58 protein-coding genes (2 of these 58 running past the window's edge) are annotated in these 57,237 nt (G+C 48.1%); 25 read left to right on the top strand and 33 right to left on the bottom strand.

The window, feature by feature from the left end; translation table 11 throughout:
• The 5 genes in view from QUE66_RS00940 to zapD are tightly spaced (at most 35 nt apart) and all read left to right on the top strand, a layout consistent with a single transcriptional unit that may run on beyond the window.
• Window positions 1–891: the 3' portion of a GspE/PulE family protein gene (locus QUE66_RS00940; RefSeq protein ID WP_286223878.1), read on the top strand. 210 nt of this gene lie to the left of the window's left edge; only the last 891 of its 1,101 coding nucleotides appear in the window; the start codon falls outside the window, past its left edge; it ends in the stop codon at window positions 889–891.
• Window positions 888–1,946, top strand: a complete 1,059-nt coding sequence (locus tag QUE66_RS00935) for a type II secretion system F family protein (protein WP_286223877.1) — start codon at window positions 888–890, stop codon at window positions 1,944–1,946. Before QUE66_RS00940 ends, QUE66_RS00935 begins: the two co-directional genes overlap by 4 nt.
• Window positions 1,946–2,425, top strand: coding sequence for a prepilin peptidase (locus tag QUE66_RS00930; protein WP_286223876.1), 480 nt, complete (start codon window positions 1,946–1,948; stop codon window positions 2,423–2,425). Before QUE66_RS00935 ends, QUE66_RS00930 begins: the two co-directional genes overlap by 1 nt.
• Window positions 2,392–3,033, top strand: a complete 642-nt coding sequence (gene coaE, locus QUE66_RS00925; RefSeq protein WP_286223875.1) for a dephospho-CoA kinase — start codon at window positions 2,392–2,394, stop codon at window positions 3,031–3,033. Before QUE66_RS00930 ends, coaE begins: the two co-directional genes overlap by 34 nt.
• A gap of 35 nt (window positions 3,034–3,068) precedes the next feature.
• Entirely contained in the window at window positions 3,069–3,821 is a 753-nt protein-coding gene (gene zapD, locus QUE66_RS00920) for a cell division protein ZapD (RefSeq protein ID WP_286223874.1), read from the top strand.
• Between the two features lie 17 nt (window positions 3,822–3,838).
• Here zapD and QUE66_RS00915 read toward each other — a convergent pair whose 3' ends face one another.
• The 4 genes from QUE66_RS00915 to secA are packed head-to-tail and all read right to left on the bottom strand — an operon-like array spanning window position 3,839 to window position 9,184.
• A complete protein-coding gene (locus QUE66_RS00915) occupies window positions 3,839–4,273 on the bottom strand; it encodes an NUDIX domain-containing protein (protein WP_286223873.1) in 435 nt (144 codons plus the stop codon).
• A 3-nt stretch (window positions 4,274–4,276) separates the two neighbouring features.
• A complete protein-coding gene (locus QUE66_RS00910) occupies window positions 4,277–5,143 on the bottom strand; it encodes an ATP-binding protein (RefSeq protein ID WP_286223872.1) in 867 nt (288 codons plus the stop codon).
• Window positions 5,144–5,173: 30 nt separating this feature from the next.
• Complete coding sequence (gene argJ / locus QUE66_RS00905) at window positions 5,174–6,400, bottom strand: bifunctional glutamate N-acetyltransferase/amino-acid acetyltransferase ArgJ (protein WP_286223871.1); 1,227 nt, start codon at window positions 6,398–6,400, stop codon at window positions 5,174–5,176.
• 27 nt (window positions 6,401–6,427) lie between these two features.
• Window positions 6,428–9,184, bottom strand: a complete 2,757-nt coding sequence (gene secA, locus QUE66_RS00900; protein ID WP_286223870.1) for a preprotein translocase subunit SecA — start codon at window positions 9,182–9,184, stop codon at window positions 6,428–6,430.
• A 55-nt stretch (window positions 9,185–9,239) separates the two neighbouring features.
• Here secA and QUE66_RS00895 point away from each other — a divergent pair, with 55 nt between their 5' ends.
• Entirely contained in the window at window positions 9,240–9,722 is a 483-nt protein-coding gene (locus QUE66_RS00895; protein WP_286223869.1) for a hypothetical protein, read from the top strand.
• On the opposite strand, the gene lpxC is transcribed toward QUE66_RS00895, so the two are convergent.
• From lpxC to bioB, 19 genes are all read right to left on the bottom strand, one after another.
• Window positions 9,712–10,626, bottom strand: coding sequence for a UDP-3-O-acyl-N-acetylglucosamine deacetylase (lpxC, locus tag QUE66_RS00890; protein ID WP_286224691.1), 915 nt, complete (start codon window positions 10,624–10,626; stop codon window positions 9,712–9,714). The genes QUE66_RS00895 and lpxC overlap by 11 nt on opposite strands.
• Before the next feature lie 20 nt (window positions 10,627–10,646).
• A complete protein-coding gene (locus QUE66_RS00885) occupies window positions 10,647–11,147 on the bottom strand; it encodes a peroxiredoxin (RefSeq protein ID WP_286223868.1) in 501 nt (166 codons plus the stop codon).
• A gap of 111 nt (window positions 11,148–11,258) precedes the next feature.
• Entirely contained in the window at window positions 11,259–12,560 is a 1,302-nt protein-coding gene (gene ftsZ / locus QUE66_RS00880) for a cell division protein FtsZ (protein WP_286223867.1), read from the bottom strand.
• A gap of 63 nt (window positions 12,561–12,623) precedes the next feature.
• Entirely contained in the window at window positions 12,624–13,853 is a 1,230-nt protein-coding gene (gene ftsA / locus QUE66_RS00875; RefSeq protein WP_286223866.1) for a cell division protein FtsA, read from the bottom strand.
• Complete coding sequence (locus QUE66_RS00870) at window positions 13,850–14,752, bottom strand: cell division protein FtsQ/DivIB (RefSeq protein WP_286223865.1); 903 nt, start codon at window positions 14,750–14,752, stop codon at window positions 13,850–13,852. The genes ftsA and QUE66_RS00870 overlap by 4 nt, the downstream gene beginning before the upstream one ends.
• Window positions 14,749–15,774: a D-alanine--D-alanine ligase gene (locus QUE66_RS00865; protein ID WP_286223864.1), complete on the bottom strand. Its 1,026-nt coding sequence runs from the start codon at window positions 15,772–15,774 to the stop codon at window positions 14,749–14,751. The genes QUE66_RS00870 and QUE66_RS00865 overlap by 4 nt, the downstream gene beginning before the upstream one ends.
• Entirely contained in the window at window positions 15,767–17,173 is a 1,407-nt protein-coding gene (gene murC / locus QUE66_RS00860; RefSeq protein WP_286223863.1) for a UDP-N-acetylmuramate--L-alanine ligase, read from the bottom strand. The genes QUE66_RS00865 and murC overlap by 8 nt, the downstream gene beginning before the upstream one ends.
• A complete protein-coding gene (gene murG / locus QUE66_RS00855) occupies window positions 17,170–18,234 on the bottom strand; it encodes an undecaprenyldiphospho-muramoylpentapeptide beta-N-acetylglucosaminyltransferase (RefSeq protein WP_458574883.1) in 1,065 nt (354 codons plus the stop codon). Before murG ends, murC begins: the two co-directional genes overlap by 4 nt.
• A gap of 2 nt (window positions 18,235–18,236) precedes the next feature.
• Entirely contained in the window at window positions 18,237–19,478 is a 1,242-nt protein-coding gene (gene ftsW, locus QUE66_RS00850; protein ID WP_286223861.1) for a putative lipid II flippase FtsW, read from the bottom strand.
• Window positions 19,475–21,163, bottom strand: coding sequence for a Mur ligase family protein (locus QUE66_RS00845; protein WP_353506814.1), 1,689 nt, complete (start codon window positions 21,161–21,163; stop codon window positions 19,475–19,477). Before QUE66_RS00845 ends, ftsW begins: the two co-directional genes overlap by 4 nt.
• A 15-nt stretch (window positions 21,164–21,178) precedes the next feature.
• Window positions 21,179–22,348 carry a phospho-N-acetylmuramoyl-pentapeptide-transferase gene (mraY, locus tag QUE66_RS00840; protein WP_286223860.1) on the bottom strand — a complete coding sequence of 390 codons (1,170 nt, stop codon included), beginning with the start codon at window positions 22,346–22,348 and terminating at the stop codon, window positions 21,179–21,181.
• Entirely contained in the window at window positions 22,339–23,787 is a 1,449-nt protein-coding gene (locus tag QUE66_RS00835; RefSeq protein ID WP_286224689.1) for a UDP-N-acetylmuramoyl-tripeptide--D-alanyl-D-alanine ligase, read from the bottom strand. Before QUE66_RS00835 ends, mraY begins: the two co-directional genes overlap by 10 nt.
• Window positions 23,787–25,328, bottom strand: a complete 1,542-nt coding sequence (locus QUE66_RS00830) for a UDP-N-acetylmuramoyl-L-alanyl-D-glutamate--2,6-diaminopimelate ligase (RefSeq protein ID WP_286223859.1) — start codon at window positions 25,326–25,328, stop codon at window positions 23,787–23,789. The genes QUE66_RS00835 and QUE66_RS00830 overlap by 1 nt, the downstream gene beginning before the upstream one ends.
• A complete protein-coding gene (locus QUE66_RS00825; RefSeq protein ID WP_286223857.1) occupies window positions 25,325–27,085 on the bottom strand; it encodes a peptidoglycan D,D-transpeptidase FtsI family protein in 1,761 nt (586 codons plus the stop codon). Before QUE66_RS00825 ends, QUE66_RS00830 begins: the two co-directional genes overlap by 4 nt.
• Window positions 27,082–27,348 (bottom strand): cell division protein FtsL, encoded by a 267-nt coding sequence (gene ftsL / locus QUE66_RS00820; protein ID WP_108507694.1) that lies wholly within the window; start codon window positions 27,346–27,348, stop codon window positions 27,082–27,084. Before ftsL ends, QUE66_RS00825 begins: the two co-directional genes overlap by 4 nt.
• Window positions 27,345–28,280, bottom strand: a complete 936-nt coding sequence (gene rsmH, locus QUE66_RS00815; RefSeq protein WP_286223856.1) for a 16S rRNA (cytosine(1402)-N(4))-methyltransferase RsmH — start codon at window positions 28,278–28,280, stop codon at window positions 27,345–27,347. Before rsmH ends, ftsL begins: the two co-directional genes overlap by 4 nt.
• Before the next feature lie 12 nt (window positions 28,281–28,292).
• Window positions 28,293–28,721: a division/cell wall cluster transcriptional repressor MraZ gene (gene mraZ, locus QUE66_RS00810; protein WP_286223855.1), complete on the bottom strand. Its 429-nt coding sequence runs from the start codon at window positions 28,719–28,721 to the stop codon at window positions 28,293–28,295.
• A gap of 239 nt (window positions 28,722–28,960) precedes the next feature.
• A complete protein-coding gene (gene coq7, locus QUE66_RS00805; RefSeq protein ID WP_458574790.1) occupies window positions 28,961–29,644 on the bottom strand; it encodes a 2-polyprenyl-3-methyl-6-methoxy-1,4-benzoquinone monooxygenase in 684 nt (227 codons plus the stop codon).
• On the bottom strand, window positions 29,641–30,660 hold the full coding sequence (gene bioB / locus QUE66_RS00800) for a biotin synthase BioB (protein ID WP_286223854.1): 1,020 nt from the start codon (window positions 30,658–30,660) through the stop codon (window positions 29,641–29,643). The genes coq7 and bioB overlap by 4 nt, the downstream gene beginning before the upstream one ends.
• A gap of 80 nt (window positions 30,661–30,740) precedes the next feature.
• On the opposite strand from bioB, the gene bioA reads away from it, so the two are divergent.
• From bioA to bioD, 3 genes are read left to right on the top strand one after another with little or no spacing between them, the layout of a single operon-like run.
• Window positions 30,741–32,087, top strand: a complete 1,347-nt coding sequence (gene bioA / locus QUE66_RS00795; protein WP_286223853.1) for an adenosylmethionine--8-amino-7-oxononanoate transaminase — start codon at window positions 30,741–30,743, stop codon at window positions 32,085–32,087.
• Between the two features lie 4 nt (window positions 32,088–32,091).
• Window positions 32,092–33,309, top strand: a complete 1,218-nt coding sequence (locus QUE66_RS00790) for an aminotransferase class I/II-fold pyridoxal phosphate-dependent enzyme (protein ID WP_286223852.1) — start codon at window positions 32,092–32,094, stop codon at window positions 33,307–33,309.
• On the top strand, window positions 33,309–34,019 hold the full coding sequence (gene bioD, locus QUE66_RS00785; RefSeq protein WP_286223851.1) for a dethiobiotin synthase: 711 nt from the start codon (window positions 33,309–33,311) through the stop codon (window positions 34,017–34,019). Before QUE66_RS00790 ends, bioD begins: the two co-directional genes overlap by 1 nt.
• Here bioD and QUE66_RS00780 read toward each other — a convergent pair.
• Window positions 34,011–35,717 carry an AMP-binding protein gene (locus tag QUE66_RS00780; protein WP_286223850.1) on the bottom strand — a complete coding sequence of 569 codons (1,707 nt, stop codon included), beginning with the start codon at window positions 35,715–35,717 and terminating at the stop codon, window positions 34,011–34,013. The genes bioD and QUE66_RS00780 overlap by 9 nt on opposite strands.
• Window positions 35,718–35,792: 75 nt before the next feature.
• On the opposite strand from QUE66_RS00780, the gene QUE66_RS00775 reads away from it, so the two are divergent.
• Entirely contained in the window at window positions 35,793–36,983 is a 1,191-nt protein-coding gene (locus QUE66_RS00775; protein WP_286223849.1) for a M20 aminoacylase family protein, read from the top strand.
• On the opposite strand, the gene QUE66_RS00770 is transcribed toward QUE66_RS00775, so the two are convergent.
• Together QUE66_RS00770 and mltA are read right to left on the bottom strand one after the other, a co-directional pair.
• Complete coding sequence (locus QUE66_RS00770; RefSeq protein ID WP_286223848.1) at window positions 36,980–37,756, bottom strand: enoyl-CoA hydratase; 777 nt, start codon at window positions 37,754–37,756, stop codon at window positions 36,980–36,982. The genes QUE66_RS00775 and QUE66_RS00770 overlap by 4 nt on opposite strands.
• 1 nt (window position 37,757) lies before the next feature.
• Entirely contained in the window at window positions 37,758–38,882 is a 1,125-nt protein-coding gene (gene mltA, locus QUE66_RS00765; RefSeq protein WP_286223847.1) for a murein transglycosylase A, read from the bottom strand.
• Here mltA and QUE66_RS00760 point away from each other — a divergent pair.
• The gene (locus QUE66_RS00760) at window positions 38,881–39,060 is read left to right on the top strand and encodes a hypothetical protein (protein ID WP_286224777.1); all 180 of its coding nucleotides are present in this window, start codon (window positions 38,881–38,883) and stop codon (window positions 39,058–39,060) included. The genes mltA and QUE66_RS00760 overlap by 2 nt on opposite strands.
• Window positions 39,061–39,065: 5 nt before the next feature.
• On the opposite strand, the gene QUE66_RS00755 is transcribed toward QUE66_RS00760, so the two are convergent.
• The 5 genes from QUE66_RS00755 to apaG form a co-directional block, all read right to left on the bottom strand.
• Entirely contained in the window at window positions 39,066–39,800 is a 735-nt protein-coding gene (locus QUE66_RS00755; RefSeq protein ID WP_286223846.1) for an amino acid ABC transporter ATP-binding protein, read from the bottom strand.
• A 14-nt stretch (window positions 39,801–39,814) separates the two neighbouring features.
• Entirely contained in the window at window positions 39,815–40,480 is a 666-nt protein-coding gene (locus QUE66_RS00750) for an amino acid ABC transporter permease (protein WP_286223845.1), read from the bottom strand.
• Between the two features lie 15 nt (window positions 40,481–40,495).
• Complete coding sequence (locus QUE66_RS00745; protein ID WP_286223844.1) at window positions 40,496–41,281, bottom strand: amino acid ABC transporter permease; 786 nt, start codon at window positions 41,279–41,281, stop codon at window positions 40,496–40,498.
• 21 nt (window positions 41,282–41,302) lie between these two features.
• On the bottom strand, window positions 41,303–42,226 hold the full coding sequence (locus tag QUE66_RS00740) for an amino acid ABC transporter substrate-binding protein (RefSeq protein WP_286223843.1): 924 nt from the start codon (window positions 42,224–42,226) through the stop codon (window positions 41,303–41,305).
• 87 nt (window positions 42,227–42,313) lie between these two features.
• A complete protein-coding gene (gene apaG, locus QUE66_RS00735; RefSeq protein WP_108509272.1) occupies window positions 42,314–42,688 on the bottom strand; it encodes a Co2+/Mg2+ efflux protein ApaG in 375 nt (124 codons plus the stop codon).
• A 72-nt stretch (window positions 42,689–42,760) separates the two neighbouring features.
• Here apaG and rpe point away from each other — a divergent pair, with 72 nt between their 5' ends.
• The 5 genes from rpe to trpC are packed head-to-tail and all read left to right on the top strand — an operon-like array spanning window position 42,761 to window position 47,384.
• Entirely contained in the window at window positions 42,761–43,456 is a 696-nt protein-coding gene (rpe, locus tag QUE66_RS00730; RefSeq protein WP_286223842.1) for a ribulose-phosphate 3-epimerase, read from the top strand.
• Window positions 43,457–43,480: 24 nt separating this feature from the next.
• Window positions 43,481–44,980: an anthranilate synthase component I gene (gene trpE / locus QUE66_RS00725; protein WP_286224687.1), complete on the top strand. Its 1,500-nt coding sequence runs from the start codon at window positions 43,481–43,483 to the stop codon at window positions 44,978–44,980.
• A gap of 2 nt (window positions 44,981–44,982) precedes the next feature.
• Window positions 44,983–45,549: an anthranilate synthase component II gene (locus QUE66_RS00720; RefSeq protein WP_286223841.1), complete on the top strand. Its 567-nt coding sequence runs from the start codon at window positions 44,983–44,985 to the stop codon at window positions 45,547–45,549.
• 3 nt (window positions 45,550–45,552) lie between these two features.
• Window positions 45,553–46,584 (top strand): anthranilate phosphoribosyltransferase, encoded by a 1,032-nt coding sequence (gene trpD / locus QUE66_RS00715; RefSeq protein ID WP_286223840.1) that lies wholly within the window; start codon window positions 45,553–45,555, stop codon window positions 46,582–46,584.
• A complete protein-coding gene (trpC, locus tag QUE66_RS00710; protein ID WP_286223839.1) occupies window positions 46,581–47,384 on the top strand; it encodes an indole-3-glycerol phosphate synthase TrpC in 804 nt (267 codons plus the stop codon). The genes trpD and trpC overlap by 4 nt, the downstream gene beginning before the upstream one ends.
• 1 nt (window position 47,385) lies before the next feature.
• Here the strand turns inward: trpC and ychF are convergent, their stop codons facing one another.
• Window positions 47,386–48,480, bottom strand: a complete 1,095-nt coding sequence (gene ychF, locus QUE66_RS00705; RefSeq protein WP_286223838.1) for a redox-regulated ATPase YchF — start codon at window positions 48,478–48,480, stop codon at window positions 47,386–47,388.
• Between the two features lie 40 nt (window positions 48,481–48,520).
• Here ychF and QUE66_RS00700 point away from each other — a divergent pair, with 40 nt between their 5' ends.
• From QUE66_RS00700 to QUE66_RS00685, 4 genes are read left to right on the top strand one after another with little or no spacing between them, the layout of a single operon-like run.
• On the top strand, window positions 48,521–49,765 hold the full coding sequence (locus QUE66_RS00700; protein ID WP_286223837.1) for an FAD-dependent monooxygenase: 1,245 nt from the start codon (window positions 48,521–48,523) through the stop codon (window positions 49,763–49,765).
• Complete coding sequence (locus tag QUE66_RS00695) at window positions 49,758–50,474, top strand: DsbC family protein (protein WP_286223836.1); 717 nt, start codon at window positions 49,758–49,760, stop codon at window positions 50,472–50,474. Before QUE66_RS00700 ends, QUE66_RS00695 begins: the two co-directional genes overlap by 8 nt.
• 3 nt (window positions 50,475–50,477) lie before the next feature.
• A complete protein-coding gene (locus QUE66_RS00690; protein WP_286223835.1) occupies window positions 50,478–52,289 on the top strand; it encodes a M61 family metallopeptidase in 1,812 nt (603 codons plus the stop codon).
• Window positions 52,290–52,304: 15 nt separating this feature from the next.
• Window positions 52,305–53,063 carry a uracil-DNA glycosylase gene (locus tag QUE66_RS00685; RefSeq protein ID WP_286223834.1) on the top strand — a complete coding sequence of 253 codons (759 nt, stop codon included), beginning with the start codon at window positions 52,305–52,307 and terminating at the stop codon, window positions 53,061–53,063.
• Here QUE66_RS00685 and QUE66_RS00680 read toward each other — a convergent pair.
• Window positions 53,043–53,324, bottom strand: a complete 282-nt coding sequence (locus QUE66_RS00680) for a hypothetical protein (RefSeq protein ID WP_286223833.1) — start codon at window positions 53,322–53,324, stop codon at window positions 53,043–53,045. The two genes, QUE66_RS00685 and QUE66_RS00680, sit on opposite strands and share 21 nt — an antisense overlap.
• Window positions 53,325–53,367: 43 nt before the next feature.
• Here QUE66_RS00680 and hemA point away from each other — a divergent pair, with 43 nt between their 5' ends.
• The 5 genes from hemA to QUE66_RS00655 all read left to right on the top strand — a co-directional run.
• Window positions 53,368–54,699: a glutamyl-tRNA reductase gene (gene hemA, locus QUE66_RS00675; protein WP_286223832.1), complete on the top strand. Its 1,332-nt coding sequence runs from the start codon at window positions 53,368–53,370 to the stop codon at window positions 54,697–54,699.
• The gene (gene prfA / locus QUE66_RS00670; protein WP_286223831.1) at window positions 54,700–55,779 is read left to right on the top strand and encodes a peptide chain release factor 1; all 1,080 of its coding nucleotides are present in this window, start codon (window positions 54,700–54,702) and stop codon (window positions 55,777–55,779) included.
• An 8-nt stretch (window positions 55,780–55,787) separates the two neighbouring features.
• The gene (prmC, locus tag QUE66_RS00665; protein WP_286223830.1) at window positions 55,788–56,663 is read left to right on the top strand and encodes a peptide chain release factor N(5)-glutamine methyltransferase; all 876 of its coding nucleotides are present in this window, start codon (window positions 55,788–55,790) and stop codon (window positions 56,661–56,663) included.
• Between the two features lie 85 nt (window positions 56,664–56,748).
• On the top strand, window positions 56,749–57,060 hold the full coding sequence (grxD, locus tag QUE66_RS00660) for a Grx4 family monothiol glutaredoxin (RefSeq protein WP_108507666.1): 312 nt from the start codon (window positions 56,749–56,751) through the stop codon (window positions 57,058–57,060).
• A gap of 60 nt (window positions 57,061–57,120) precedes the next feature.
• Window positions 57,121–57,237 carry the beginning of a DNA recombination protein RmuC gene (locus QUE66_RS00655; protein ID WP_286223829.1) on the top strand. It continues 1,152 nt past the right edge of the window, so the window shows 117 of its 1,269 coding nt (coding positions 1–117); its start codon is at window positions 57,121–57,123; its stop codon lies off the right edge, out of view.

The following is a 57,237-nucleotide window of genomic DNA, read 5'->3' as shown; positions in this document are numbered from 1 at the left end:
GATCATATTCGATTGATTACTCGCATCAAAATTCTAGCGAAGCTGGATATTGCTGAACAGCGCCTACCGCAAGATGGTCGACTAACAATTAGCAGTGGCGACGTAATGAGTCATGAAATTGATTGCCGGGTCTCCACAATGCCAACTTTGTTTGGTGAAAAGGCGGTCATTCGACTTCTCAGAACAACTAATTCTGAATTAGATATTGACCATATTGGCTTGACTGACTCCCAGCTGGATATTGTCAAACGATGCTTAAATCGGCGGCACGGCTTGATTTTGGTATGCGGCCCAACGGGTAGCGGCAAAACACGAACGCTGTATAGCTTTCTTCATTATCTAAATCAACCCCATCTCAATCTTTGTAGCGTCGAGGACCCAATTGAAATCCGCCTACAAGGGGTAAATCAAATTGCATATCACCCAAAGGCTGGGCTCCATTTCGACGCCATCATTCGCGCCCTCCTACGACAAGATCCTGATGTCATGATGATTGGTGAAATCCGTGATTCAGAAACAGCCAAACTTGCTGTGAGTGCAGCGCAAACGGGTCACTTGGTACTGAGTACCATTCATACCCGCGAAGCTTTGTCGTGCATCGAACGGCTACGAAATTTTGGGGTAGAGCCCCACTCGATCGCACAAAATCTATTATTTGTAAGTTCCCAGCGCTTAGTTCGGTATCGGAACTCACAACAGGGGCGGTTTGCAATTCATGAGGTACTGCCCTTCACTCCCAAGCTCATTGCCGCAATCGAATTAGAATTGACCGCAACGGGACTTGAAGAAGTTGCTATTGCGGATGGGTTTCACTCAATGCGACATCAAGCTGATGCCTTATTCCATCAAGGGTTAATTGACCAATCGGCTTTACTTCATGAACTTCCATGATGATTGGACGCTCTCTTTCTCTTCGCGATCAAATCAACTTTACATACCGGCTTCATAGTATTTTGCAAGCAGGGGTGCCGCTCCTTGAAGCTCTCCATCTGCTAGAGCAGTGCTCCCCCAAGCATTGGAGAGCATTTCTGTCACATACGATCCAAGGACTCAAAAGTGGCCACAGTTTGGCGACCAGCCTTTCTGCAAAGGGTAAATGGTTTAGTCCGATTTGTATTGGCTTAATATCAATTGGTGAGAAAACGGGGGCATTAGAGCAATCGCTTTTTTTAATTCATCAACAATTGCTTGCTAAGGAATCACTTGTTCAGCAAATGAAGCAAGCGCTGACCTACCCTGCAATTACCTTTGCCGCTGCAATGCTAATGGTCATCACCATGTTGTTGTGGGTTATACCCAGCTTTGAAGAGATCTTTCATCACTTTCACGCTGAATTACCCATGAGTACTCAGTTGTTGATTGGTCTTTCGAGAGGTTTGAATGAGCATGCGCTAGTGATTATGGGTGTAATGTTTATGACAGGCGTCGCCGTGCTAATTCTTTGGAGAAAATCAACCTGGTTTCAAAAGTGGTGTGATCGTCATTGCTTTCGTATTCCGATATTTGGGGATTTGATCCGACTATCACATCAAATCACGTGGTGCCAAAACATTGCGCATTTAATGCAATCCGGCCTAAGTCTCTTAGAGTCGATCCGTATTTGTGCACAATCATCCAATCATTGGCTCAGTCATGATTTGAGTGCTAAGTTATTTAAGCAACTTTCCTTAGGTTGGGATCTTGGGCTTGCCATGAAGCGCATTGATCCTAATGGTCGATTCTTTGATTCTGAAACCGTCCAATTGCTTGAAATAGGCGCTCGCACCGGTATGCTCAATACCATGCTAATCAATCGGTCTCGCTCGTTTGAAAATCAGCTAGAGCATCGGTTAGCCATTCTTAGTCAAAGCCTAGAGCCCGTGTTTATTATTTTTCTTGGTCTTCTGGTAGCAGGATTACTCATGACGCTCTACTTACCTATTTTTTCATTAGGCAGAATCATCTGATGTGGCTTGATTTCATCCTTCGAGTCGGTCTCATCCTAATCCTCGTTTATGTGGCATGGATTGATATTCAGCGGTTTTTAATCCCCAATCGATTCACTTACCCAATGATTGCCTTAGGTCTTGTCTTTAATTCCCTCTCGCCATTCCCATGGTGCGAGCCATACTTAGCATGGACCGGTGCCATATTGGGGTATTCACTCCTGTGGATCATTAATCAACTCTACAAAAAAGTTCGCGCACGCCATGGTCTTGGCATGGGGGACGCCAAACTTTTAGCAGGCCTAGGAGCTTGGCTTGGAATCCATAGTGCGTTATGGATATTGGTTCTAGCTGCCTTTTGCGGGATTATTGGGGGCCTCCTTTGGCTCAAGTATCAAAAATTACCGTCTACTCACCCCTTTCCCTTTGGCCCCTTTCTAGCATTTGCTGGCATCATAGAAATACTATGGATAAGTCCACTCGCTCACTCCTTGATTTAAAAGGAAAAGTTCCATTTTTAGGCCTGACCGGAGGTATTGGGTCGGGCAAGTCGAGTGTTGCCTCATTTTTGGCAAAGCGCGGGGCCTGGGTGATCGACACCGATCAAATAGCCCACCAAATAAGCGCCGCCGGGGGGATAGCAGTGGATCTTATTCAAAGCCAATTTGGGCCTGAGTTCATCCTTCCGGATGGATCGCTCAACCGAGCAAAAATGCGTGAGTACGTATTTAAGGATACCGAGTCCAAACGAAAACTGGAAGCCATTACACACCCCCTAATTCGCCAGGAAACCATACTCCAGGCTGAAAATGGCTTAGAAAATCATGCTCCCTACTTGGTATTTGTAGTCCCCCTGCTCCTAGAGTCAGGCACCTGGACCGAGAACCTAGATCATATTGCGGTGGTTGATTGTGAGGAAGAGATCCAAATTCGGCGGGTGATGGAGCGTAGCCAGCTAGACCGCCAGGAAGTGCTGGGCATCATGGCTCATCAGGCAAGCCGGGCTGAGCGCTTGGCAATTGCAGATACCGTGATTCATAACCAAGGGGATCTCGCTAGCCTTGAGGTGGAAGTCGACCGTCTTCATCAAAAAATGCTGGATTTGTAGTTTTTTTGCCAAGGGTCAGCATAAAATAAAACCCTGTGATTATTTACGAATACCCCTTTAATGAACTGGTCCGAAGCATGCTCCGACTGGAGTATTTGTTCGACCGGTTTAATCACTTTGCCCGCTCGGACGACGCCGAACTGCACCATAATGCTTTAACGACTTTGTTTGAGCTAGGCGACATTAGCGCCCGGGGTGATATCAAGTCACTACTCCTTAAAGAATTAGAACGCCAGAAGTTTGCGCTCAACCAACTCAAGAATTCTAAAGAAGTAGATCAAGAAAAGCTGGCATCTACTATGGCCGAGTTAGAGCATGCCAGCGCACAAGTGAATGCGTCTGCAATTAAACCCAATGCGCTCATTGGCGAGAACGAATGGCTTAATGCAATTCGGACACGCTTACATACACCGGGCGGCACTAGTCCAATTGATTTACCAGGTTTTTATGCTTGGCGTCATAGTCCCGCCTCTTCAAGACGCGAGCTCTTACAAAAGTTCATTTACCCTATGCTTCCTTGGCAAGAGGCCTGCCATTTATTTTTACGACTGCTACGCGAGTCGGGGGAAAGCAAAGAAGTTTTAGCTCATCAGGGCTCGTTTCAGCAAGCGCCCTCTGGCAAGGTTTATCAATTAATGCGCATTACCTTAGAGGATCCATCGCTCTTTGCTGAAATTAGTGCTAACAAATATTTGGTATCAATTCGGCTGCTTAAGTGTGAGCAAGATCTTAAGCCTACCCTCATCAATCAAGACATTCCCTTTAAGTTAACGTTCTGCCAATTTTGACCTAGGCAGATTACTGCTTACGTACTTCTCAAATACCAACGAACTTTTTCAATCATCGGCCAAGCAGCTGGCAATAATGGTTTAATCGTTAACTCCGAATTAAATATATTTTGCCAAGATAGCTCTTGATTTTCTAGGCCAACTGGCTCCCCCTCCCAGCGATCAACCAAGCACACATGCAGACGAACATAGGCGTGCGGGTAATCATGTTCGAGCATCATGATTTCCTGACAATGGTTTTTATCCAAATCAATCCGAATGCCAAGCTCTTCATATAACTCACGCTCTAAGGCAGTTGTGATGGATTCATTGACCTCCAGCTTGCCACCCGGAAACTCCCAATAGCCTGCATAGGGTTTGCCACTGGGTCGTTTACCCATCAAAACAAATGATTGATCTTTTAAAAGGATTCCGACAGCGACCTCAACGATCGGCCGGGATTGATTTATCATGGACTACTTTTTGCCGGATTGGGATCCGGCCCAGTGCTTGGCAAACTGCCAAGCCACACGTCCTGAACGTGAGCCACGCTCTAGAGCCCAGACTAAGGCTTCGGGCCGGGCAGCCTCAATCGCTTTATCCGATAGACCAAAGTGCGCTAACCAATGTGCAACGATCGCAAGATATTCCTCTTGCCTTGGTGGATAAAAAGAAAGCCACAAACCAAAACGTTCTGATAAAGAGATTTTCTCTTCAACAACCTCGCCTGGATGAATCTCACCATCGTCGGTATGAACATAAGACTCGTTATCCTTCATGTACTCGGGTAACAAATGACGGCGATTGGAGGTTGCATAAATCAAAATGTTGTCTACTTGCGGAGAAATTGAGCCATCTAGGGCAGACTTCATAGCCTTATATCCAGACTCGCCATCCTCAAAGGACAGATCATCACAAAACACGATAAATCGCTCCGGACGAGCCGCGAGAATCTCGGTGATATCTGGTAAATCAGCCAAGTGATCCTTATCGACCTCCACTAAGCGCAAGCCCTGAGAAGCAAATTGATTGAGGCAGGCCTTAATCAATGAGGACTTACCAGTACCACGCGCACCTGTTAACAAAATATTATTGGCAGGCTTCTTTTCAACAAAATGCCGGGTATTGTCAATAATCGCATCGCGCTGGCGATCAATATGTTTTAAATCTTGAAACGAGATTGGGGATAAGTGCTTGACTGGCTTTAGAAATCCAATTCGTCCAAAAATACTATCGCGACGCTGCCAACGAAACGCCTTAGCGGTTTGCCACTCAGCATCGGTCAATGGCTTCGGTAAAAATGTTTCGAGATGATCTAGAAGGCGATCGAGTTTGTCATTCACAGTTCACGTTCTCGTAATGATAAAACTTGCTTATGAGCGGTAATCAGCATTAATTGAGACATACTCATGCGATAAATCGCAGGTCCAAACCGTCTCCATCGCATCGCCTCTTCCTAAATCAACCGTGACGGTTATTTCTGATTGTTTCATCACGGCTTGACCTTGCTCTTCTTGATAGTTTGGATATCGACCACCATCCTTTGCAACCCAAACATCATCCAACCAGAGTTGGACCTTGCCACTATCAAGATCATCGATTCCAGCATAGCCCACCGCAGCCAAGATCCGACCTAAATTGGGATCGCTTGCAAAAAACGCAGTTTTAACCAAAGGCGAATGTGCAATTGCTTTGGCTACCTGCTTGCACTCAAGGCTATTCTTGCCGCCTTTTACACAAATTGTTATAAATTTAGTGGCACCCTCGCCATCGCGCACAATCAGCTGCGCTAACTGTTGAGAGATAGCAATTAAACCCTTTCGAAATAAACTATACAGCGGATCAGAGCGACTCTGAATGCGGATTGGGGATTGGCCGGTGGCCATCACGATGAAAGAATCATTAGTTGATGTATCGCCATCAATCGTGATTGCGTTAAATGACAGGTTCGCAGCCTCTGCGGTGAGCTCTTGCAGTAAGCCTCGATCAACTTGAACATTCGTCCCCACAAAACCCAGCATAGTCGCCATATTTGGCTGAATCATGCCGGCCCCTTTTGAAATACCCGTGATAACAATAGGTCCCTGCTCGGTATTGATCGTCTGCGAAGCCGCCTTCGGCAGGGTATCGGTGGTCATGATCGCTTGGGCTGCTGCAAACCAATTATCTTCAGATAATTGCGCCACGGCTTGAGGTATCGCAGCCACAATTTTGTCAGCTGGCAGTTGCTCCATGATCACCCCTGTTGAAAAGGGCAATACTTGCTCTGGACTCAGCCCAAACGACTTTGCTAGCACCTCACAGGTCTGAAAGGCTCGACGCAGACCCTCTTCACCAGTCCCTGCATTGGCATTACCGGTGTTCACGATCAATGCCTCAATTGGATTAGCCTCCAATAGATGCTGTTTACATAACTGTACGGGAGCGGCACAAAACCGATTTTGGGTAAATACGCCTGCTACTGCCGAACCGGGAACTAGGCGCATTACCAAAACATCTTTGCGATTTGCCCGCTTAATACCAGCCTGCGCAAACCCAAGGGCCAGCCCAGAAATAGGGCTTAGGGATTTGGGATCAAGGATTGGAAAATTAACAGCCATCGTTAAATTAGAAAGGCAAACCTCAAATTAAGCAATTTTTCCGTGGCAGTGCTTGTATTTCTTACCACTACCGCAATGGCAAGGATCATTTCGACCAATTTTTGGGCCATCACGAACTGGGGCTGGTGCAATTGCATGCTCAACCTGCTCAACAGGGATACTTTCCCCCTCAGCAAACTGGTTATGCTTAAATTGCATCTCTTTTACTTGGCTATCATCAGCGATGGTTTCTGCAGCTTCATCAAGCTCTGAGGCATTTTTAATCTGAACCGTAAACACGGTCTTAATCACATCATTTTTCACCACATCCAAAAGTTCTGCGTAGAGCTCAAATGCCTCACGGCGATACTCTTGCTTTGGATCTTTTTGGGCATAGCCGCGCAAATGAATTCCTTGGCGCAGTCGATCTAAGGCAGCCAAATGCTCTCGCCAGTGAATATCTAAGCTATATAGCATCACCGAACGCTCAAAGCTAGCAAACGACTCACGGCCCGTGAGCTCCTCTTTAGCCTTGTAATTCTTCTTTGCCGCTTCAATCACCCGGGTTACGATTTCTTCGTCATCGACCGTATCAGCATTGGCAATCCACCCTTGAAGATCAACGGTAATTCCCCATTCATTTGCCAAGAGGTGCTCAAGAGCGGGGATATCCCACTGCTCTTCCATCGATTCCACTGGGACGTAATTGCGGACAATTGCTGTAAAAACGTCTTCGCATAAATTGGCAATCAGGTCACCAATATCTTTACTTTCAAGAATCTGATTGCGAAGTCGATAGGTCTCTTTGCGTTGATCGTTAGCGACATCATCGTATTCGAGCAGTTGTTTACGAATATCAAAGTTACGTCCTTCTACTTTGCGCTGAGCAGATTCAATTGAGCGCGTTACCATTCCCGCCTCAATCGGCTCGCCTTCGGGCATCTTTAAGCGATCCATTACAGCACGTAAACGATCACCTGCAAAAATACGCAATAAAGGATCGTCTAACGAGAGATAGAAACGCGATGAACCAGGATCGCCTTGACGTCCGGCACGTCCACGCAGCTGATTATCGATGCGGCGACTTTCATGTCGTTCAGTACCAATAATATGCAGACCACCAGCATTGACGACTGCATCATGCAGTCCCTGCCATTCGTCCTTTAACTGCTGAATCCGTTTTGCTTTTTCAGCATCACTAAGGGACTCATCGGCTTCAATGAGGAGTGATTGCCGCTCGACATTTCCACCTAAAACAATATCGGTTCCACGACCAGCCATATTGGTGGCAATGGTAATCATCTTGGGTCGACCCGCTTGAGCAATAATTTCTGCCTCACGCGCATGTTGCTTTGCATTGAGAACCTGATGAGAAAGCTTTTCTTTATCGAGTAATTTAGAAATCAGCTCCGAGTTCTCAATGGAAGTAGTGCCTACAAGAACTGGCTGACCTCGTTCATAACATTCTTTAATGTCTTTAGTGACTGCTGCGTAGCGCTCGGGCGAGGTCTTATAAATTTGATCTTGCCGATCCAGTCGACGGCTGGGTCGATTGGGGGGAATCACCACCGTTTCAAGTCCGTAGATCTCTTTGAACTCGTAGGCTTCGGTATCTGCCGTTCCGGTCATGCCAGCCAATTTTTGATACATCCGGAAGTAGTTCTGGAAGGTAATGGTGGCAAGCGTTTGGTTCTCGTTCTGAATCCCCACCTTCTCTTTCGCCTCAACCGCTTGATGCAAGCCGTCCGACCAACGTCTACCCTGCATTAAGCGGCCCGTGAACTCATCCACGATGATGACCTCACCCCCCTGAACCACGTAGTGTTGATCGCGGTGATACAAAGAGTGTGCGCGCAGGGCTGCATAGAGGTGATGCATCAAATTGATATTTTGCGGGGCATAAAGGGAGTCGCCCTCTTTCAATAAACCAATTTGGGTCAGGATTTGTTCTGCTTTTTCATGGCCACGCTCAGTCAAATAGACCTGATGGGATTTCTCATCGACCCAGTAATCGCCTGGTTTAATCACGCCCGAACCATCGGATTTTTCTTCTCCCACCTGCGGATCAAGATGCGCAGGCAATGCATTCATCTTGATATATAAATCAGTATGGTCTTCAGCCTGCCCCGAAATAATAAGTGGGGTCCGAGCTTCGTCAATCAGAATCGAATCAACCTCGTCAACAATTGCATAGGAGAGGCCGCGCTGTACCCGCTGCGCCACATCCTGAACCATGTTGTCACGCAAATAATCAAAGCCAAACTCATTATTAGTTCCATACGTGATATCAGCGGCATAGGCTTTTTGCTTGGCCTCATGATTCATTTGCGACAAATTAATACCAACGGTCAGTCCTAAAAAAGTGTAGAGCTTAGACATCCACTCGGCATCCCGTTCTGCCAAGTAATCATTCACCGTCACCACATGAACACCCTTACCTGAGAGTGCATTTAAGTAAACCGCCAAGGTTGCGGTTAGGGTTTTACCTTCACCTGTACCCATTTCAGCGATTTTTCCCTGATGAAGGGCCAAGGCTCCCATGATTTGAACGTCAAAATGACGCATTTTCATGACCCGTACGCTGGCTTCACGGACCACTGCAAATGCTTCAGCGGCAAGGTCATCCAAAGCCTCACCGGCGGCAATCCGTTGCTTAAATTCGGCAGTTTTCGCTTGTAAGGCAAAATCATCCAAAGCCTGGAGATTGGCCTCAAGGGCATTTACCTTAGAAACGACCTTGCGGTATTGCTTGAGAAGGCGGTCATTGCTGCTACCAACCAGTGTTTTAATAAGACCAAGTACCATAGGAATCTAGAAAAAATTTTAGCTATTGAGTTTATCACCCGCGAGCCCCTCTTTGATGAATAAGCCCCTAGTTAAGTTAGCCCAGCCATGGCAGGATTGCCTCGCCCATGAGCAAGGCTTTAAACCGCTTCTAGAGCGGGCTAAAAAGCATGACGCCCTAACCCATGCCGTTCAAAACGCTGTGTATTCACTGGGTTTTGCATCTATTGGCCAATCCCTACAGGTTGAATGGCGTCCCGATCGCCCTAGTGAGCTAGTTTTGGTGGTACCGAATGCCACGATTGGCACCCGCTTACAACAAATTGCTCCCAGTATTGCCAAAGAACTTGGGCAATATCAATGGGTGATTCATCAAGTTCGGGTGAAGGTAAAACCGAAACCATTAACGGTAAGAAGTAATCGAGTAAATGAAAATCCACCTGAATTTACCCCAGCAGCTCAAAGTGCTTGGGAAGGGCTGTATCATCAACTATCTCCACAGTCATCCCTGCGGCAATCAATCGAACGATTATTGAGAAACAGAAAATCTAGGCGTTGATGCTTTCGGGGGTTTGCAGATAGGCCGCAGGGGCACTAGCCTTATCAAAGGTTTCGATCGAATACGAACTTGGGTCGTCTAAGAGCTTTCGTAATAGTGCGTTATTGAGTGCATGGCCTGACTTTTCTGCGGTGTACGCTCCGACAATAGGGTGACCGGCCAAATAAAGATCTCCGATCGCGTCCAAAATTTTATGACGCACAAACTCATCGTCATAACGTAACTCTTCGTTATTTAAGATGCGATGCTCATCAAGCACAATCGCATTATCTAAACTGCCACCACGAGCTAAACCAATCTCACGCAAGGCTTCCACCTCATGCGCAAATCCAAAGGTGCGAGCACGACCAATCTCACTACGATAAGCGTGCTCAGCAAAATCGACCACAAAACGCTGCCCCGTTTTATCAACTGCTGGGTGCTTAAAGTCAATCGTGAAATCCAACTTGAATCCAAAATGTGGCTCTAGGCGTGCTAATTTATTGCCTTCACGCACTTCCACCGCCTTTTGAATCACCATAAATTTGCGTGGGGCCTCTTGTTCAACGGTACCAGCTGACTCAATCAGAAAAAGAAAAGAGGCCGCACTACCGTCCATGATCGGCACTTCTTCCGCATCGACCTCAATCAATAAATTATCCAATCCCAAACCCGAACAGGCTGATAGTAAATGCTCAACCGTAGAAACCTTGACCCCTTGACTCTGAATCACTGAGGCTAAGCGGGTATCACAGACAGCCAATGCATGAGCTGGGATAGGAACTGCGTTAGGCATATCAACCCGCACGAACTGAATACCAAAATCAATCGGTGCGGGTTTAATGGTTAGCGTTGATTTACGACCAGAATGCAGGCCAATGCCGACCGTTTTGATCGGCTGCGCTAAAGTTTTTTGCTTAAGCACCATGGCCTACACAATATCAATTAAAGATGCTTTAAGGTATTTGCGGCATCACTGACTTCAAACTTACCAGGTGCCTCGAGTGCTAAATGCTTCACAACGCCGTTATCCACGATCATGGCATAGCGTTGTGAGCGAACACCAAGACCACGCGCGGTTAGATCAAATTCCATGCCTAACTTTTTGGTGAACTCAGCACTACCGTCACCCAACATACGTACTTTCTTGCCAACCTTTAAATCCCGGCCCCATGCGCCCATCACAAATGGGTCATTGACAGAAACACACCAAATCTCATCAACACCTTTTGCTTTAATCGCATCAAAATGCTCCACAAATCCTGGAACATGCTTGGCTGAGCAGGTTGGTGTAAATGCGCCAGGCAAAGCAATAATAACAATTTTTTTGCCAGCGGTTAATTTGTCAACTTCAAATGCATTTGGGCCCAAGGAACAGCCATCGCGCTCTTCATCAAAAAACTCGTAGAGGGTAGCGTTTGGTAATTTTTGTCCTACAGCAATCATGTGATCTCCATATCAATAGTGGTTTGGGGTGCTAACGCAGGCGCTGGATTCGTCGTCCGGAGGGGCGACTGAATTAGCAATCCTCGAACCCACTATTGTATGGTTTATTTATTAGTCTGCTTGCTTCCTTAAAAAGGCAGGTATCTCATAGTAATCCGCCCCTTTCTCGAGCATGGCCTTCGCTTGTGGCGAACTATCGGCACCAAGGCTTGGAGGTACAGACTCTCGAGAATTACGAAATACCTTTGGAACATCAAACTGACCATAATCGACCGCAGGATTCACTGGGGCAGCCGTGGCTGAGCCCATAGTACTCGATGCTTGGGTCACATTGCGGCTCATCGCAGCAGCTGGGCTGGTTGGAGCAAAATCACCCAAGGTGGTCATGGTTGGACTTGCATCATTCGTACCGGTTGCAGCTCGCCAGATTAACTGGGGTTGATCCTTTTGCAGGGATTGGGAACCATTGAGTCCAGTGGCCACTACGGTTACTCGTAGGGCATCGCCCAAGCTATCGTCATACACCGTTCCAAAAATGACCGTAGCATCTTCAGCGGCATACCCACGAATCGCAGCCATCACTTCACGGGTCTCGGATAACTTCAATGAACGACTGGCAGTGATATTGACCAATACACCGCGTGCGCCAGATAAATCAACGCCCTCCAGCAGTGGCGATGCAACGGCTGCCTCAGCCGCCAAACGCGCCCGGTCCATTCCAGAAACTGTCGCCGTTCCCATCATGGCTTTACCCTGCTCACTCATGACAGTCTTGACATCTTCAAAGTCGACGTTGATTAAGCCCTGCTCATTAATGATTTCGGCAATACCAGATACCGCGTTATGCAATACATCGTCTGCACAAGCAAAGGCTTTATCAAATTCTGCATCTTCACCCATCACCTCAAAGAGCTTTTCATTTAAAACGACGATTAATGAGTCAACATGCTTTTCCAACTCTTGCGCACCCATCTCTGCCACTTTTAAGCGCTTCACGCCCTCAAAGTCAAACGGCTTACTAATCACGCCAACCGTTAAGATGCCCATTTCTTTAGCAACTTGAGCAACCACTGGGGCCGCCCCGGTTCCGGTACCGCCGCCCATCCCCGCGGTAATGAACACCATATGTGCGCCTTGCAATGCATCAGCAATACGCGAGCGAGCTTGCTCGGCAGATGCCGCGCCCACCTCTGGCTTCGCGCCAGCGCCCAAGCCAGTTTCGCCCAGTTGTAGGTTTAAGCTTGCTTGCGACCGCTGCAAGGCACCTGCATCGGTATTCATGCAAATAAACTCCACGCCGTTGACATTGCGACGAATCATGTGCTGGACAGCATTGCCGCCAGCGCCTCCGACACCCACCACCTTAATGATGGTCTTGCCAGCTGTTTCTTGTTCTACCATTTCAAATTCCATAACACCCTCCTTAATAAGATCGGCTTTCCACCATGGATCACCGATTGACGACGACGAAAAAAATCAAAAATTTCCTGTAAACCATTCCTTCATGCGTGCAACCACGCTTTGTAAACTGCCACCCTGAATTGCTCTGCGACCACGCATCATTTGTGCCTGCCCTTCCATGAGCAAACCAAGACCGGTGGAGTACCGTGGACTTCTCAATACTTCATGTAAGTGACCGCGATACTCAGGCGTGCCAATGCGCGCAGGCTTTAAGAAAACCTGCTCTGCCAACTCAACCATACCCGGCATCATGGCGGTGCCACCAGTCAACACGATTCCAGAAGAGACCATGTCTTCATAGCCCGACTCACGGACAATGTTGCGAACTAAAGTAAAGAGTTCCTCAACCCGTGGCTCAATCACTGCCGCAAGCGCTTGTTTGGACATTGGGCGGGGCTCACGATCCCCCACGCCAGGAACATCGATCATGGCATTGGGGTCGGCCATATCCTGTTTGGCAACCCCATGATGAATCTTTAAATCCTCCGCTTCAATCGTTGGGGTTCGTAAGGCCATCGCGATGTCATTGGTGATCTGATCACCAGCAATCGGAATCACTGCGGTATGACGAATCGATCCTTGGCTATAAATGGCAATATCGGTTGTGCCGCCACCAATATCAATTAATACAACGCCTAACTCCCTCTCGTCTTCGGTGAGAACCGCTAGACTTGAAGCGAGTGGTTGCAAAATTAAATCATTTACTTCTAGCCCACAGCGTCGGACACACTTCACAATATTTTGTGCCGCACTCACTGCTCCGGTCACAATATGTACCTTCACCTCTAAACGAATACCGCTCATCCCAATCGGCTCACGCACATCCTCTTGACCATCGATGATGAATTCCTGAATCAAAATATGAAGAATTTGTTGATCGGTGGGAATATTGATTGCTTTGGCCGTTTCTAGAACACGCTCAACATCTCCGGCGCCAACCTCTTTGTCCCGAATCGCCACCATACCGCTCGAGTTAAAACTCACAATATGATTACCAGCGATACCGGTGTAAACCTGAGCGATGCGACGATCCGACATTAACTCGGCTTCCTCGAGCGCCTTCTGAATCGACTGGACAGTGGCTTCAATATTGACTACTACGCCTTTCTTTAAACCTTTCGAGGAGGTTTGCCCTAAACCCAAGACATTAAATTGGCCATCGGGGCTGAGCTCTGCGACCAAAGCCACCACTTTTGATGTACCAATATCTAATCCAACCAATAAATCGCGGCTGTCTTTACTCATTTCCATTCCTCGATGCGTTGCTCGTCATGACTCAAAATAGCGATTTGATACGCCTTCGGTATTTCAACTTTGATAGCGGGTGCACTTGGTTTAGTTGGCGCTCCCACAATATGCACAGCAAACCCATTGGGATAGCGCAGATCGACTGCGTCAACCCGATTGGGCCATTTTTGTTGAACCTGTGGCCAATATTGCAAAAGCTGTGCAACGCGTTGATCTAGAGCGCCTTTGGCCTGCTCCTCTTCGCGCCCAAACTCAATACGCACACCATTGCTCAACTTGATGTGCCACGCATAACGATCCGATAGCGTGAGTGATTTAACCTCAGCATCCCACGGTTTAAACCAAGTACTGGCTTTTTGATAAAGACGTAGTACTTCTTTGCTTGATCCATCTGGTCCACTAAATTCAATCAGGGGGCTGTTTTCATCAAGCTCCGCAACTGAGCCATCAAATACTTCGCCATAAACATTGAGTAACTTTTGTTGATCAGCCTTGCCCCAAACTCCTAGGGGTTTTTGCTCTTCAATGCTCACAATCAATCCATTGGGCCAGGCGCGACGCACACTCGCATGGCGCACCCAAGGTAGTGCTTCAAAGGCATCCTTCACATCTTGCAAACGAACACTGAAAAAATTACCCTGAACTTTATCCAAAACCTGAGCTCGAACTGCAGGAAGATGCACATGCTTTAAGTCCTGATGACCAGCAGACTCAATCTGTAAATGCTTTAAGGTAAATACCGGTTGATGACTGAGCCAAATAAAGATGGATAGGACAACAGCCAAAATAAAAAAGCGCATCAACCAACGCGTAATTTCTTGCATGCGCTGCGCATGATTCCAAACCGGTGCGATCGCAAAATTGATTGCGTCCGAGATCCGTTGTATCGCGGTCATGACTGGTGAACCTCTGGTGAAGAAAACGTACCTTCCAAGGTCTGGCTTAGGATCCACATCACCAGATCAGCATAGGGGACGCCGGCTGCTTTAGCAGCCATTGGTACCAATGAATGCGAGGTCATTCCTGGAGATGTGTTCATCTCCAGTAAATAGGGCTTATTCTGACTGGCCGCATCGAGCATGACGTCCGCGCGACCCCACATTCGGCAACCCAGCGCTCGATAGGCTGATACTGCAAGCTCCTGAATCTGGCGCTCAAGCTCTGGATCAAGTCCTGGAGGACAGCGATATTGAGTCTCATCTGAAAAGTATTTGTGATGAAAGTCATAACCAGCTTCTGGAGGAATGATTTGGATGAGTGGCAGTGCTTGGGCAGTAGCGCCCTGACCTACAATCGGACAGGTGAGCTCTGGACCAACGATGCAGGCTTCTGCCAAAACCCGTCGATCTAATTTGGCTGCCAACTTATAAGCGGCTGGAAGTTCCTCAATGCGTCGCACCTTACTTAAACCTAATGAGGATCCTTCATGTGCTGGCTTTACAACCAAAGGCAGTCCTAAATGATGTGCAACACGATCCCAATTGCTATCGTCCGTTAAGACCTCATAGCGTGGTGTTGATATGTGATGACTCTGCCAGACTTGCTTGGTCACCACCTTATCAATCGATAAGGCCGAGGCCAAAACACCACTACCCGTATACGGAATATTAAGTAACTCAAGAAGACCTTGGATCGTTCCATCTTCACCATAGCGGCCATGCAGTGTAATAAAGACACGATCAAATTGTTCCTTAGCAATCTCAACTGGACTGCGCACGCCTGGATCAAAGGCGTGTGCATCAATACCCTTTTCTAAAAGCGCACTCAGCACTCCTTGACCCGACAAGAGCGAGATCTCACGTTCGGCAGAACGTCCACCCATTAATACACCAACGCGCCCAAATTGTTTGGGGCTCAACTGAGCGAGTTGCGCAGCAACCTGCTGACCCCAGGGATGGATCGTTTGAAGATTAGCCATGGCTATTCTCCACGAGCATCTGGGGTAACTTGGAAATAGAGCCAGCGCCCATCGTAATCAAGACATCACCGTCTTGGAGAAGTCCACTTAATGCGGTAGGGATCTCCTGAAGATCCTCAACCACTTGGACTGGGGTCGATTTACCTAAGGCTTTCATCAAGCTTTTACTATCGGCGCCTGCAATGCGCGCCTCACCGGCCGGATACACATTAGTGAGGACTACGGTATCAAACTGGCGTAATACATTGACAAATTCACCAAAGCAATCGCGAGTACGAGTAAATCGGTGAGGCTGGAATGCCAAAACTAAACGCCGATCTGGATACGCGCCACGTGCAGCCGCTAAGGTTGCATTCATTTCAACGGGATGATGACCATAATCATCAATCAAGGTAAATGTTCCACCACCCGCTAAGGCAATATCGCCATAATGTTGGAAACGACGTCCGACACCACTAAATTGCAATAAGGCATGCGTAATTGCATCGTCGCTAACGCCCAATTCAGTTGCAATTCCAATCGCTGCTAATGCATTAAGTACATTGTGCTGACCAGGCAAATTAAGAATAATTTTTAATGGGCCAGGTCTAGAACCATGCCTGCGAATTGCTCGACGATGAACCGTAAAGTGCATTTGCGTGCCAACAGCTTTGATATCGGTTGCGCGAATCTCAGCATCTTCAGAAAATCCATAGCGCAAGATTGGTTGCGAAACAAACGGCAGGATATCTCGAACGTTGCTGTCTTCAATACAAAGAACTGCAATTCCATAAAATGGCATACGCTGCGTAAATTGCACAAAGGTTTGCTTTAAGCGGGCCATATCATGCTGATAGGTATCCATGTGATCCGCATCAATATTGGTGATTACTTCCATGGCCGGATAGAGCTGCAAGAACGAAGCATCTGATTCGTCAGCCTCAACCACAATAAATTCGCCTTGCCCTAAGCGTGCATTCACACCGGCTGAATTGAGCTTTCCACCAATCACGAAGGTTGGATCCAAACCACCCTCTGCAAGCACCGAGGCAACTAAACTTGTCGTCGTCGTTTTGCCGTGCGTGCCAGCAATTGCGATTCCCTGCTTTAAGCGCATTAACTCACCAAGCATGACGGCACGCTGGATTACTGGAATGCGATTGGCTCTGGCAGCAAGTACTTCCGGATTATTTCCAGTGACCGCCGACGAAATTACCACTGCTTCGGCATCACCGATATTCTTTGCATCGTGGCCAATTGCAATTTGTGCCCCTAAGGCTATTAGTCGCTTCGTAACTGCAGACTCCGCTAAATCTGATCCCGAAACGCGATAGCCTAAATTGAGGAGTACTTCAGCAATGCCGCACATGCCGGCGCCACCAATTCCTACAAAATGAATGTGCTGTACGATATGCTTCATCGCGCGCACTCCTTACAAATTGAGGCAACTTCCTCGGTCGCACGAAACTTTGCAAGCGCCTGCGCTTTCACAGCGATTTCGGCTAAATCCTCGCGCCGCAATCCTAAAATTAAGTTTGCCAACGCAGCTGCATCCAACTCCGCTTGAGGCATCAATATTGCAGCCTTTGCATCGGACAGAAAACGCGCATTAGCGGTCTGGTGATCATCAATTGCGTATGGAAATGGTACAAAACAAGCAGCAACCCCAGCGGCCGAGATCTCAGACACGGTCATTGCTCCAGCACGGCAAATCACTAAATCAGCATGAGCATACGCTGCAGCCATGTCCTCAATGAATGGCTTTAGCTCAGCATGAACGTCCAATTGTTGATATTTTTTTGTCACTGCCTCCAAATGCTGCTCACCAGTCTGATGCATCACGTTTGGGCGCTGATCGGCTGGTAATAGAGCTAAAGCCTCTGGAACTACTGCATTGAGTGCAGCAGCCCCCAAACTTCCACCAACTACCAGTAAATGCAGCGGGCCCTGACGCATTGCATAGCGTGTCTTGCAATCGCCCAGCCCCTCAACGCTCTCACGAATGGGATTACCCACCCACTGGCCATGTTCGAGTGTGTGCGGAAATCCAGTAAGGACTCGCGTCGCAAAACGCGCCAATACTCGATTAGCACTTCCAGCAACCGAGTTCGCCTCATGTAGCACCAAAGGCCGGCCCATGAGGTAGCTCACTAAGCCCCCTGGGAAGGTGATGTAACCTCCCATACCTAACACCACGCTTGGCTTCAAACGACGCAAAATTTTCCAGCTTTGCATCATGGCGCGAACTAACCGAAATGGCATTAGTAACTTTGTCAGTATTCCCTTGCCCCGTAAGCCACCAAATTGCACGCCCTCAAAAATAAATCCTTTTGCCGGCACTAAGCGATATTCCATACCGCTGGGATTTCCCATCCACGATACAGACCAACCCTGTTTGCGCAGACATTCTGCAACGGCCAAGCCTGGGAAGATATGACCGCCAGTACCGCCAGCCATGACCAAGATAGAGCGCCCAGCCATGGTCATAGCTTGCCTCCGCGCATCAAGATTCGGTTCTCATAATCAATCTTTAATAAGACCGCGAAAGCCACCATATTCATCAAAATAGCTGAGCCGCCGTAACTCACGAGCGGCAGAGTCAAGCCCTTCGTCGGCAGAAGACCTAGGTTCACACCCATATTGATAAAGGCTTGCCAGCCGACCCAAATACCGATGCCTTTGGCGCAGAGTCCCGCAAAACTTCGATCCAATTGCAAGGCAGTACGACCAATGAGAAATGCGCGACGTACGATCCAATAAAAAAGTAGGATCACTACAAATACACCCACAAAACCAAGTTCTTCACCAATCACCGCCAAGATGAAGTCGGTGTGCGCTTCCGGTAAGTAATGCAATTTCTCAACACTCCCACCTAAACCAACACCAAACCACTCGCCACGTCCAAAGGCCATCAAGGAGTGAACTAATTGATAGCCCTTGCGTGCAGCATGCTCGGCTTGCCAAGGATCTAAAAATGCAAAAATTCGCTGACGTCTAAACTCGGATAAGGCGATGACGGTTGCCACAATCACTACACCAACAATCGTTAAGCCAGCAAACAATTTGGCATTGATTCCGCCTAAGAACAAAATGCCCATGGCAATGATGGCGATCACCATGAAGGCTCCCATATCGGGCTCAAGCATCAGCAATAGTCCAACTAAGGCAACTGCTAGCCCCATGGGGACAAAGCCCTTCACAAAGGAATGCAGATGCTCCTGGCGTTTGACGGTGTAACTGGCTGCAAAGATAATCACAGCGAATTTCATCAGCTCGGATGGTTGGAAATTCATCACTCCTAAGGAAATCCAACGCCGTGCGCCATTCACGCCCTTACCGATTCCAGGAATCAATACAGCAATTAGGAGCAAAATCGTGAACGCAAAAATATAGGGAGCTAACTTATCCCACGTTTTCACTGGAATCTTAAAGACCCAAAACCCAACAAATACCGCGATCCCGAGCGAGATCAAATGCCGAATCAAAAAGTGATTACTGCTGTAGTTGGCATATTTGGGGCCATCAGCCAAGGTAATCGAAGCTGAATAAACCATCACAAGGCCAATTAGGCTTAAAGACAACACCGCCCAAACCAGCAATTGGTCATACTCCATCATGCGCGAACGCGTTTGCTCAACACCGGATACCGCATCGCGCAGCCCCGAACGAAATCCATCAAAGCCCTCGCGCGAGATATTCCAAAAACGGTTCTGACGAATATTCATACCGACGCCCCTAGATGTTCATTGGGACTATCGCTCCATTGATTCGTGAGCTCATGAACAGCATCCACAAAAACCTGTGCTCGGTGTTGATAGTTTTTAAACATATCAAAGCTCGCACAAGCCGGGGATAACAAAACAAGGTCACCAGCTGCTGCATGTTGGGCTACTGACTGAACAGCCGACTCCAAGTCCTTTGCTTCTATCACTTGTAAACTACCTTGGCTGATTGGGCTTGAGCACACTGCCTTAATCGCTGGGCCATCACGACCTATCAGGATGAGGCCTTTTACAAATCGATTGATCGGTTCAGATAAGGGGGTAAAGTCTTGGCCTTTTCCATCACCGCCTGCAATGAGCCATATATTTTTTTGGCTTGAAGCAGTCCCTAAACCCATTAATGCAGCAACGGTTGCCCCCACATTAGTACCCTTGCTATCGTCAATGTATTCCACATCCCGAATCACGGCGACGGTTTGAACCCGATGCGGTTCGCCCTGATACTCACGTAAGCCATGTAAGAGCAAGCCGATACCTAAGCCTGCGGCACGAGCAAGTGCAAGTGCAGCGAGTGCATTCAGAGCGTTATGCCGACCACGAATACGGAGCGCATCTGCCGGAATTAGTCGCTTGAGTCGTAAGCTTTCAGCTTCCTCATACGCATTATTTTTCCTGCGACGGCGACGCTTAATGAATCCCTCTTGCGCTTCCTCCTGCTCCAGCGCTTGGGTCGCCTCATCAGGCTCTGCCCAAACCAACCAATCGATTCCACCGCCATTTAAGTCACGCTCAATGCCAAATGAGTCACTCTCCCTTGGCACATCGCTTCCAAACGAAATGATCTTATGATCGACGACATCACTAAATATTTCATTTACCAAGGAATCTTCGCGATTGAGAACCAAGACTGAATCCCTTCCCAAAATCCGGGCCTTCGCAGCTGCATACGCTTGCATATCGCCATGCCAATCTAAGTGATCTTGCGAGAGATTGAGAACGGTTGCTGCGGTTGGATTGAGTGTATGGGTAAAGTGCAACTGAAAACTTGACAACTCCAATACCCAGATGTGAGGCAAATCAGCAAAACTCTCCGCCTCATTCAATACGGTACTCAATTTTTCAAGAGCGGCCGGACTGATATTCCCAGCCAAAGCAACACGGCGACCTGCTCGTTCACAAATCTGAGCCGTTAATGCGCTCGTGGTTGTTTTGCCATTAGTGCCAGTAATCGCCAGAATGTTAGGCTGATACTTTGCGTGAGTCTCTAAAGCCATCCGATTCAAAGCTGCTAGTGCACGTGCAAAAAATTCGATTTCGCTCCAAACAGGGATCTTGCGCTCCTCGCAGATGGCTAAAAATGAATTAGCCGGCTCTTGCAGTGGCGATAAGCCAGGGCTGATTCCTAAAATATCAGCTTGCTCGAGCAATCCCTTCCAATCGCTTACTTCAGGGGTAAAGGACTTGAGTCCCCCATCCTTAAGCTCACTAAGCCAAGTTTGTTGTTGTGAATTTAGCTTCGAGAGAGGGCGTGTATCAGCAAGTTGTACTTGTGCACCCTGGCTTAAGCACCACTTCGCCATGGCATAGCCAGATTCACCTAAACCCACAATTAGGATTTGTGGTGAAGTTAGTCTGGCGAACTCATCGCCATGACTGGAACTAAATGGGTAAAGTAAGCGCTGGTTCATCGTATTAATCGTTTCTCACCGTAACTTAAGGCTTGACAAGCCAACGAGCACCAACAAAATCGTAATGATCCAAAAACGCACAACTACTTGCGTCTCGCGCCATCCGCCAAGTTCAAAATGATGATGCAAAGGCGCCATCCGGAAAATACGTCGTCCTTCACCATAATATTTTTTGGTGAACTTGAACCATAGAACTTGCATCATCACAGAGACTGTTTCAGCAACGAAAATCCCGCCCATCACAAAGAGAACAATCTCTTGACGAACAATGACTGCGATGGTTCCTAGGGCGCCGCCCAGAGCGAGAGCGCCTACGTCACCCATAAAAACTTGGGCGGGATGCGCGTTGTACCAAAGAAACGCTAGGCCTGCGCCACCCATCGCACCACAAAAGATCAATAACTCACCGGCACCCGGAATATGAGGAAATAGCAAATACTTCGCGTAGATTGAGTTACCCATAACATAGGCAAAGGCTCCTAGTGCAGCGCCCACCAAAATCACGGGCATGATGACTAATCCATCTAAACCATCCGTTAAGTTCACGGCATTACTACTACCAACAATGACCAAGTAACTCAAAATGATGAAGCCCATGACACCCAAGGGGTAGCTCACCTCTTTCATGAAGGGGACGGTTAAGTTTGACTTGGCTGGCAGATCTAAGGAGAAGCCGCTCTCGACCCAACTCATGAATAACTGCAGAACCTTCAAGTTATTGACTTCTGAAACCGAGAACGCTAAATAAATCGCTGCAAATAAACCAATAAAGGTTTGCCAAAAGAATTTTTCTCTTGAAGACATTCCCTTGGGATCCTTGTGGACTACCTTACGATAGTCATCGACCCAACCAATCGCACCAAAACCAAAGGTCACTAGCATGACGATCCAAATAAAGCGATTACTCAAATCGGCCCACAACACGCAGGAGATAAAAATTCCAATGAGGATCAATACGCCACCCATCGTGGGGGTGCCTACTTTGGCTAAATGCGTTTGGGGTCCATTGGTACGAACTGCTTGATCCACTTTCATCGAAGTCAACTTCCGAATCACCCAAGGGCCAAAGACAAGACCAATCAGAAGTGCGGTCATGGTTGCCATCACGGCACGAAAGGTGATGTAAGAGAAGACCCGGAAAAATCCATAATCGTCTTGTAACCATTGGGCTAAGATCAAGAGCATGGTTTCACTCCCTCAATGAGAGCTTGCACTACCCGCTCCATCCGCATAAATCGGGATCCTTTAACTAAGATACAAATATTACGTTGGTCAGATTGCCGCAGATTCTGAAGCAACTCGCGATTCAATAAATCAATGTCATCAAAATGACGTGAATCCCCAGTAGATCGCTCACGTAAATATGCTGCATGACTTTCTTTCGTTAGAGAACCAATCGACATGAAATGCTCAATACCGCATTGCGCAGCGTACTTCCCAAGTTCCTGATGAAAAGCGGGACCCTGCGAACCCACTTCTCCCATATCACCCAAAACCAAATAACGCTCACCACGAAGAGCGGCCAATGACTTAACGGCGGCTACGACCGAATCTGGATTGGCGTTATAGGTATCGTTGATGAGTTCGATATTCTGGGAAATCGTGATGCGCTGCATCCGACCCGATACAGGCATGAATTTCTCTAAGCCCGCTTTAATTTGTACTAACGGAATTTGTGCGGCAATCGCTACTGCGCTGGCGGCTATGGCATTACGGTAGTTATGCTCGCCCAGCGTATTAAGTTTCACCTGAATTGAACCAGTCGATGTTCGCACTTCGATCTGACCATCCGCAAGTAAATAACCATCAACCACGGAAGCTGATACTAAATTTGCATTAGGTATCTGATCTAACCAGCGAAACTCTACATACCGTTTGGAGGCGCAAGCATCTTTCCAAAGTCTGCTATATGGGGTATCTGCCGGAAATACGCCCACGCCATCAGACCGGAGTGCGCGCAAAGCGTCTGTATGTTCACGCGCCACAGCATCAACGGTTTCCATGAACTCTTGATGTTCCCGCTGCGCATTATTAATTAATGCAATGGTTGGCCGAGCGATCGCTGCTAGCTCTGCGGTCTCTCCTGGATGATTCATGCCCAGTTCTATCACGGCCAACCGATGCGAAGGGCGTAGCTTCAATAATGTGAGTGGCAAACCAATATCGTTATTGAGATTACCTTCGGTCACAAGTAATTCAGTAGGATCAACCGCTTCTCTAAAGATTGCTGCAATCATTTCCTTTACGGTTGTTTTGCCATTGCTTCCGGTCACTACCGCTAGAGGCAATCCAAACTGGGCTCTCCATGCGGCGGCTAGCTCACCAAGCCCCTTGCGGGTATCTTCTACATAAACTGCTGGCAAACTTGTTGGGCACGTTGTTTTCTCACTAATCAAGGCAGCAGAAGCACCCTGCTCGGCCACAGCACTTAAAAAGTTGTGCGCATCAAAGCGATCGCCTTTAAGTGCCACAAAGAGTTCTCCAGCGGAAAGGTTACGACTATCGGTTCCGACCTGACTAATCAGTTGATCGCGTGCTTCAACCATGCCAATGTTGTGCAATTGACTATTTGGAAGTAAGGCATGGATATGAGCAAGATTGGTCATGGTTGGAATGGCTTGCATCAAACCGACCCTCCGCTCACTAAACGCAAATGCGCTTGATCTGAAAAGTCAAAGCGTTTCCCCTGAATTTCTTGGGTAGTCTCATGGCCCTTACCGGCAACCAGAACAACATCTTGAGCTTGGGCTTGTCTAACGGCAGTCATGATCGCTGCAGCACGATCTGCAATGAGCTCAACGGATGAGGTGTGATGGTCACCCATCCCAGCCACAATCATGTCCATAATGACCTGCGGATCTTCGGAGCGTGGGTTGTCACTCGTAACGATCACATGATCAGCAATCGATTGCGCAACTGCTCCCATCATGGGGCGCTTTTCTTGATCCCGGTCTCCACCACAGCCAAATACGCATACCAGTTTTCCTCCGCGTCCTTGTGCAATTGGTTTTAATGTTTCTAAAACTTTTTGCAATGCGTCGGGGGTATGGGCGTAATCAACTACCATCAATGGGGTGTCTGCGCGATCACTATGAATCACTTCCATACGACCTAAAACAGGTTTTAGGTTAGAGAGACGTTTTAGGGCATCTGAAATTCCAAAAACCATCAAGGTTGAAATCACGGCCAAGGCATTACTTAAATTAAATATGCCCAATACGGGAATAGTGGCTAAATGATTGACTCCATCAATACTCAACTGACATTGATAGGCATTCGTTCCAAAGATGTGCTCCTGAAAATATATAGCTTTGAAGCGGCTTTGTAATTTTTCTAATCCCTGAAATGAGCTTTGAGACATCCCGTATGCCCAAATCTCCACACCCTCGCGCGTGGCCATACTCATTAGTAGCTCGCGTCCAAAAGAATCATCAATATTGATAACGACATTCTTCGGATGAAAATCAAGAAAAAGTCGGGCTTTTGCGGCACCATACTCTGCCATGCTGCCGTGATAATCCAAGTGATCACGGCTAAGATTCGTAAAGACGGCGCAAGCAAAGTGAGTGCCATTCACACGTCCTTGCTCTAGGGCATGTGAAGATACCTCGAGCGCAATATATTCAGCCCCTTTTGCTTTTAAGCTAGCAAGCTCCATTTGTAAACGGGGCGCATCTGGGGTGGTGTACCCCAGTCCTTGTAATTGGTTTGGAAAGCCACTACCGAGTGTACCGATCACGGCAGCTCTATCGGATAAACATTGTGCAAGCCATTGGGTCACACTGGTCTTACCATTCGTGCCAGTCACGCCAATCACCGGCATCATTTCGCTGGGTTTGCCATACCACTCTGAGCTTAACCACCCAGCATATTGAGCAAGCTCGGGAACCGCAATACAACGCTCATCTAAATCCGTTTCCCAAGCGACACTTTGGCCTTCATCGGTCTGCGGTTGATACAACACGTAAGCAGCCCCTCGGAAGAGGGCCTGGGCGATATAGATTCGTCCATCTCGGAGGGCCTTCCCGTGCCCAACCGAGTAAGCCAGAAATACATCGCCTTTTGTAATTAGGCGAGTATCGGCAACTAATTTGGCGCTGGGTGCAAGGCTTTGCCTTAAATAAGGCAATATATCTCGATGGGTCATTTGAGTATTGGCCATCATTGCTTCAGCGCCACTTTTTGTAACGCACTAGTTACCGGTTGTGCATCCGGCGCCTGTACCACCGTGCGCTCATTCATATCGGGAGTGACGTTCAAGCTACGCAAAGTCTCGCTCACAATCGTTGAGAACACGGGTGCAGCAACCTGGCCACCGTAATAACCACCAACGGTGGGTTCATCAACCATCACCGCAACCACAATGCGCGGGGCGCTAATCGGTGCCAAGCCAACAAAGAATGCTCGATACTTATTGGAAGCGTAGCCTTTACCTTCAACCTTATGTGAGGTACCGGTTTTTCCACCAACCCGAAATCCCTCTGCGCGCGCAGTCAATGCTGTGCCGCCTTGCTCGGTAACGGTTTCTAACATATTGCGCATCTCAATCGCGGACTTAGCCGTAATCACTCGAGTGCCCGGTTTGTAATCTGGGCTACGCAAAATGGTGGTAGGTACCAACTCGCCATCGCGAGCAAAAATCGTGTAAGCGCGTGCCAATTGAAATAATGATGTGGATATTCCATATCCAAAGGACATACGAGCTTGATCACTTTGGCCCCATTTTTGATATGGATGCAAGCGCCCTGCCACTGCGCCAGGGAATCCAATGTTCGGGGCCTGGCCAAAACCAACGGCCGCAAATAAATCCCACATCTCACGAGGTTCGAGCTGGAGCGCTAATTTTGCAGTGCCGATATTGCTCGATTTCTGAATCACTTGGGATACCGTCAACATTCCATAGGGATGCGTATCCGTAATCGGTTTGGGGCCTACTAATAACTTTTGACCAATGGTCATATTGGTTTCAGGCTGTACCTTACCTTGCTCAAGCGCAAGCGCAACGGGGAAAGGCTTCATCGTGGAGCCTGGCTCAAAGGTATCGGTCAATACTCGATTACGTAGCTGCTCACCAGTCAGTGCTTTACGCGAGTTGGGGTTATAGCTTGGCCAATTAGCCAATGCCAAAATTTCTCCAGTGCGCACATCCAGCACTACCGCGCCACCGGCCTTGGCACGATGCTTTTCAACGGCACTCTTTAACGCGTTATATGCAATGTACTGAATCTTGCTATCAATCGAGAGTTGGAGATCTTGGCCATCTTGTGGAAATTGCAAGATCGCAATGTCATTCACTATCCGGCCCAAGCGATCGACTACAACCCGTCGTTTCCCTGGCTGAGCCGCCAAGTCTTTATCGCGCGCCAGCTCAATTCCTTCTTGACCGCGGTCCTCCACATTCGTAAAGCCAACTACGTGAGCCATCGCCTCCCCTTCTGGGTAATGGCGACGATACTCATTATTCAATCCAATTCCTGGAATTTCTAAACGACGGATTTGTTGAGCAACCTCAGGATCAACCTGACGCTTTAAAAATACTTGATTGCGCTCATCGGCAAAACGCTTCTTTATCTCTGCCTCACTCATCTCCAAGAGCTTGGCAAGCTGCGTAATTTTCTCAGGCGCAAGATCGGCTGGAATATTATCCGTGTAAGCAATCACAGCCTTTGCTTCAAGGCTTGTTGCAATTAACTGACCATTGCGATCCAAAATTTTTCCACGCGTAGCGCGCATCTCAATCTCGCGCTGCACACCCTTGACCGCTTTGGCTTCATAAAATCCATTGCCTGGGCCCTGAATCCAAAATGCACGAATGACCAAGGCTGCGAATGCGATAAACAAGAGGAACAGCATCAGTCGCGAACGCCACATTGGCAGTCGCAACACAACATTTGGAGAGGTCGAGAAACCTACCGGTTTCATAGACCTTCCTTAAAGTAGAGAGTGCGATCTGGAGTAATCGGGCTCATCCGCAATTGATTGCGAGCCACATCACGAATACGAGCTGATTTGGAAAGATTACGCTGCTCAAACTCCAACCGTAACCATTCTTGATTGAGTCGACGCTCTTGTGCTTGGGCGCGCTCCAAGGACACAAATAACTTTCTCGTTTTTTGTTGAGAAGTAACCAGCGACAATGCACAAATTAGTAGTAATACAAGTAGGCTTAGCGTGGCGCGATTCATACGAGAGCACCTCTTTTCTGCGCAACGCGCATCACCGCCGAACGGGCCCGAGGATTTTCATTAATCTCACTATCGCTTGGCTTAACCCGAGCAATGATTTCTAAATCGCTCTGCGGTAAATCTTTTGCTCGTATCGGCAATTCTCGAGGGATGTTCACTTGCGCATGCGCTTGCATGAACTGCTTCACAATGCGGTCCTCGAGTGAATGAAAACTAATTACTACCAATCGACCGCCGGCTTTTAATACTCTAAGTGCAGCTGCTAGACCCTTCTCAAGATCGGTTAATTCTTGATTAATAAAAATCCGAATCGCCTGAAATGTTCGAGTTGCTGGATCCTGTCCTGGCTCACGCGTTTTCACTACGCTTGCAATCAAATCTGCCAAGGCTTTAGTGGTTTGAACAGAATGCCCCTCTTCACGTTGCTTTACTATGGCACGCGCGATGGACGTTGCGAATCGCTCCTCACCAAAGGTTTTAATCACCTGAGTAATCTCTTCGACTGCTGCGCTGGCGAGCCATTCCCGCGCTGAGATTCCGCGTGTCGTATCCATGCGCATATCAAGCGGGCCCTCGAACCGAAATGAGAATCCCCGTTTCGGTGTATCGATTTGTGGTGAGCTGATGCCTAAGTCGAGTAACACCGCATCGACTGATGCCCCCTGAATATGCTGCTCGATGTTGGCAAAACTGGAATGAATGATTTGCAGACGTGGATCGCAAAGCGATTGGGCTTTGGCAATGGCTTCTGGATCCTTGTCGAATGCGATAAGCTTGCTCTCCTGGCCAAGCACATCCAAGAGCGCTTGCGTATGACCCCCTCGACCAAAAGTTCCATCGATGAATACGGCAGAGTTCGGCTGAAAAGATGGTCCGCTGATCATGGCGGTGACTGCCTCGGCCAGTAATACTGGGCGATGGATGTTGTTCATGGCGCCCGATCATCAAAAGGTAAATTGTTTTAATGCGTCTGGCATGCCCTGCGCAATTGCTGCCTGCTCTTTTGCTGCATACGTGTTTGCATCCCAGATCTCTAGATGCGAACCCATTCCCAACAACATAATTTCACGTTCAATGTTTGCAGCGGTGCGTAACTCAGGTGTAATCAGAACTCGCCCAGCGCCATCTAAATCAATTTCCGCGGCGTTACCTAAGAAGATTCGGCGCCACCAATGCGCGTCCATAGGCAATTGCGCAACCCGAGCCCGAAATGCTTCCCATTCGGGCCTGGGAAATAGCAACAAACATCCGTCGGGGTGCTTGGTTAGGGTGACGCGACCCTCGCCCTGCAGCAATAAGGCATCGCGATGCCTTGCTGGCACCGACATGCGACCTTTTGCATCGATATTGAGAGCTGAAGCGCCTTGAAACAAAATTTACCCCACTTTTTCACACTTCCTCCCACTTTAGAGGAAGCTTCCTACAGGGTCAAGTATTTTTGGGTAAATTTTTAGCAAATTCTCTAGTGATTACAAATACTTAGAGAAGCTTTGCAAAATAATCGTAAATTAAAATTATGACCTAAAACAAGTACTTGTAATCTATAGCTAAGATACGTCTTTAGGTATATAGGGGGAGTGCCCTGAAAAGCCTGTATAAAAGAACAGTAATACTAGATTTTATAAGCGGTCGTTGTCATGATTTTTGAAATACCCGCCATGAGCGTCTGAATGGGCTGGGGTAATTCTTGCCCGCCAGCAGCGATTGCGCTTGCACCATGCTCAATTTCATCAATCCGCATCTGCTCCACAATGGCTCGAGAACGAAGGTCAGCTTCAGGGAGCTTCTCAAGGTGATCATTCAAATGCCGCTCCACCTGCTTCTCCGTTTCTGCTACAAATCCTAAACTCCAGCGATCACCTGCTAACCCCGCGACCAACCCGATTCCAAATGCCCCCGCATACCACAATGGATTCAAGAGACTGGGGCGAGAGTCCAGCTCTTTGAGGCGCTCCTCGCACCATGCCATGTGATCCATCTCTTCTTTGGCTGCCTGATCCAATAAGGCGCGGGTTTCAGGTGTCTTAGCTAGTAATTTTTGAGATTGGTAGAGCGCCTGGGCACAGACCTCACCAACATGATTGACACGCATTAAACCAGCCACATGGGTGCGGTCTTTCGGGCTTAAATCAAGATCTGAAGTGAGCACTTGCTCTTCATTTAATCCTTCTTGAATATTGGCCTTAGGGACTGGCCGACTATAATTGGCACCGCCAGCAATAGCACGCAATGCAGTATCAAACTCACCAATCAAATGATCGATTGGGCTCAAATTGATGGGGTTTGAACGACTCATACTTGCACTTCAGCCTTGCAGCTTTCCTTGGTTTTTAGACCAAGCTCTGCGAGCAATTGGCGATCGGCCAATGCCTCTGGATTGCCGGTGGTGAGCAACTGGTCACCATAAAAGATGGAATTTGCGCCTGCCTGAAAACACATTGCTTGGACGGCTTTTCCAAGCTCTTGACGACCCGCTGATAATCGAACTCGGGCCTGAGGCATGGTAATCCGGGCAACAGCAATGGTTCGCACAAATTCCAAGGGGTCTAATCTGGGCTGATCGGCCAACGGGGTGCCAGCAACCGGCACTAAATGATTGATCGGCACGGATTCTGGGTAAGGATTTAGATTCGCCAAGCGTGCAATGAATGCGACGCGCTGCTCCCTCGACTCCCCCATCCCCACAATCCCGCCGCAACATACCGACATTCCAGCATCACGAACATGCTGCAAAGTATCCAAACGATCCTGATAGTTGCGGGTCTGAATCACATTCGGATAAAAATCCTCGCTGGTATCTAAATTATGGTTATAAAAATCCAGGCCCGCATCCCGCAAAGCCTTAGCCTGATTGGCTTCTAGCATTCCAAGCGTAGCGCAAGTCTCAAGCCCTAACTCCTTAACACCCCGAATCATAGCGGCTACTTTTTCAACATCACGATCCTTGGGCTCTCGCCATGCAGCGCCCATACAAAAACGGTTGGAGCCAGCTGCTTTGGCTGCTTTGGCAGCCTCTAGTACTTCATCTAAATCTAGGAGTTTAGTTGCCTTCACATCGGTGTGATAGCGGGCCGCTTGGGGGCAATACCCACAATCCTCCGGACAACCCCCGGTCTTAATGGATAACAAGGTGGCCAATTCCACATCACCCTCAGGAAAATATTGACGATGGGTTTCCTGGGCCCGAAACATCAACTCATGAAATGGGAGCTCAAACAATGCCGCAACCTGCTCCAGTGTCCAGATTGGATAGGCATTGGGTGCACTTGGCTTAACCTGAACCAATGGAGAGATCGTTGGTGATGCTGACATGGTTTTATCGGGATTAGACTCTAAAACCAATAACATACCAGATATGCTGCTTGATTTTGAAATAATCCACACCTGCGCCAATGAATAAACCAGGTCATTCCTTAGACTGGGTCAGTCGGAGCCTTGCTTCGGTTTGGCACCCCTGCACCCAAATGAAAGATCACGAGGCCTATCCCTTAATTGCGATTACCTCGGGACAGGGGGCCTGGCTACAAGACGATCAAGGACGGCGCTTCATTGATGCAATTAGTTCGTGGTGGACTAATTTATTTGGTCACGCCAATCCGCGTATCAATCAAGCAATCTCTGAGCAACTCAAGCGCATTGAGCATGTCATGCTTGCTGGATTTACACATCAGCCAGTGGTAGAACTATCAGAACGTTTAAGTGCATTAACAAATGGTCAATTAGGCCATGCGTTTTATGCCAGTGACGGTGCATCTGCCGTTGAAATTGCGCTCAAGATGAGTCATCACTTTTGGAAGATTCAGGGGAAACCCAATAAAAAAGAGTTTATTTGTTTAGCCAATAGCTACCATGGAGAAACCTTGGGCGCCCTTGGCGTCACCGATGTATCGGTATTTCGTGATGCCTATGGATCACTCCTCAATCCCGTTCATATCGTCATGTCACCCGATTCACGGGCTGCAACCGACCAGGTCTCGAGCGAGGAAATCATTGATTTGGCGCTGAAGAATCTCGAAGAGTGTTTAGCTCAACACCATCAAACCATTGCGGCCTTGATCATTGAGCCCTTAGTGCAATGCGCGGGCCAAATGGCAATGCATGCGCCACGGTATGTGAAGGGAGCGAAGCAACTGTGTAAGCAATACGACGTTCATTTAATTGCTGATGAAATTGCAGTTGGTTGTGGTCGAACAGGCACATTCTTTGCCTGTGAGCAAGCGGGCATTTGGCCAGATCTCATGACCCTATCCAAAGGAATCAGCGCAGGCTATTTACCCCTTTCCATTTGTTTGAGTACTGATACGATTTACTCTGCCTTTTACAGTGACGACATGTCAGCTACTTTTTTACATTCCCACTCATACACTGGCAACCCATTAGCGTGTCGAGCTGCCTTAGCAGGCTTGGATATTTTTCAAGAAGATGCCGTGCTAGAAAAAAATAAAGTGCGTAGTCAGTCAATCCAAGAAGCATTCGCATGGACCCGTGATCACGCATCGATTGAACATATTCGTCAACAAGGAATGATCTTTGCGTTTGATATCAAAGCATCTGCGATTTCAAAGCCAGGTTCATTCTCCAAAGAAATGTTTCAGCAGGGCCTACAAGAGGGGGTGTTGATTCGACCCATCGGTCGCACGGTCTATGTGATGCCACCCTACATTCTCTCTGCCGATGAAATCCAACAGATGAGTCGTGCAATTGAACGAAGCTTGCATACTGTTTTGCAAAAATCCTGATTTCATGCACATGCCATTTGCTCTTAATCAAATTGATGCGGAACTAGCAATAATCGATCGTGAATTACTGCGTCGCTCGATTCGCTCAGTCGATACACCATGTGGTACTGAGATTCAAATTGGAGGAAAACCATTGCTGGCATTTTGTAGCAATGATTATTTAGGGCTTGCTAATCACCCTAAATTGATTGCAGCTCTCTCCGAGGGGGCAAGGCGTTTTGGCACGGGCAGTGGTGCCTCGCATTTAATTAGCGGTCATCACGCGATTCATGATGAGCTCGAAGCAAAATTAGCATCGACTCAGGCCGGCGCCATTCCAAATGCCCGCGCTTTATTTTTCTCCACCGGCTACCTGGCTAATATAAGTGCCATTACTGCCCTCAGTCTGATTGGGAAGTCAAAAACGAGTATTTATTCTGCTGCCCTTAATCACGCATCTCTGATTGATGGAGTTCGTCTAGCCCGCGGCCAGGGATCGGTCGACCTTCACATCTTTGATCACCATCATTTAGCAGGCCTTGAAGAGAAGCTACGCAATGACCTGACGCCATTTAAGTTAATTGTGACCGATGGGGTCTTCAGTATGGATGGCGATCTTGCGCCAGTTCAAGAGCTCTTACGCCTAGCCAATCAATACGATGCGCTCCTCATAATTGATGATGCGCATGGATTTGGCGTGCTCGGCAAGAATGGATATGGAATCCTGGAAGACCAAATGATTTGCTCGGACCGCATTATCTATATTGGTACGCTGGGCAAAGCCGCTGGTCTCAATGGTGCCTTTGTTTGTGCCCATGAAAAAATCATCGCATGGCTCATTCAGAAAGCCAGGCCCTACATCTACAGCACAGCCAGCTCACCTGCATTAGCCTTTGCTGTGCTGCGCAGTGTTTCTCTAATCGAAGGAGAGCTTGGGCAAGAATTACGAGCTCGTTTACATAGCAATATCGCGCTTTGGAAAGAAGGTTCTACTTTTATCCGTTGGAATCGATTGAAATCAGATACCGCGATTCAGCCCATTGTGGTTGGTAGCAACACGACTGCCTTACAGCTTGCACGAGCCCTAGATCAATTGGGATATTGGATACCCGCAATTCGTCCGCCCACTGTTCCTAAAGGTATGGCGCGCCTGCGGATGACCTTATCGGCCGCACATACTAAAGAGCAGATACAGGGGCTCTGCAATGTACTATCGGATCTCGAAACTTCTTTGCCAAAATGATGAGCCACTCCTACTTTGTCACCGGCACAGATACTGAAATTGGCAAAACCTTAGTTACCGCTGCATTGGTTTATAAATTAAATGCACTCAATTCAGGTTCAGCGTGCGCCTATAAGCCAGTGGTTGCAGGAACTTACCGTAATAGTGAGGGCATGCTTTGCAATGAGGATCTAGAAACCTATACACTAGTGCAAGATCCGGCAATTCCCCAAAATGTGATTTGTCCTTATGTACTAGATACTCCAGCCGCACCTCATCTGGTCGCTGCCAAACATGGCAAGCACTTAGAACTCGATCGCATGGTGCAAGCTTATCAAACACTACAAACACAAATCGCCCATGTCATTGCTGAGGGTGCGGGGGGATTTTTAACCCCTATTGATGATCGCTATGATCTATCTACATTTTCTGTACGCATTCAAGTACCAGTGATTCTTACTGTGGGGATGCGTTTGGGCTGCATCAATCACACATTACTAACGGTAGAAGCCATTGAGCAACGCGGCCTCAAGCTGGCCGGTTGGGTCGCCAATTGCATCGATCCTAAGATGCTCTACTTAAACGAAAACATTACGACGCTTCAGAATCGAATCAAGGCGCCCCTATTGGGAAGCATTGCGCATTTGCCCCCGAACTTACAGAAAAAAGCGAATGCGCCCTATTCAATTGAGGCAATTGAATTTGCTGCCAATGCAATCGCACTACCCTGATTGACTTTCATCGCGTAAGACACGACGCAGAATCTTGCCCACATTATTCTTCGGCAGGCTCTCTCGAAACTCAATTTGCGTTGGGCGTTTGTAGTGCGTCAACTCGCGATTGCAAACTTCCATAATTTGTTCTTCAGTAATCGAAGGGTCTTCTCGTACTACGAATAACTTAACTGCCTCACCCATCGCGCCTTGACGAATGCCAACCACTGCACATTCAAGGACCCCAGGAATAGAAGCAACGACATCTTCGACCTCATTTGGAAAGACATTAAAACCAGCTACCAAAATCATGTCTTTCTTGCGATCCACAATTCGGAAATAACCAGCCTCATCCATCACGCCGATATCACCCGTTCGAAAGAATCCATCGGCACCCAGCACGTTCTGTGTTTCAGCTTCTTGTTGCCAATAGCCACGCATGACCTGTGGACCCCGAATATAGATCTCGCCAATCTCACCAATAGCCAAATCCTTACCCTCTTCATCCCGAATGCACATCTCAGTATCGGGCAAGGGTAAGCCAATTGAACCAGTGAACTCGGTGGCCAATGGGGTATTACACGATGCAACTGGGGAGGTTTCAGAAAGGCCGTATCCCTCGGTGATGACCGTACCGGTTAATTCTTGCCAGCGTTGTGCAACGGAGCGTTGTACTGCCATGCCGCCGCCAATCGTGAGTGCCCACTGAGAAAAATCTAATTGAGCAAATTTGGGATTGTTCAAAAGAGCAGCAAATAGAGTGTTTACTCCCGGAAACATATTAATCTCCGGAAACTCTTTCAAAATCCCAATTAAGTTTTGTAAATCGCGTGCATTTGGAACCAACAGAATTCGGGCGCCAAGGCGCATGCCCAATAGTCCACAGCCTGTAAGTGCAAAGATGTGATACATGGGAAGTGCACACAGAAAATGCCATGCGGTAATCGTTTTGCGTTGTTCAATCGGTTTTAACCAGGCTTCGATTTGCAATACATTGGCAATTAAATTGCGATGGGTCAATATCGCGCCCTTGGAAATTCCTGTGGTTCCACCGGTATATTGCAATAGTGCAATGTCATCGTGAGAACGATGTGGACGTTCATACACTCGTTGCGCACCCAACTCTAAGGCAGCGGAAAATTGAATCGTGCTAACTTGCGTTGGCAAGGAATAAGGAATGACTTTGCGCTTAAAGGTTCGTATAAAACGATCTAACCAGGGGCCCTTCCAACCCAGCATCTGCGCAATACTTGTGATCACTGCGTGTTTTATTGCTATTGCTTGACCCTCAATTGCAAAGGCATCTTCAAGGGTTTTTCCAAAATGCTCCAAAAGCAAAATAGCCTCCGCCCCGCTATCGCTTAGTTGGGCTGCTAACTCACGCGGGGTGTACAAAGGATTGATACTCACCACAATAAAACCTGCTCGAAGTACGCCATACAAAGCCATCGGATATTGCGGAATATTGGGCAGCATGATTGCAACCCGTGCACCCTTGGATAGACCAAGGCTTTGCAAATAACTGGCCAATTGCTTCGATGCCAAATCAATGGCTTCATAGGAAAAGTGCTTGCCCATACACCAATACGCGGGTCGCTCCCGATGCGTTTTAAATGACTCATCGAGTAAATCCAAGAGTGAACCATACCGGTCATAACTCAGATGGTGGGGAACGCCTTTTGGGTAGGATGAAAACCAAGGTTTATTTGTAATCATTGGTATTTATTACACTTTTTTAAAGCTGCACATTGTCTCCACGCCAAGTGTATCGCTTTGGGCTAATATTGACCTATGCGAATTCTCCCTGAGATCCTGGAAGCAACTCCTAGCATCGCTGAAATCCGGCGCAATATACATGCACACCCGGAGCTACGCTTTGAAGAAAAGCGTACCGCTGAGCTGGTTGCCCAAGCACTATCCAGTTGGGGTATTGCGGTCTATCAAGGCCTGGGCAAAACGGGAGTAGTGGGTCGCTTAGACGGTGAGTTGGGCCCAGGAAAGATGATTGGCTTGCGCGCCGATATGGACGCCCTGCCCCTACAAGAAAAAAATACTTTTGCTCACGCCTCGCAAAATCCAGGCAAGATGCACGCTTGCGGTCATGATGGTCACACAGCAATGCTCTTGGGTGCGGCGCAATATCTGGCTAATCATCGCGATTTCAAAGGAAGTGTGATTTTTATCTTCCAACCTGCTGAGGAAGGTGGTGCTGGCGCCCAAGAAATGATTGAAGATGGTCTGTTTGAACAATTCCCTTGCGATGCAGTATTCGGGATGCACAATTGGCCAGGTTTAGAAGAGGGTCATTTTGGGGTTGTGAGCGGCCCCATGATGGCATCGAGTAATGAGTTCGTAATCGACATTCAGGGCAAAGGCGGGCATGCGGCCCTGCCACACAACAGTGCGGATCCCATCATGGCAGGCGTTCAGATCGCGCAAGCTCTCCAAACCATTATTACTCGCAATAAGCGCCCGGTTGATGCGGCGGTAATTTCAATTACGCAATTTCATGCCGGAGAAACCAGCAACGTTATTCCCGATACTGCGATGCTAGGCGGAACAGTTCGGACGTTTACATTAGAGGTTTTAGATTTAATCGAACAGCGTATGCATGAGATTGCCAATCAAGTGGCCAGCGCCTTTGATTGCAAAGCCAATCTGACCTTCAAACGCAATTACCCACCCCTGATTAACGATGAACAGCAAACTGAGTTTGCCGCTCAGGTCATGAAAGAGCTCGTGGGTAACGAACGGGTAAACACCCGAATCGATCCAACCATGGGCGCCGAGGACTTTGCCTTCATGCTCTTAAAAAAACCGGGCTGCTATGTATTTTTAGGTAACGGGGATGGCGATCACCGCGCAACTGGCCATGGCATGGGACCTTGCCATTTGCATAACCCCTCCTATGATTTCAATGATCAAATCATTCCAGTTGGAGTGAACTACTGGGTCCGTTTAGCCCAAACTTTTCTGCGTTAACGATTCTTAAACTGCGCGGGCCGCTTTTCTAAAAAAGCAGCCATTCCCTCTTTTTGATCCTCGGTGCCAAAGCAGGCATGAAACAAACGGCGCTCAAAACGAATGCCTTCAGTGAGCGTAGTTTCATAAGCAGCATTCACGCTTTCCTTCACCATCATGAGAGTAAGGAGTGGCATAGCGGCAATCGTCTGTGCAATTGCCATCGTTTCGCTCATTAATTGCGCGACGGGATAAACCCGGGCAACTAATCCGCTTCGTTCGTCTTCAGCCGCATCCATCATCCGGCCAGTCAAACATAAATCCATCGCTTTTGACTTGGATACTGCTCGCGTTAGCCGCTGCGTACCACCCGAGCCGGGAATAATTCCCAACTTGATTTCAGGTTGCGCAAATTTGGCATTATCGGCCGCAATGATCATGTCACACATCATGGCGAGCTCACAGCCACCGCCCAAGGCAAAGCCTGATACCGCAGCAATCACGGGTTTACGAACCTTACAAATGGTTTCCCAATTACGCGTAATGAAATTATTGCGATACGTATCCTGAAAATCATACTGTGCCATCTTGCTGATATCCGCACCCGCAGCAAATGCTTTTTCACTTCCAGTAATCACAATGCATGCAATTGCATCATCGGCATCGAAGCGTAGTAATGCATCGCCTAACTCATCCATTAACTCGTCATTTAAAGCATTAAGTACTTGTGGACGATTTAAGGTAATAAGGGCAACCTTTCCCTCGGTCTGGGTCAATATCGTGTTGTATGACATTTCAGTCCCTCTTCGGTAGCATTAACCAAACACGGCCATTTTGCTTCATTCTGCCAGCCAATTCTCCAGCTTCGTCCCCAGTGCCCCAAAAATAGTCAACTCGGACTGGGCCCACAATTGCCTTACCCGTATCTTGGGCCATCACCAAGCGTCGAATCGGCTGATTACTGAGCGGTCGTGTGGTTTCTAAAAACACGGGGGCACCGAGCGGAATCGCCCGCGGATCAATCGCAACACTGCGCTCAGGTGTTAGTGGAACTCCGAGAGCACCAATCGGCCCAAGATCCTGGTTCGATGAAGCTGGTAGTTCTCGAAAGAACACAAAGCGTGGATTGGCATTAAGCATCTCTTGCACTTTGCTGGGATTGCGCTTAGCCCACTCCGAAATCCCCTGCATGGTTGCCTGCGCACGGGTAATTTCTTTACGATCCAATAACCACTGGGCACTCGATTTAAACGGTAAATCATTCGATCCCGCAAACCCCAATCGCATGATTTGGCCATTGTCCAAACGGATTTTTCCAGATCCCTGAATCTGCATCGATGCAGCCGCTACCGGATCTTCAACCCAGGCAATTTCTGAACCCTTAAGCAGGTTTGAGTTCATCAGCTCAGCTCGTGTTGGCGCAGGCGATGGTTTCGTACGAACCCATGCTTTGGGATAGGCATACAGAGGCACGGTGTACCGATCGGTACGAACCCGCGAACCCGCAATAATGGGTTCGTAGTAGCCGGTGACCAAACCTTCCGACTTTCCAGTGATTTGATTGCGAACTGCATAGGCCCTAAAGTTGTTCTCAAAAAATGCCTTCGCGTCTCTTGGCTTTTGAGCATTAGCCCGATCGCAGACTGCAGCCCAATTAACAGGTCCCGGTTTACGCTTTCGTAAGGTATTGCAACTTTGCAACCACGCTTGCCACGCCTCACTCAAATTATCCTCATCCCAGCCGGGTATCTCAGAGAATGCCACAGGCGTTAATGCGGCCGATGAGCTACTGTCATCCGTAATAACGGTTTCGGTAACTCTTGGGGTACGAGGCAAATTGCTTGAACTACTTGCTTTAGGCGCCTGAGAAATTGGTTTAGTTGGCGGTGCCGCACAAGATGCAAGAAAGAGACTGGCCATGACGACGCAGAATGCAGACTTACAAACTACAATGGGGTTACTCGAATTCCAGAAGATCATCATGCTCGCTCAGTTATTTGATGAATATCCCATGCTCTTATTCGTGCTAGAAGCATTCCTAGCCTTGGCTATTCTATTAGCAATTGTATTTTGGACCGGCAAAGGCCGTAGAGACTAGAAAAATTAGTCAGCTAATATTTTCGAGAGAAATTCCTTGGCCCGAGGTGAGCGCGCATCGGGATTGGCAAAAAACTCATCGCGCGTGCAATCCTCCACGATTTTTCCCCGATCCATAAAGATCACACGATCACTCACCTTCTTGGCAAAGCCCATTTCATGGGTGACCACGCACATGGTCATCCCTTCCTGCGCTAATTTGACCATCACATCCAAAACCTCGCCCACCATTTCAGGGTCAAGAGCGGAGGTAGGTTCATCGAACAACATCACAATTGGGTCCATACATAAGGCACGGGCAATCGCTACACGCTGCTGCTGACCACCAGATAGCTGGCCCGGGAACTTATCTTGTTGCTCTAATAAACCCACGCGCTCTAAATATTTAAGACCTTGTTGTTTGGCCTCATCTAGACTGCGATTGAGTACTTTCACCTGAGCAATAGTTAAATTCTCCATAACCGATAAATGGGGAAATAGCTCAAAGTGTTGAAATACCATACCAACGCGTGCACGCAGCTGCGGCAAATTCGTATTGGGATCATGTAAGTTAATTCCATCAACCGTCAACTCACCCTCTTGAAAGGGCTCTAGCGCATTGATTGTCTTAATCAGCGTCGACTTTCCTGACCCCGACGGTCCACAAATGACAACCACCTCACCCTTGTGAATCACCGTCGAGCAATTGGTGAGCACTTGAAACTGGCCATACCATTTTGAAATATGTCGAAGCTCAATCATGGCAATCTCATTTCTTAACGAACAATTGCAACCTTCTCCTGAATGCGCTTAACAATTCGGGATAGCGTAAAACAGATTAAAAAATACGTCACGGCTGCCAACAAATAGGTCTCAATTGGTCGTCCAAAATTTTTACCGGCAATCTCAAATCCCTTCAAAAGATCGTAAGCACCAATCGCATAGACCAAAGAGGTATCCTGGAACAGGATAATCGTTTGGGTCATAAAAACAGGGATCATATTTCGAAAGGCTTGGGGCAAAACTACCAAGCGCATATTTTGTGAATAAGTCATTCCTAAGGCTTGGCCAGCATAAACCTGCCCCTTCGGAATCGACTGAATTCCGGCTCGCACAATCTCCGAAAAGTAAGCCGCCTCAAATGCAATAAAGGTAATGATGGCCGATAAATTAACGCCAATTGGTTTGCCAATGATCAGCGGAATCAATAAGAAAAACCACAAAATGACCATGACCAGCGGAATGGAACGCATCGTATTGACATACGCAGTTGCAGGTAACGCAAGCCACGGTTTTCCTGAAAGACGCATTAAAGCCAGTACCGTCCCCAACAGAATCCCGCCAATCGTCGCAATAATGGTTAACTGAACACTAAAGATCAATCCCTTTTGAATATAACTAGTGAATAGCTCCCAGTTATAAAAGCTCAGATCCAGGTTCATGATTTATCGCTTACCTTAATGCGCTGAGGATGGATTAGCCGCAATAAAACCAGGAACGCGCGTTTTTTTCTCAATCCACACCATGATTCGATTGACTGTAAATGCGCTCACCATATATAGCCCCGTAACGGCTAAATAAATTTCAATACCACGGGAGGTTTCCTCCTGAGCCTGTAAAGCAAATAAGGTGAGCTCCGGTACGGATACTGCAAACGCAACGGATGAGTTCTTCACGATATTCATACACTCTGATGTAAGTGGCGGAATGATGATTCGCATACCCATCGGTAAGAGCACGTAGCGATAACTTTGTGTGGTGGTCATACCCAAGGCAATCGCTGCATTTCGCTGTCCTGATGGTAGCGACTGAATCCCTGCGCGAACCTGTTCCGCAATCCGCGCCGATGTAAATAAACCCAAGGCAATGCTCACCAATAAATAGGATGGGAAGTCTTTCATGATGGGGAAAAACGCCGGCACTACGTGATACCAAAGAAAAACTTGAACGAGTAATGGGATATTCCGAAAGAGCTCAACCCAAGCCGTTGCAGCACCAACACATAATCGATTTAAAAGATGCAGGGGCGGTAAGGTGCGCATCGTACCAATGACGACCCCCATCACCATTGCTAACACCAGACTAAGCCCGGCGACAGCTATGGTCCAACCCCATGCAGAGATTAGCCAATCCAAATAGGTAGGATCAGCGTTAGGATCCATCCCAAATAAAAAGGAGAAGCAGCGTGGGGCTACTTCTCCAGTCAAAGTGTCTTTACAAAAGACACTCCAATCTAAGTTCATATCAAACTGAAAGAGCCTAAATTACTTCTTCTGATAATCCTCTGCAGGCTTATCGTTTGGATTGGCCCATGCTTGTTTGGTACTTTCAGACAAAGCCAAACCAACACGTGCATTCTTAGGGGGAATGGGTTGTAAGAACCACTTATCCCAGAGCTTGGTGAGGGTGCCATCTTTCATCATGCGCTTGAGGTTATCGTCCACCGCTTTCTTAAAGCCAGGATCATCTTTACGCATCATGATGGCAATCGGCTCAACTGCGATGACTTCACCCACAATGCGGTAATCGCCAGGATTTTTTGCATTCGCGATATTGCCGGCCAAAATGGAGCCATCCATCACAAATGCATCGGCGCGTCCCGATTCCAACAACAGGAAGCTATCAGCGTGGTCTTTACCAAATACTTCTTCGAAATTCACTCCGGTGGCCTTTTCATGCTTACGCAAGAGCTGCACTGAGGTAGTGCCTGTAGTGGTCGCCACCTTTTTACCATTGAGCTGATTTAAAGAAGTAATTCCAGAATTAGCCTTCACCGCAATCCGAATTTCCTCAACGTATGTTGTTACAGCAAAAGCCACATCCTTTTGCCGGGTTGCATTATTGGTCGTTGAACCACACTCAATGTCAACCGTTCCATTCTGTAACAACGGAATGCGATTCTGTGAAGTGACGGGGGTATATTTGATATCCAGTGTCTTCAAATTCAATTGCTTTTGAATATCACGCAATACGGTATTGCAGATTTCCACATGAAAGCCTGCGTATTTACCATCACCCAAGGTATAGGAGAGGGCGCCAGATGACTCACGCACACCCATAGTTACTACACCGGTAGACTTCATCTTATCGAGGGTGCTTTGCTGAGCGATTGCTACTGGCGAAATCAATAAACTACTGGCAAGCAAAGTGATGCTGCCTAATGCGCTGGACCACGAAAGTTGCTTCATATTGAATCCTTTGATCAATAGGTTTAATTTAGTGAATGCATTTCCATCTTAACGAGAATCCTTGCCAAAACTCCCGAATAGCCCTATTCAGTGCAAGGTTCTTGGCATCACCAGGGCAAACTCTGGAATTGTTGCCTGAAAAAACTGAGCATCCTCGGTGACGCAAAAATACTCCCCGCGCATCGTGCCGGCTGGTGTGGGCAAAGTAGCCCAACTGGTGTACTCAAAATGCTCGCCGGAGCGTAAAAGTGGCTGTTGACCAACTACCCCCAAACCCTTCACCTCCTGAACCTCCCCTTCGCCATCGGTAATCAACCAATGGCGGGCAATTAGCTGAACACTGGCCGTTCCGGTATTGCGAATGGTCACGGTATAAGCAAACGCGTATTGCTGATTATCGGGATCCGATTGCTCGGGAAGGTACTGGGGGCGGACGTTTACGGTAATTTCGGGTGGATTCATGACCTGCATTCTGCGCTATCCCAACCCCGTTCGCAAGATAGAATCTAGGTATATATGACAAAAACCACTCAAATGAGCCCTAATTCCGCCATCATTGCCCCCTCGATTCTGTCAGCCGACTTCGCCAAACTGGGCGAAGAGGTGAAGGCTGTCTTGAATGCCGGAGCCGATTGGATTCACTTTGACGTAATGGATAACCACTATGTGCCCAATTTAACGGTTGGGCCCTTGGTTTGTGAGGCAATACGTCCCCATGCCATCAAAAACGGTAAACCGGCGATGATCGATGTCCACCTCATGATTGAGCCGGTTGATCGGATTGTCCCTGACTTTGCCAAAGCAGGAGCCAATCTGATCAGCTTTCACCCCGAGGCCAGTACGCATGTGCATCGCACCCTCTCACTCATTAAAGATCATGGCTGCCAAGCTGGGCTAGTCCTTAATCCCGCTACCCCGATCCATCACCTAGACCACGCCTTAGATCAAATTGATCTGGTACTTCTGATGTCAGTCAACCCAGGCTTTGGAGGTCAATCTTTTATTCCCAGCACTCTTATTAAGATCGAACAGGTACGTAAGATGCTCGATCGCTATCAAGAAACCAGTGGTCGAGCCATTCGCCTTGAGGTCGATGGGGGAATCAAAATTGACAATATTGCTAGTGTTGCCGAGGCTGGAGCCGATACCTTTGTAGCAGGCTCGGCGATTTTTGGTAAGCCAAATTATGCTGAGGTCATTCATGCCATGCGTAACGCGATTGGGTCTTAAATCATTAAAGACGACCTGGGCATGATGAATACAATTGACTTACACAAATTTGCGAAGCAAGGGTATAACCGTGTGGCGCTGGTTGCGGAGTCACTTGCCGATCTCGAGACTCCCCTATCGCTCTACTTGAAGCTGACCCAAAAGTCTGGCCAAAAAAATACCTTTTTGTTGGAATCCGTTTATGGCGGCGAGCGCTTTGGGCGCTATTCCATTATTGGCCTACCGGCACGAACTATTTTTAGAACCGTTGGTACCCCCAGTAACCCAACCAATGAGATCATGCACGACGATACGGTCATTGAGCGCAATCACGAGAACCCGCTTGACTTCATTGATCAGTATCTCAAACGCTTTAAGGTCGCCCCTCAGGCAAATCTGCCGCGTTTTTGTGGTGGCTTAGCCGGTTACTTCGCCTACGACACGGTTCGTTATATTGAAAAGCGACTTGCAGTTCACTCCTTGCCCGATGAAATCGGTGTGCCTGATATTCAGCTGATGCTCACCGAGGAATTGGCTGTGGTTGACAATGTCGCAGGCAAGATCTATTTCATTGTGTATGTAGATCCCAATGACTCTAACGCTTATGAGAGCGGCACTAAACGGTTGCAAAACTTGCAAGCCATGCTTACAGTCCCGATCCAGATACCCAAAGAACAAGCATCCAAGCCGCACCCTGAGCTTATCCGTAAATTTAGAGCGAGCGATTTTGAAGATGCAGTGCGTCGCACCAAGGACTATATCCTCGCAGGCGATTGTATGCAGGTGGTCATTGGCCAGCGCATCAGCCGAACCTTCACTGAACCACCATTGCAACTCTACCGCGCATTACGCTCACTCAACCCCTCCCCTTACATGTATTTCTATGACTTTGGGGATTTGCAAATTGTGGGCTCATCCCCCGAGATCTTGGTGCGCCAAGAAAAACGTGAGGGACGCAAAATGGTCACGATTCGGCCCTTAGCCGGAACTCGTCGCCGCGGTGCGACCCCTGAAGAGGATGTACAACTTGCTAAAGAGTTACTGGCTGATCCCAAAGAAATTGCTGAGCATGTAATGCTGATTGATCTCGCCCGCAATGATGTCGGGCGTATTGCCAAGACCGGAACTGTCAAGGTCACCGATTCGATGGTGATTGAAAAGTACTCCCACGTGCAACATATCGTTAGCTCCGTCGAAGGTGAACTTAAGGACAATATGAGCAATATGGATGTCTTACGCGCCACCTTCCCTGCCGGCACCCTATCTGGTGCCCCCAAAATTCGGGCGATGGAAATTATTGATGAAATGGAAATTACCAAACGTGGTATCTATGGCGGTGCTGCCGGTTATCTCTCGTTCTCAGGCGATATGGATGTGGCGATTGTGATCCGCACCGGCGTGATTAAAGACGGCATGCTGCACTCTCAAGCGGGCGCAGGTGTCGTGGCCGATTCGGATCCCACCTCCGAATGGAAAGAGACCGAAGTGAAAGCGAAAGCAGTATTAGCAGCTGCTGAATTAACCGAATCCTCTAAAGGAGCATAACGATGCTCTTAATGATCGATAACTACGACTCCTTTACTTATAACTTGGTGCAATACTTTGCCGAGCTTGGCGAAGACGTGAAAGTTGTACGTAATGATGAAATCAGCGTTGCGGATATTGCCAAAATCAATCCGGATCGTATTTGTATCTCCCCGGGACCTTGCAGCCCAAAGGAAGCAGGGATCTCGGTTAATACCATCAAGACCTATGCGGGCAAGATTCCGATTCTGGGCGTCTGCCTTGGGCATCAAGCGATTGGTGAGGCTTTTGGAGGCGAGGTGATCCGCGCGAAGAAAGTGATGCACGGCAAAACCGATGAGATCACCCATATCGACGAAGGTGTATTTAAACATCTCCCAAAATCATTTCGGGTGACGCGCTATCACTCGCTCGCTATTAATCGAGAGAACTTACCCAGTTGCTTAACCATCACCGCACAAACTGACGATGGCGAAATCATGGGCGTGCGTCATAAAGAGTTATGCGTGGAGGGTGTCCAATTTCATCCAGAGTCGATTCTCTCTGAGCACGGTCACGCTCTCCTGAAAAACTTTTTAGCGATGAAGTAAGAAATGGCCATGACCCCATCCCAAACCCTGCAACACTTGATTGACGGCAAAGAGTTACTCGAAGCCGAAATGGTACAGATCATGCGCGCCATTATGGGTGGTGAACTGCCAGGGCCGATGGTGGCCGCCCTTTTGGTTGCCCTTCGCAGCAAAAAAGAAACGCCCACCGAAATTGCTGCGGCGGCGACCGTGATGCGGGACTTTGCTACTGCTGTGGATGTTAAGGATAAGACCCATCTAGTCGATGTAGTGGGTACCGGTGGCGATGGTGCCCATACCTTTAATATTTCGACAGCATCCATGTTTGTTGCGTCCGCGGCAGGCGCCAAGATTGCGAAGCATGGCAATCGAAGTGTTAGTAGCAAGTCAGGCAGCGCCGATGTTTTGGAAGCGCTCGGGGTCAAACTAAACCTGAGCGCCGCTGCAGTAAGTCAATGCATTGAGCAACTTGGTATTGGCTTTATGTTCGCCCCCAATCATCACCCCGCCATGAAAAACGTGGTTCCGGTCCGCAAGGACCTAGGGGTACGCACCATCTTTAATATTTTGGGACCCCTCACCAATCCCGCAAAAGCGCCCAATATTGTGATGGGCGTATTTCATCCAGAGCTAGTGGCTACTCAAGCAAAAGTCTTACAGCTAATGGGGGCCGAGCACGCTTTAGTGGTTCATGGCAATGACGGCTTAGATGAGATCACGCTCTCGGGCCCCACCATGGTCGCTGAACTGCGCAAGGGGCAAATCAATCAGTATGAAATTAAGCCCAGTGATTTTGGAATCCCTCATGCTTCAATGGACACTCTAAAGGTTGCTGATGCGCAAGAATCCAAAGCCATCATTTTGAATATCATGAACAATCAATCAGGGCCTGCACGCAATATTGTGTGCCTCAATGCAGGCGCCACCCTCTATGCTGCTAATGTCTCTCCATCGATTGCCGATGGTATCGAGCTGGCTGACAGCACAATTGCTTCTGGCAAAGCCAAACAGAAACTCGAAGCGTTTGTTGCGTTAACGCAAAGTCTTGCCTCATGAGCGATATTCTGAGTCGTATTCTGGAGACTAAGCGACATGAGATTGTGGCTGCACAACGATTGATCTCTAGTGGTGAAATCTTAAAAGAGGCATTGAATGCTAATTCTGATCCAAATAGAAAGGTGCGTGGCTTTGCTAAAGCACTGATAGACTCCGTCAATAATCACAAACCCGGCATCATTGCAGAAATCAAAAAAGCAAGTCCGAGCAAAGGGGTGCTGCGTGAGCACTTTATGCCACATGACATTGCGCAAAGTTATGCCGCGCATGGCGCGACCTGCTTATCGATCCTCACCGATCGGGATTACTTCTTGGGCTCGCCCCAGTATCTCAAAGAAGCCCGAGCTGCATGCTCTTTGCCAGTAATTCGCAAGGACTTCATCATTGACCCTTATCAGGTCTATGAGGCGCGCGCGATGGGTGCTGATGCAATCCTTTTAATTGTCGCGGCACTTGAGTTATCACAAATGCAAGAGCTTGAAGCATGTGCGATCGAGAACCAGCTTGATGTATTAGTCGAAGTTCATGATGGGGTGGAATTAGAAGCGGCTCTTGAACTGCAAACGCCGCTACTGGGTATCAATAACCGCAATCTCAAAACCTTTGAGGTTAGCTTACAAACCACCCTCGATCTATTGCCAGCCATTCCCAAAGACAAACTCGTCATCACGGAGTCCGGGATTCTCAATGCCAACGATGTCAAGCGGATGCAAGGGGCCGGGGTTAATGCATTTTTAATTGGCGAAGCCTTTATGCGCGCTGAGCATCCAGGCAAGGCACTTGCAGCATTATTTGCTTGACTTAGACGTTAAATAAAAAGTTCAAGACATCGCCATCCTTGACGATGTATTCCTTACCTTCGGCGCGCATCTTACCCGCTTCCTTTGCGCCCTGCTCACCATTGTATTGAATGTAATCGTCATACGCAATCGTTTGTGCTCGAATAAAGCCGCGTTCGAAATCCGTATGAATCACGCCAGCAGCCTGAGGCGCCGTATCGCCAATATGTATGGTCCAAGCACGCACCTCTTTCACGCCCGCTGTGAAGTAAGTTTGTAAACCCAATAAGCTATAGCCCGCCCGAATTACTCGATTAAGACCTGGTTCGCTCATCCCCAGATCAGCCAAGAACTCGGCCTTGTCAGCATCCTCTAAATCAGCAATCTCAGCTTCAATGGCTGCGCATACCGCAACGACTGGCGCATTCTCTTTAGCAGCATGCTCCTTAACCGCCTCAAGATGGGGATTGTTCTCAAACCCATCTTCTTTCACATTCGCGACATACATCGCCGGTTTTGCTGTAATTAAGCAAAAAGGTTTAAGAAGAACTAACTCTTCCTTACTAAGGCTCATGGCCCTTACCGGCAAGGCTTGATCTAACTGTGCTTGAACCTTGGTGAGTACCGCAACCAAGGCTGCGGCCTCTTTATCGTTACCCGATTTAGCTGCCTTCGAGTAACGCTGCAGGGCTTTCTCAACCGTACCCAAATCTGCCAGAGCTAATTCGGTATCAATCACTCCAATGTCTGCAATCGGGTCGACTTTGCCACTCACATGAACCACATTGGCATCCTCAAAGCAACGCACAACGTGGGTAATCGCATCGGTCTCCCGAATATTGGCCAAAAATTGATTTCCAAGCCCCTCTCCTTTGGAGGCGCCAGCTACCAATCCAGCAATATCGACAAACTCGACCGTGGCGGGCACGATTCGCTCAGGAGTCACAATCTGCGCTAAGGCAGCCAAACGGGGATCTGGGACCTCGACCATGCCCACATTGGGCTCAATCGTGCAAAAGGGATAATTTTCGGCTGCAATACCTGCCTTGGTGAGGGCATTAAACAGGGTGGATTTGCCTACATTCGGCAGGCCAACGATTCCGCATTTGAGTGACATGCTCCCATTGTAAATGCGCTTGATTCGCTATCATCTTGGTATGCGTTCCCAAAGTACATCCAATTCTGCCCAACACACCAATACCCAATCCGACTTTGCGGTCGTTGGGGGTGGTATTGTGGGTAAGGCAAGTGCACTTGCCATGGTTCAACTGGGCTACTCGGTGATTCAAATTGCACCCGATTTGCATCAGACAATTGCGCTTGAGCCTTCCTTTGGGCAGCGAATCTATGCGCTCTCACCGAGTACCAAACATCTTTTATCCGAACTAAACATTTGGGATGGCTTAGACCAGAATCGCATTCAAGTAGTGCGCGATATGCGAATCTATGGCGATCGTGGGCAAAAGCATGATCAACTTCATTTCTCGGCCTTTGAAGCCGGTCGACCGGAACTTGCCTGGATTGCTGAATCTGATTTGATTGAAGCCACGCTAACCCAAGCGATGCGGTTCAGTAAGAATCTACAAAGCATTGAGGCCAGTGTTGACGAGGTTCGGTTTGAGCCCAATACTTCTCCAACGCTTTCATTGAGCAATGGTCAAACCATCCAAGCCAAACTGGTGATCGCAGCCGATGGTGCGAACTCCCCTCTACGCCAGTCAGTTGGAATTGAAATCGATCAACACCCCTATGATCAGCACGCAGTGGTTGCCAACTTTACCTGCTCGATTGCCCATCGCGAGACCGCCTACCAATGGTTCTTGCCCAATGGCGATATCTTAGCCATGCTGCCATTACCCCAGCAACAGGTTTCAATGGTATGGTCAACACAAAATGAGCATGCCGACTATTTATTACAACTGGATAGCCAGACATGGTCAAACCAATTTGGTGTGGAAGTTCATGATCAACTCGGTGAGCTGCAACTGCAATCCACACCAGCAAGCTTTCCTCTGCGACGCATCAAAGCGCATCGCCTGATTGGCCCAGACTACGATCCTAAATTAATCTTGGTTGGTGATTCTGCACACGTCATGCACCCATTGGCTGGTCAAGGCCTCAATCTAGGCTTACGGGATGTGGCAAGCCTGCTTCACATCATGAAGCACAAAGAGTCCTATCGGGAAGTAGATGATCGCATTTTGCTGCGTCGCTATGAGCGCGAGCGCGAAGGAGATACCACCTCACTTTTATGGCTGACGGATCGCTTAAAGAAACTGTTTGCAGCACAAAGCCCAATCGAAAAGGGATTACGAAACTGGGGCTTAGGAATGGTTAATCGAAGTCATATCATCAAGCGCCAACTGATTGAGCGCGCACTAGGAGAACAGTTGCATGGGTAAATTGATTCAGCATTTAGGTCTGGTGATCGTCTTGGTCGGCTTTTTTGGCTCAGTCGATGCCATGTCAGAAAGACAAGTTCGCGCCGAGTTGCAAAAGCGCTTAGGCACCTCAGCAAACGTTCGCAACATTACGCCATCGCCTATTCCAGGTTTATTTGAGGTCCAGATCAATCAAGAGATTTTCTATACCGATAGCAGTGCCAAGTATTTGATTCAGGGGGAAATGATTGAGCTCGCATCGGGCGCCAACTTAACCGCCAAGCGTCAAGAGGATATCAATCGAATCAAATGGTCAGAGCTTCCCCAGGCTAACGCGATCAAAATCGTACGTGGTAATGGTAGCCGTCAAATTGCCGTGTTCTCGGATCCCAACTGTGGTTACTGCAAACGGCTAGAGCGAAGCTTGCAACAACTCGATAATGTCACTATCTACAACTATTTGATTCCAATTCTCTCGGCGGACTCGGCACTCAAATCAAAACAAATTTGGTGCGCAGCCGATCAACAAAAGGCTTGGAACGATTGGATGCTGAGCAACATCACCCCAAGTGGCAAATCGGATTGCACCAATCCAATTGATAAAAATATCGCCATTGCCAAGACCTATGGAATCAATGGCACGCCCACCATTTTCTTTACCGATGGCAGTCGCTTCCCGGGAGCTGTGCAGCTCTCTGATATCGAGAAGAAGCTCGCCTCTTTGAAATAATTCATGATGGCTTTGGATTCCACACCTGTAGTTCAGTACACGGTATGGCCTGATGATCTACATGGTCATCGCTTTACCGTTTCGCTCGTGATTCACCATCCAAATCCTCAAGGGCAAGTTGTGCATATGCCCGCATGGATTCCAGGTAGTTATTTAATTCGGGACTTTAGTAAGCATATTGAGTCGATCGCCGCCTTTACTCTCCCCAGAAATCAGACCGAAGTAAAGAAAAAGATTGCCCTAGAGCGTCTCGATAATGATCGCTGGCGTATCCCCAAAGGAACTGGGTCTTGCGAGATTGTCACTACGGTATATGCCTTTGATCAATCGGTACGCACGGCTTATTTAGATCAGGATCGTGGCTTCTTTAATCCCACCAGTCTCTGTCTCGCCGTCGAAGGTCAGGCCCATTTACCTTGTTCACTGGCTATTGCCCCGCCACATAATCAGACTAACAAGCAATGGCAAGTACAAACGACCCTTCGCCAGGTGAAGACCGATGCAAGCAGTTTTGGGTTTTATATGGCCAAAGATTATGCAGATTTGATTGATCATCCGGTCGCGCTCGGACAGTTTGAGACGATTGAGTGGCAATCCTTTGGCACTCCTCACCGCATGGTCATTCAGGGATTAACGAGCGAGCAATCACAATTACTCGATCGAAATCAACTTGCAAATGATCTCCAAGGAATCTGTGATGCCACGATTCGTTTATTTGAGCCTCGCAAGCCCAAGGCACCATTTAAACAATATCTATTTATTGTTAATGCTGCTCTCGATGGCTATGGTGGGCTCGAGCATCGCGACAGCACGGCGCTATTGTGTAAACGCGATCAATTACCTTACGGTGATCACAGCACTCAAAGGCCTAAAAAATCGTATGAAGAGTTTTTAGGACTCTGTAGTCATGAGTATTTTCATGCCTGGCTCGTCAAACGAATTCAGGCGAAAGCCTTTCAACCCTATCGCTTAAATGAACGCAACCACACCCGACTGTTGTGGCTCTTTGAAGGATTTACCAGTTACTACGACGATCTCCAACTCATACGTAGTGGGTGCGTCAACATGGAGCGCTACTTGGAGCTAGTGGCTAACAATTGGAACGGGGTATTGCGAAATCCTGGCAGAACCAAACAAAGCGTTGCCGATAGCTCCTTTGATGCTTGGACCAAGTATTACCAGATGGATGAGAATACGCCTAATTCAGTAGTGAGTTACTACGCCAAAGGATCACTCATCGCCCTGGGTCTGGATCTTTTAATTCGGCAGTACTCAAACCATCAACGCTCACTGGATGATGTCATGCGCTTTTTATGGAAAGAACATGGCAAAACTGGGATTGGAATTAATCAATACGCTCTAGATCTAGCCATTAGCTCAACGATTGGGATTGGCTTTAATAAAACTTGGCAACGCTTTAAGCGCGACTACATTGATGGCACAGAAGATCTACCCTTGCAGATTTGGTTACCTCAGATTGCTAATATCGAAGTGGCACAAAAGCAAGCGAACTTTACTGAATCCATCAAACTAGCCCTTGGGATGCGCTATACCGATAGCAACGGCTGGATCAAGGTAACGCATGTGCTTGATGGTGGCATTGCCCAGCAGGCAGGGCTGGCCCCAAACGATCTGATTGGTAGCATTAATCAGCAACGCATCATCAGCGCGAGAATGGATCAAGTGCTCGGAAGTCTTGTGAACAGCAAGAAAATCACTTTCCATTACTTCCGACAAGATCAAGAGCATCAAACTAGCGTTGCCTTAAAGCTCGACTGTCCAGCTCAATATGAGCTCAAGCAGCCTAAAAAATAGTCTTGCTTCATCAGTATGGATCTAAAGCAGTTCATCCCTGATGATTGGCAATTCTTACTCAATGACTATCTGCAATCAAGTGATTGGCACTCCCTATCTAAAAAGTTTGCTATCGAATACCAACAACACGGCGATGCGATTCGTCCCGATCGAGAGCGGATCTTCAATGCTTTGCATCTCACACCGGTCAATCAAGTAAAGGTTGTCATTTTGGGACAAGACCCCTATCACTCACCGGGACTGGCGCAAGGCTTAGCATTCTCAGTCCCCAAGGATATTCAGCTGCAATCCAAACAATTTCCTAGCTCACTGCGCAATATCAATAAAGCATTAATGCTTGAGGGACTGGGATCTCTCAGCAATGGCGATTTAACCCACTGGGCAAAGCAAGGGGTATTGTTATTAAACACCGCCCTCTCAGTTCGTCTCAGTGAAGCAAACTCGCATGCGCAATTAGGGTGGAAACCTTTTGTGATTGAGATCATTCAAAAACTCTCGCAACAACCCAATATCGTTTGGATGCTTTGGGGTGGCCATGCGCAGTCTATGGAGGAATATATTCACAATCCCAACGAACACCTCATCCTGAAATCCTCACACCCTTCAGGCCTTGGAGTCTATAAAACAGAACAGCCATTTATTTACCCAGGTGACCAAAAAAGTTGCGGGCACTTTACGAAGGCAAATGCGTATTTAATAACTCATCAGAAAAGTCCAATTGCTTGGACAAAGTTCGGTCAACAAGAGTTCAAATTAAGCTCGCACGGACAATAGGTAGACTTGGGGCAATAAAAATCCCCCCACAATCGCACTGCCCCACTCGAGCATTTGCCCAGCAGTAAATAGCCCCGCAGCTTGGCCTCCAAAACTTGCAAAGGCAGTCCCAAGAATCCCAAGAAACATGCTCCAGAGGTAGGTTGCTTTAGTCCGCTTGGCTCGTTTAGCGCCCTTATTTCTAGGGGAAAACCCAGGAAAATAATGGGCAGCAGCCCAGCCCATCAAGCTTCCGAGCAGTAAATAAGCCAAAAACCCCATTCAAAACGCCCCTATTAGCCCCAAGAAACCTATAATTATCAATATGAAGCTGTTGACTTTGGGTATTAACCATCACACAGCGCCAGTTGCCGTTCGGGAAAAAGTGGCATTTGATCCCGAGGGTCTGCTTGACGCATTATCCGACCTACGCTCCCATTTGGGTGGCGTTAATCGTGGCGGCATGCCTGAGGCAACCATTCTGTCGACCTGCAATCGTACCGAACTCTATTGCGCGGCTAATGATCCCGCCTCTGAGGGTGAGTTTCATGAGGCAACGTTTGACTGGTTAGCCAAAAGCCAAAATTTGGCACCCAGCGTTTTACAACCCCATATCTATACCCTGCCACAATCCGATGCCGTACGTCATGCATTTCGGGTCGCTTGTGGTTTGGATTCAATGGTGATTGGTGAGACCCAAATCCTGGGTCAAATGAAAGATGCGGTTCGCACCGCCAATGAAGCTGGCGCCTTAGGCACTTATCTCAATCAACTTTTTCAGAAAACCTTTTCCGTTGCGAAGGAGGTTCGTGGCTCAACCGAGATTGGCGCACACTCTATCTCAATGGCTGCAGCGTCGGTTCGCTTAGCCGAGCGTATCTTTGCATCGATTGGCGAACAGAAAATTCTGTTTATCGGCGCCGGTGAAATGATTACCTTATGCGCCACCCACTTCGTCGCTCGCAAGCCCCGCGGTGCAGCGATTGCAAATCGTACTGTAGAGCGTGGACAAGAACTGGCGGACTCAATCTCAGCCCAAAACATCGAAGCGGAGTCCTTTCGTCTCAATGACCTTCCCACACGTCTTCATGAGTTTGACATCATTGTCTCGTCGACCGCTAGCCCGCTACCCATTATTGGCTTGGGGATGGTGGAAAGCGCCCTAAAGCTCAGACGTCGTAAGCCCATGGTGATGATTGATCTGGCAGTGCCACGAGACTTTGAGCCCGAGATCGCCCGATTAAATGATGTGTATCTCTACACGGTGGATGACTTAGGCACTATGGCCCAAGCCGGCGCCAATTTACGTCAAGCCGCAGTAAGCCAGGCCGAGATCATTATTGAAGAGCGTGTGAGTAATTTCATGCACTGGCTACAAGGCCGTAATGCCGTACCGTTAATCCAAGATCTTCAACTACAAGGTGATCGCCTACGACAAATTGAGCTAGAGCGCGCCCTTAAACGCTTAGTTCGCGGCGAGGACCCGCAAGAGGTTCTCAATGCCATGGCCCAGGGTCTTACTAATAAGTTCTTGCATGGCTCCTTACACGCCCTACAACACGCTAGTGGTTCGGAGCGTGACGCTTTACTGAAATTACTACCCAAGTTATTTGCCACTCACTCCAGCGATAAAAATAATTCTTCCGATAGCCATTAGATGAAACCCAGCATGCGTGCCAAGCTGGAGCATCTGGATGCCCGTTTGGCTGAACTCAATACCATTTTGATGCAAGAAGACTCCGCCAAGGATATGGATGTCTATCGCAAACTCACGCGTGAGCATGCTGATATTTCAACGGTGGTGGAGCAGTTTGGGCTTTACAAAAAAGCAGAGGCGGATGCAAAGGCTGCTAGCGAAATGCGCCTTGACCCAGAAATGAAGGACTTTGCCGACGAAGAAGAAAAAGATGCACAAGCACGGATGGCCGATCTTGAGAAAAGCCTACAAACCCTTTTACTACCCAAAGATGAAGACGATGGGCGCAATATCTTTTTAGAGATCCGAGCGGGCACTGGCGGTGATGAAAGTGCTTTGTTTGCAGCTGATCTACTACGCATGTATACCCGCTACGCCGAGCGTCAGGGCTGGAAAACTGAGATTGTTAGTCAAGCCGAGTCGGATCTCGGGGGCTATAAAGAGGTGATCGTGCGCTTAGCGGGCAATGATGTCTACGCCAAGATGAAGTTTGAGTCTGGTGGTCATCGGGTACAGCGCGTCCCGCAAACTGAGACTCAAGGACGGATTCATACATCGGCTTGTACGGTTGCAGTGATGCCCGAAGTCGATGAAATCGAGAGCGTCAAAATTAATCCAGCAGAGATCCGCATCGACACCTTTCGGGCCTCGGGTGCTGGTGGACAACACATCAATAAAACCGACTCTGCAGTGCGGATCACTCACCTTCCTACTGGAATAGTGGTGGAGTGCCAAGACGATCGCAGCCAACATCGCAATAAAGATCAAGCCATGAAGGTCTTAGTCTCACGCATCATGGATGCCCAACGATATGCGCAGCAGCAAGAACAAGCCCAAACCCGTAAATCCTTAGTGGGTAGTGGCGATCGCAGTGACCGGATTCGCACCTACAACTTTCCCCAAGGTCGAATTACCGATCACCGTATCAACCTAACCCTCTACAAAATTGATGCCATGATGGATGGCGATATTGGCGATCTATTAAATGCCCTGGCAGCAGAACATCAAGCTGAACTCTTAGCCGCCATGGGCGATGCGTAATCCGCATCATGGCCAACACGATTGCTACTCTCCTCAAGAGTACCCCACTTAATAAAACCGATGCCAAGTCCTTGCTGGGGCATTTACTGGATAGGCATCTGGGTTGGCCACGTTCGGCTCTGATTTCTAAAGATCAAGAACCCCTCCCAAATGAACTTCTCATCGCCTGGAAATCGCTAGAAGCCCAGCGCGCGTCTGGGGTGCCCGTGGCCTATCTCACAGGAGTGAAGGGTTTTCATGGAATTGAGCTCAAGGTCAATGAGTCGGTATTGATCCCCCGCCCCGAGACCGAACTCTTGGTCGATCTTGCTCTAGAAGAAATAAAGCATATTCATGCGAACCACCCCAATCAAACCATTCAGATTCTGGATTTGGGGACAGGCTCCGGAGCGATTGCTCTAGCGATTGCCCATGAATGCGCTATCAGCAAAACGCCGATCAATCTAAGCATTCTGGGGATTGATCAATCGAGTGATGCGATTGAACTCGCGCGCGAGAATGCCAAAACCTTAGGGCTTAATCATATGGTCGAGTTTTTGCAAAGCAATTGGTATGACGCGATACCCGATCGAAACCAAACCGCATTTGATGTGATCGTCAGTAATCCTCCCTACATTCAAAAGGACGACCCCCATTTGCAAGAGGGCGATCTATGCTTTGAGCCCAAAGCAGCTCTCACCGATGATGGCGATGGCCTGTCGTGCATTCGGGAGATTGTGAATCACGCCCAGCATTACTTAAAGCCTGGTGGACTGATTGCCGTCGAGCATAGCTATGATCAGGCGGCTGCAGTTGCTACGCTCCTAGAGAAGCGTGCATTTCATGAAATTGCTACCATTACTGATCTAGCGGGGCATTTACGAGTCACACAGGCCAGAAAATAAGACCCTACTTTTTAATCGGTCATAAAATAGCTATCAAGTAAAAATTGAAGCAAACCCAGTTCGTTTATGAAAGGATTTCATCACCATGAGTGATACTCAAGCCAAAATCAAAGAAATTGTGACGAGCCATCCCGTGGTTCTATTTATGAAGGGTACCGCACAGTTCCCACAATGCGGCTTCTCGGGTAATGCCGTGAATATCTTGCGTGCCTGTGGCCTAGAGACCTTGCATACCGTCAATGTCTTTGATGATGAAGCCATTCGCCAAGGTATTAAAGAGTATGCAAACTGGCCAACCATTCCTCAGCTTTATGTCAATGGCGAGTTCATTGGTGGTTCAGACATCATGACCGAGATGTACCAAAGCGGCGAACTCAAAAAACTCCTCGGTCTTTGATCGCAAGCCCCCCTCCTCAAAAGCTCACTCGGTGGGCTTGGTCTGCAGTAGACTAAGCCCATGACAGACCTTCCTACCCTGATTACCATTGTTGCCCTTGGCATTTCCATCGGGCTTGGAATGTATGTTGCCATTCTTCGATCTAATCAGAATCAACAACAGGCTACTATTACTGAG

The sequence above is a fragment of the Polynucleobacter sp. HIN6 genome (assembly GCF_030297575.1).
Taxonomy (GTDB): domain Bacteria; phylum Pseudomonadota; class Gammaproteobacteria; order Burkholderiales; family Burkholderiaceae; genus Polynucleobacter.
This window is presented reverse-complemented; position numbering and strand designations above follow the sequence as displayed.

Bases quoted from the DNA above. Each gene is read 5' to 3' on its own strand.
- QUE66_RS00790 (WP_286223852.1), top strand. From the start codon at position 32,092: ATGCACATGCCATTTGCTCTTAATCAAATTGATGCGGAACTAGCAATA.
- QUE66_RS00845 (WP_353506814.1), bottom strand. From the start codon at position 21,163: ATGAACCAGCGCTTACTTTACCCATTTAGTTCCAGTCATGGCGATGAG.
- ftsA (WP_286223866.1), bottom strand. From the start codon at position 13,853: ATGAGTAAAGACAGCCGCGATTTATTGGTTGGATTAGATATTGGTACA.
- QUE66_RS00695 (WP_286223836.1), top strand. From the start codon at position 49,758: ATGGGTAAATTGATTCAGCATTTAGGTCTGGTGATCGTCTTGGTCGGC.
- QUE66_RS00775 (WP_286223849.1), top strand. From the start codon at position 35,793: ATGCGAATTCTCCCTGAGATCCTGGAAGCAACTCCTAGCATCGCTGAA.
- QUE66_RS00680 (WP_286223833.1), bottom strand. From the start codon at position 53,324: ATGGGGTTTTTGGCTTATTTACTGCTCGGAAGCTTGATGGGCTGGGCT.
- QUE66_RS00835 (WP_286224689.1), bottom strand. From the start codon at position 23,787: ATGCAAGCCATTCCAACCATGACCAATCTTGCTCATATCCATGCCTTA.
- QUE66_RS00770 (WP_286223848.1), bottom strand. From the start codon at position 37,756: ATGTCATACAACACGATATTGACCCAGACCGAGGGAAAGGTTGCCCTT.
- QUE66_RS00760 (WP_286224777.1), top strand. From the start codon at position 38,881: ATGACGACGCAGAATGCAGACTTACAAACTACAATGGGGTTACTCGAA.
- apaG (WP_108509272.1), bottom strand. From the start codon at position 42,688: ATGAATCCACCCGAAATTACCGTAAACGTCCGCCCCCAGTACCTTCCC.
- QUE66_RS00750 (WP_286223845.1), bottom strand. From the start codon at position 40,480: ATGAACCTGGATCTGAGCTTTTATAACTGGGAGCTATTCACTAGTTAT.
- bioB (WP_286223854.1), bottom strand. From the start codon at position 30,660: ATGTCAGCATCACCAACGATCTCTCCATTGGTTCAGGTTAAGCCAAGT.
- rsmH (WP_286223856.1), bottom strand. From the start codon at position 28,280: ATGAACAACATCCATCGCCCAGTATTACTGGCCGAGGCAGTCACCGCC.
- QUE66_RS00825 (WP_286223857.1), bottom strand. From the start codon at position 27,085: ATGAAACCGGTAGGTTTCTCGACCTCTCCAAATGTTGTGTTGCGACTG.
- trpD (WP_286223840.1), top strand. From the start codon at position 45,553: ATGGCCATGACCCCATCCCAAACCCTGCAACACTTGATTGACGGCAAA.
- rpe (WP_286223842.1), top strand. From the start codon at position 42,761: ATGAGCCCTAATTCCGCCATCATTGCCCCCTCGATTCTGTCAGCCGAC.
- hemA (WP_286223832.1), top strand. From the start codon at position 53,368: ATGAAGCTGTTGACTTTGGGTATTAACCATCACACAGCGCCAGTTGCC.
- QUE66_RS00720 (WP_286223841.1), top strand. From the start codon at position 44,983: ATGCTCTTAATGATCGATAACTACGACTCCTTTACTTATAACTTGGTG.
- QUE66_RS00690 (WP_286223835.1), top strand. From the start codon at position 50,478: ATGATGGCTTTGGATTCCACACCTGTAGTTCAGTACACGGTATGGCCT.
- prmC (WP_286223830.1), top strand. From the start codon at position 55,788: ATGGCCAACACGATTGCTACTCTCCTCAAGAGTACCCCACTTAATAAA.
- QUE66_RS00870 (WP_286223865.1), bottom strand. From the start codon at position 14,752: ATGACCGCGATACAACGGATCTCGGACGCAATCAATTTTGCGATCGCA.
- ftsL (WP_108507694.1), bottom strand. From the start codon at position 27,348: ATGAATCGCGCCACGCTAAGCCTACTTGTATTACTACTAATTTGTGCA.
- secA (WP_286223870.1), bottom strand. From the start codon at position 9,184: ATGGTACTTGGTCTTATTAAAACACTGGTTGGTAGCAGCAATGACCGC.
- coaE (WP_286223875.1), top strand. From the start codon at position 2,392: ATGGATAAGTCCACTCGCTCACTCCTTGATTTAAAAGGAAAAGTTCCA.
- QUE66_RS00755 (WP_286223846.1), bottom strand. From the start codon at position 39,800: ATGATTGAGCTTCGACATATTTCAAAATGGTATGGCCAGTTTCAAGTG.
- ychF (WP_286223838.1), bottom strand. From the start codon at position 48,480: ATGTCACTCAAATGCGGAATCGTTGGCCTGCCGAATGTAGGCAAATCC.
- mraY (WP_286223860.1), bottom strand. From the start codon at position 22,348: ATGCTCTTGATCTTAGCCCAATGGTTACAAGACGATTATGGATTTTTC.
- murC (WP_286223863.1), bottom strand. From the start codon at position 17,173: ATGAAGCATATCGTACAGCACATTCATTTTGTAGGAATTGGTGGCGCC.
- QUE66_RS00915 (WP_286223873.1), bottom strand. From the start codon at position 4,273: ATGATAAATCAATCCCGGCCGATCGTTGAGGTCGCTGTCGGAATCCTT.
- QUE66_RS00865 (WP_286223864.1), bottom strand. From the start codon at position 15,774: ATGGCTAATCTTCAAACGATCCATCCCTGGGGTCAGCAGGTTGCTGCG.
- coq7 (WP_458574790.1), bottom strand. From the start codon at position 29,644: ATGAGTCGTTCAAACCCCATCAATTTGAGCCCAATCGATCATTTGATT.
- ftsZ (WP_286223867.1), bottom strand. From the start codon at position 12,560: ATGGAATTTGAAATGGTAGAACAAGAAACAGCTGGCAAGACCATCATT.
- QUE66_RS00780 (WP_286223850.1), bottom strand. From the start codon at position 35,717: ATGATTACAAATAAACCTTGGTTTTCATCCTACCCAAAAGGCGTTCCC.
- trpC (WP_286223839.1), top strand. From the start codon at position 46,581: ATGAGCGATATTCTGAGTCGTATTCTGGAGACTAAGCGACATGAGATT.
- bioD (WP_286223851.1), top strand. From the start codon at position 33,309: ATGAGCCACTCCTACTTTGTCACCGGCACAGATACTGAAATTGGCAAA.
- prfA (WP_286223831.1), top strand. From the start codon at position 54,700: ATGAAACCCAGCATGCGTGCCAAGCTGGAGCATCTGGATGCCCGTTTG.
- argJ (WP_286223871.1), bottom strand. From the start codon at position 6,400: ATGGCTGTTAATTTTCCAATCCTTGATCCCAAATCCCTAAGCCCTATT.
- grxD (WP_108507666.1), top strand. From the start codon at position 56,749: ATGAGTGATACTCAAGCCAAAATCAAAGAAATTGTGACGAGCCATCCC.
- QUE66_RS00830 (WP_286223859.1), bottom strand. From the start codon at position 25,328: ATGATGGCCAATACTCAAATGACCCATCGAGATATATTGCCTTATTTA.
- ftsW (WP_286223861.1), bottom strand. From the start codon at position 19,478: ATGAATATTCGTCAGAACCGTTTTTGGAATATCTCGCGCGAGGGCTTT.
- QUE66_RS00895 (WP_286223869.1), top strand. From the start codon at position 9,240: ATGAATAAGCCCCTAGTTAAGTTAGCCCAGCCATGGCAGGATTGCCTC.
- QUE66_RS00745 (WP_286223844.1), bottom strand. From the start codon at position 41,281: ATGAACTTAGATTGGAGTGTCTTTTGTAAAGACACTTTGACTGGAGAA.
- QUE66_RS00935 (WP_286223877.1), top strand. From the start codon at position 888: ATGATGATTGGACGCTCTCTTTCTCTTCGCGATCAAATCAACTTTACA.
- mltA (WP_286223847.1), bottom strand. From the start codon at position 38,882: ATGGCCAGTCTCTTTCTTGCATCTTGTGCGGCACCGCCAACTAAACCA.
- QUE66_RS00685 (WP_286223834.1), top strand. From the start codon at position 52,305: ATGGATCTAAAGCAGTTCATCCCTGATGATTGGCAATTCTTACTCAAT.
- murG (WP_458574883.1), bottom strand. From the start codon at position 18,234: ATGGCTGGGCGCTCTATCTTGGTCATGGCTGGCGGTACTGGCGGTCAT.
- QUE66_RS00930 (WP_286223876.1), top strand. From the start codon at position 1,946: ATGTGGCTTGATTTCATCCTTCGAGTCGGTCTCATCCTAATCCTCGTT.
- QUE66_RS00700 (WP_286223837.1), top strand. From the start codon at position 48,521: ATGCGTTCCCAAAGTACATCCAATTCTGCCCAACACACCAATACCCAA.
- bioA (WP_286223853.1), top strand. From the start codon at position 30,741: ATGAATAAACCAGGTCATTCCTTAGACTGGGTCAGTCGGAGCCTTGCT.
- trpE (WP_286224687.1), top strand. From the start codon at position 43,481: ATGAATACAATTGACTTACACAAATTTGCGAAGCAAGGGTATAACCGT.
- QUE66_RS00885 (WP_286223868.1), bottom strand. From the start codon at position 11,147: ATGATTGCTGTAGGACAAAAATTACCAAACGCTACCCTCTACGAGTTT.
- QUE66_RS00740 (WP_286223843.1), bottom strand. From the start codon at position 42,226: ATGAAGCAACTTTCGTGGTCCAGCGCATTAGGCAGCATCACTTTGCTT.